Origin of the sequence: Clostridium sp. KLE 1755, assembly GCF_000466465.2 — a bacterium.
Classification (GTDB): domain Bacteria; phylum Bacillota; class Clostridia; order Lachnospirales; family Lachnospiraceae; genus Eisenbergiella; species Eisenbergiella porci.
On record NZ_KE992777.1, the window covers coordinates 60,964 to 118,634 of the forward strand.

The 57,671-nt window shown below is 49.0% G+C and carries 46 protein-coding genes, 4 tRNA genes and 1 other annotated feature; of the genes, 43 read left to right on the forward strand and 7 right to left on the reverse strand.

Going from position 1 to position 57,671, the window contains the following annotated elements; translation table 11 throughout:
- Positions 1 to 1,337 (forward strand): glycosyltransferase family protein (locus HMPREF1548_RS25850; protein ID WP_021639740.1); only part of this gene is annotated, 1,337 nt, incomplete at its 5' end.
- Between the two features lie 210 nt (positions 1,338 to 1,547).
- On the opposite strand, the gene HMPREF1548_RS25855 is transcribed toward HMPREF1548_RS25850, so the two are convergent.
- Positions 1,548 to 1,620: transfer RNA gene (locus HMPREF1548_RS25855), tRNA-Thr, on the reverse strand.
- A gap of 257 nt (positions 1,621 to 1,877) precedes the next feature.
- On the opposite strand from HMPREF1548_RS25855, the gene HMPREF1548_RS30980 reads away from it, so the two are divergent.
- The 3 genes from HMPREF1548_RS30980 to HMPREF1548_RS25875 all read left to right on the forward strand — a co-directional run bounded on the left by HMPREF1548_RS30980 (position 1,878) and on the right by HMPREF1548_RS25875 (position 6,355).
- Complete coding sequence (locus HMPREF1548_RS30980; RefSeq protein WP_331669738.1) at positions 1,878 to 2,798, forward strand: flavin reductase; 921 nt, start codon at positions 1,878 to 1,880, stop codon at positions 2,796 to 2,798.
- Positions 2,799 to 3,714: 916 nt separating this feature from the next.
- Positions 3,715 to 4,815 (forward strand): glycoside hydrolase family 172 protein, encoded by a 1,101-nt coding sequence (locus HMPREF1548_RS25870; protein WP_021639746.1) that lies wholly within the window; start codon positions 3,715 to 3,717, stop codon positions 4,813 to 4,815.
- A 67-nt stretch (positions 4,816 to 4,882) separates the two neighbouring features.
- Positions 4,883 to 6,355 (forward strand): glycoside hydrolase family 32 protein, encoded by a 1,473-nt coding sequence (locus HMPREF1548_RS25875; RefSeq protein WP_035324083.1) that lies wholly within the window; start codon positions 4,883 to 4,885, stop codon positions 6,353 to 6,355.
- A 129-nt stretch (positions 6,356 to 6,484) separates the two neighbouring features.
- On the opposite strand, the gene HMPREF1548_RS25880 is transcribed toward HMPREF1548_RS25875, so the two are convergent.
- Positions 6,485 to 9,325, reverse strand: coding sequence for a transglycosylase domain-containing protein (locus HMPREF1548_RS25880; protein WP_021639748.1), 2,841 nt, complete (start codon positions 9,323 to 9,325; stop codon positions 6,485 to 6,487).
- Positions 9,326 to 9,617: 292 nt separating this feature from the next.
- On the opposite strand from HMPREF1548_RS25880, the gene HMPREF1548_RS25885 reads away from it, so the two are divergent.
- From HMPREF1548_RS25885 to HMPREF1548_RS25980, 21 genes are all read left to right on the forward strand, one after another.
- Positions 9,618 to 10,340, forward strand: a complete 723-nt coding sequence (locus HMPREF1548_RS25885) for a response regulator transcription factor (RefSeq protein ID WP_035324085.1) — start codon at positions 9,618 to 9,620, stop codon at positions 10,338 to 10,340.
- Positions 10,337 to 11,278, forward strand: coding sequence for a sensor histidine kinase (locus HMPREF1548_RS25890; RefSeq protein WP_021639751.1), 942 nt, complete (start codon positions 10,337 to 10,339; stop codon positions 11,276 to 11,278). Before HMPREF1548_RS25885 ends, HMPREF1548_RS25890 begins: the two co-directional genes overlap by 4 nt.
- A 41-nt stretch (positions 11,279 to 11,319) precedes the next feature.
- Positions 11,320 to 12,312, forward strand: a complete 993-nt coding sequence (locus HMPREF1548_RS25895; RefSeq protein ID WP_021639752.1) for an ABC transporter ATP-binding protein — start codon at positions 11,320 to 11,322, stop codon at positions 12,310 to 12,312.
- Positions 12,309 to 13,010, forward strand: coding sequence for an ABC transporter permease (locus HMPREF1548_RS25900; protein ID WP_021639753.1), 702 nt, complete (start codon positions 12,309 to 12,311; stop codon positions 13,008 to 13,010). Before HMPREF1548_RS25895 ends, HMPREF1548_RS25900 begins: the two co-directional genes overlap by 4 nt.
- Before the next feature lie 308 nt (positions 13,011 to 13,318).
- Complete coding sequence (locus HMPREF1548_RS25905; RefSeq protein ID WP_021639755.1) at positions 13,319 to 14,503, forward strand: GGDEF domain-containing protein; 1,185 nt, start codon at positions 13,319 to 13,321, stop codon at positions 14,501 to 14,503.
- A gap of 84 nt (positions 14,504 to 14,587) precedes the next feature.
- On the forward strand, positions 14,588 to 15,400 hold the full coding sequence (locus tag HMPREF1548_RS25910; RefSeq protein WP_021639756.1) for a GNAT family N-acetyltransferase: 813 nt from the start codon (positions 14,588 to 14,590) through the stop codon (positions 15,398 to 15,400).
- A 123-nt stretch (positions 15,401 to 15,523) separates the two neighbouring features.
- Positions 15,524 to 15,652, forward strand: coding sequence for a hypothetical protein (locus HMPREF1548_RS30730; protein WP_021639757.1), 129 nt, complete (start codon positions 15,524 to 15,526; stop codon positions 15,650 to 15,652).
- On the forward strand, positions 15,649 to 16,239 hold the full coding sequence (locus HMPREF1548_RS25915; RefSeq protein WP_021639758.1) for a GNAT family N-acetyltransferase: 591 nt from the start codon (positions 15,649 to 15,651) through the stop codon (positions 16,237 to 16,239). The genes HMPREF1548_RS30730 and HMPREF1548_RS25915 overlap by 4 nt, the downstream gene beginning before the upstream one ends.
- 40 nt (positions 16,240 to 16,279) lie before the next feature.
- On the forward strand, positions 16,280 to 16,825 hold the full coding sequence (locus HMPREF1548_RS25920) for a methylated-DNA--[protein]-cysteine S-methyltransferase (RefSeq protein WP_035324020.1): 546 nt from the start codon (positions 16,280 to 16,282) through the stop codon (positions 16,823 to 16,825).
- A 41-nt stretch (positions 16,826 to 16,866) separates the two neighbouring features.
- Complete coding sequence (locus tag HMPREF1548_RS25925) at positions 16,867 to 17,280, forward strand: hypothetical protein (RefSeq protein WP_035324094.1); 414 nt, start codon at positions 16,867 to 16,869, stop codon at positions 17,278 to 17,280.
- A gap of 106 nt (positions 17,281 to 17,386) precedes the next feature.
- Positions 17,387 to 18,283 (forward strand): alpha-hydroxy acid oxidase, encoded by an 897-nt coding sequence (locus HMPREF1548_RS25930; protein ID WP_021639761.1) that lies wholly within the window; start codon positions 17,387 to 17,389, stop codon positions 18,281 to 18,283.
- 555 nt (positions 18,284 to 18,838) lie between these two features.
- Complete coding sequence (locus tag HMPREF1548_RS25935; RefSeq protein ID WP_051358482.1) at positions 18,839 to 20,548, forward strand: ABC transporter substrate-binding protein; 1,710 nt, start codon at positions 18,839 to 18,841, stop codon at positions 20,546 to 20,548.
- A 50-nt stretch (positions 20,549 to 20,598) separates the two neighbouring features.
- On the forward strand, positions 20,599 to 21,549 hold the full coding sequence (locus HMPREF1548_RS25940; RefSeq protein WP_051358486.1) for an ABC transporter permease: 951 nt from the start codon (positions 20,599 to 20,601) through the stop codon (positions 21,547 to 21,549).
- Complete coding sequence (locus HMPREF1548_RS25945; RefSeq protein WP_021639765.1) at positions 21,546 to 22,361, forward strand: ABC transporter permease; 816 nt, start codon at positions 21,546 to 21,548, stop codon at positions 22,359 to 22,361. The genes HMPREF1548_RS25940 and HMPREF1548_RS25945 overlap by 4 nt, the downstream gene beginning before the upstream one ends.
- A 101-nt stretch (positions 22,362 to 22,462) precedes the next feature.
- Positions 22,463 to 23,473, forward strand: coding sequence for an ABC transporter ATP-binding protein (locus tag HMPREF1548_RS25950; RefSeq protein ID WP_021639766.1), 1,011 nt, complete (start codon positions 22,463 to 22,465; stop codon positions 23,471 to 23,473).
- On the forward strand, positions 23,460 to 24,134 hold the full coding sequence (locus tag HMPREF1548_RS25955; RefSeq protein WP_021639767.1) for an ABC transporter ATP-binding protein: 675 nt from the start codon (positions 23,460 to 23,462) through the stop codon (positions 24,132 to 24,134). Before HMPREF1548_RS25950 ends, HMPREF1548_RS25955 begins: the two co-directional genes overlap by 14 nt.
- The gene (gene larB, locus HMPREF1548_RS25960; protein WP_025491332.1) at positions 24,103 to 24,861 is read left to right on the forward strand and encodes a nickel pincer cofactor biosynthesis protein LarB; all 759 of its coding nucleotides are present in this window, start codon (positions 24,103 to 24,105) and stop codon (positions 24,859 to 24,861) included. Before HMPREF1548_RS25955 ends, larB begins: the two co-directional genes overlap by 32 nt.
- 56 nt (positions 24,862 to 24,917) lie before the next feature.
- Positions 24,918 to 26,327, forward strand: a complete 1,410-nt coding sequence (gene larC, locus HMPREF1548_RS25965) for a nickel pincer cofactor biosynthesis protein LarC (RefSeq protein ID WP_021639769.1) — start codon at positions 24,918 to 24,920, stop codon at positions 26,325 to 26,327.
- A gap of 89 nt (positions 26,328 to 26,416) precedes the next feature.
- Positions 26,417 to 27,253 (forward strand): ATP-dependent sacrificial sulfur transferase LarE, encoded by an 837-nt coding sequence (larE, locus tag HMPREF1548_RS25970; RefSeq protein ID WP_035324023.1) that lies wholly within the window; start codon positions 26,417 to 26,419, stop codon positions 27,251 to 27,253.
- Between the two features lie 64 nt (positions 27,254 to 27,317).
- Positions 27,318 to 27,773 carry an 8-oxo-dGTP diphosphatase gene (locus tag HMPREF1548_RS25975; RefSeq protein WP_021639771.1) on the forward strand — a complete coding sequence of 152 codons (456 nt, stop codon included), beginning with the start codon at positions 27,318 to 27,320 and terminating at the stop codon, positions 27,771 to 27,773.
- A 293-nt stretch (positions 27,774 to 28,066) separates the two neighbouring features.
- Positions 28,067 to 31,252, forward strand: a complete 3,186-nt coding sequence (locus HMPREF1548_RS25980; RefSeq protein WP_021639772.1) for an EAL domain-containing protein — start codon at positions 28,067 to 28,069, stop codon at positions 31,250 to 31,252.
- A gap of 75 nt (positions 31,253 to 31,327) precedes the next feature.
- Here the strand turns inward: HMPREF1548_RS25980 and HMPREF1548_RS25985 are convergent, their stop codons facing one another.
- Complete coding sequence (locus HMPREF1548_RS25985; RefSeq protein WP_025491336.1) at positions 31,328 to 31,627, reverse strand: DUF3892 domain-containing protein; 300 nt, start codon at positions 31,625 to 31,627, stop codon at positions 31,328 to 31,330.
- Between the two features lie 231 nt (positions 31,628 to 31,858).
- Between HMPREF1548_RS25985 and HMPREF1548_RS25990 the strand changes: the two genes are divergently transcribed.
- The 9 genes from HMPREF1548_RS25990 (at position 31,859) to HMPREF1548_RS26030 (ending at position 44,592) form a co-directional block, all read left to right on the forward strand.
- Positions 31,859 to 32,275 carry an RrF2 family transcriptional regulator gene (locus HMPREF1548_RS25990; protein ID WP_021639775.1) on the forward strand — a complete coding sequence of 139 codons (417 nt, stop codon included), beginning with the start codon at positions 31,859 to 31,861 and terminating at the stop codon, positions 32,273 to 32,275.
- Between the two features lie 36 nt (positions 32,276 to 32,311).
- Positions 32,312 to 32,878 carry a TetR/AcrR family transcriptional regulator gene (locus tag HMPREF1548_RS25995; RefSeq protein ID WP_021639776.1) on the forward strand — a complete coding sequence of 189 codons (567 nt, stop codon included), beginning with the start codon at positions 32,312 to 32,314 and terminating at the stop codon, positions 32,876 to 32,878.
- A 16-nt stretch (positions 32,879 to 32,894) separates the two neighbouring features.
- Entirely contained in the window at positions 32,895 to 36,335 is a 3,441-nt protein-coding gene (locus tag HMPREF1548_RS26000; protein WP_021639777.1) for an ATP-binding protein, read from the forward strand.
- A 203-nt stretch (positions 36,336 to 36,538) separates the two neighbouring features.
- Positions 36,539 to 37,864 (forward strand): sodium-dependent transporter, encoded by a 1,326-nt coding sequence (locus HMPREF1548_RS26005; RefSeq protein WP_035324025.1) that lies wholly within the window; start codon positions 36,539 to 36,541, stop codon positions 37,862 to 37,864.
- A gap of 68 nt (positions 37,865 to 37,932) precedes the next feature.
- Complete coding sequence (locus HMPREF1548_RS26010; protein ID WP_021639779.1) at positions 37,933 to 38,757, forward strand: MBL fold metallo-hydrolase; 825 nt, start codon at positions 37,933 to 37,935, stop codon at positions 38,755 to 38,757.
- A 73-nt stretch (positions 38,758 to 38,830) separates the two neighbouring features.
- Positions 38,831 to 39,114 (forward strand) — a binding site (T-box leader).
- A 191-nt stretch (positions 39,115 to 39,305) separates the two neighbouring features.
- Positions 39,306 to 40,691 (forward strand): TrpB-like pyridoxal phosphate-dependent enzyme, encoded by a 1,386-nt coding sequence (locus HMPREF1548_RS26015; protein ID WP_021639780.1) that lies wholly within the window; start codon positions 39,306 to 39,308, stop codon positions 40,689 to 40,691.
- A 240-nt stretch (positions 40,692 to 40,931) separates the two neighbouring features.
- Positions 40,932 to 41,900: an alpha/beta hydrolase gene (locus HMPREF1548_RS26020; protein WP_051358483.1), complete on the forward strand. Its 969-nt coding sequence runs from the start codon at positions 40,932 to 40,934 to the stop codon at positions 41,898 to 41,900.
- Positions 41,901 to 41,912: 12 nt separating this feature from the next.
- Complete coding sequence (locus tag HMPREF1548_RS26025) at positions 41,913 to 43,187, forward strand: DNA polymerase Y family protein (RefSeq protein ID WP_021639782.1); 1,275 nt, start codon at positions 41,913 to 41,915, stop codon at positions 43,185 to 43,187.
- A gap of 46 nt (positions 43,188 to 43,233) precedes the next feature.
- Positions 43,234 to 44,592, forward strand: coding sequence for a metallophosphoesterase family protein (locus HMPREF1548_RS26030; RefSeq protein WP_157065735.1), 1,359 nt, complete (start codon positions 43,234 to 43,236; stop codon positions 44,590 to 44,592).
- Positions 44,593 to 44,710: 118 nt separating this feature from the next.
- Here HMPREF1548_RS26030 and HMPREF1548_RS26035 read toward each other — a convergent pair.
- Positions 44,711 to 44,794, reverse strand: a tRNA-Leu gene (locus tag HMPREF1548_RS26035).
- A gap of 224 nt (positions 44,795 to 45,018) precedes the next feature.
- Between HMPREF1548_RS26035 and HMPREF1548_RS26040 the strand changes: the two genes are divergently transcribed.
- Complete coding sequence (locus HMPREF1548_RS26040) at positions 45,019 to 48,174, forward strand: alpha-mannosidase (protein ID WP_035324108.1); 3,156 nt, start codon at positions 45,019 to 45,021, stop codon at positions 48,172 to 48,174.
- Positions 48,175 to 48,457: 283 nt separating this feature from the next.
- A complete protein-coding gene (locus HMPREF1548_RS26045) occupies positions 48,458 to 48,745 on the forward strand; it encodes a hypothetical protein (protein WP_021639786.1) in 288 nt (95 codons plus the stop codon).
- A gap of 325 nt (positions 48,746 to 49,070) precedes the next feature.
- On the opposite strand, the gene HMPREF1548_RS26050 is transcribed toward HMPREF1548_RS26045, so the two are convergent.
- On the reverse strand, positions 49,071 to 49,679 hold the full coding sequence (locus HMPREF1548_RS26050; RefSeq protein ID WP_021639787.1) for a TetR/AcrR family transcriptional regulator: 609 nt from the start codon (positions 49,677 to 49,679) through the stop codon (positions 49,071 to 49,073).
- Positions 49,680 to 50,024: 345 nt separating this feature from the next.
- On the opposite strand from HMPREF1548_RS26050, the gene HMPREF1548_RS26055 reads away from it, so the two are divergent.
- Together HMPREF1548_RS26055 and HMPREF1548_RS26060 are read left to right on the forward strand one after the other, a co-directional pair.
- Positions 50,025 to 51,005 (forward strand): alpha/beta hydrolase, encoded by a 981-nt coding sequence (locus tag HMPREF1548_RS26055; protein WP_286138215.1) that lies wholly within the window; start codon positions 50,025 to 50,027, stop codon positions 51,003 to 51,005.
- A 110-nt stretch (positions 51,006 to 51,115) separates the two neighbouring features.
- Positions 51,116 to 51,200 (forward strand) — tRNA-Leu (locus tag HMPREF1548_RS26060).
- A gap of 1,061 nt (positions 51,201 to 52,261) precedes the next feature.
- Here the strand turns inward: HMPREF1548_RS26060 and HMPREF1548_RS26065 are convergent.
- A complete protein-coding gene (locus HMPREF1548_RS26065; RefSeq protein ID WP_021639790.1) occupies positions 52,262 to 53,395 on the reverse strand; it encodes a zinc ribbon domain-containing protein in 1,134 nt (377 codons plus the stop codon).
- A gap of 227 nt (positions 53,396 to 53,622) precedes the next feature.
- On the opposite strand from HMPREF1548_RS26065, the gene HMPREF1548_RS26070 reads away from it, so the two are divergent.
- The 5 genes from HMPREF1548_RS26070 (at position 53,623) to HMPREF1548_RS26085 (ending at position 56,860) form a co-directional block, all read left to right on the forward strand.
- Positions 53,623 to 54,351 (forward strand): SDR family NAD(P)-dependent oxidoreductase, encoded by a 729-nt coding sequence (locus tag HMPREF1548_RS26070; protein WP_286138216.1) that lies wholly within the window; start codon positions 53,623 to 53,625, stop codon positions 54,349 to 54,351.
- A gap of 101 nt (positions 54,352 to 54,452) precedes the next feature.
- On the forward strand, positions 54,453 to 54,605 hold the full coding sequence (locus HMPREF1548_RS29715; RefSeq protein ID WP_021639792.1) for a class I SAM-dependent methyltransferase: 153 nt from the start codon (positions 54,453 to 54,455) through the stop codon (positions 54,603 to 54,605).
- A 219-nt stretch (positions 54,606 to 54,824) separates the two neighbouring features.
- Positions 54,825 to 54,908, forward strand: a tRNA-Leu gene (locus HMPREF1548_RS26075).
- A 219-nt stretch (positions 54,909 to 55,127) separates the two neighbouring features.
- Positions 55,128 to 56,000: an alpha/beta hydrolase gene (locus HMPREF1548_RS26080; protein WP_021639793.1), complete on the forward strand. Its 873-nt coding sequence runs from the start codon at positions 55,128 to 55,130 to the stop codon at positions 55,998 to 56,000.
- 305 nt (positions 56,001 to 56,305) lie between these two features.
- Positions 56,306 to 56,860 (forward strand): GerMN domain-containing protein, encoded by a 555-nt coding sequence (locus HMPREF1548_RS26085; RefSeq protein ID WP_021639796.1) that lies wholly within the window; start codon positions 56,306 to 56,308, stop codon positions 56,858 to 56,860.
- A 49-nt stretch (positions 56,861 to 56,909) separates the two neighbouring features.
- Here HMPREF1548_RS26085 and HMPREF1548_RS26090 read toward each other — a convergent pair whose 3' ends face one another.
- Entirely contained in the window at positions 56,910 to 57,614 is a 705-nt protein-coding gene (locus HMPREF1548_RS26090; RefSeq protein WP_021639797.1) for a DUF6320 domain-containing protein, read from the reverse strand.
- Positions 57,615 to 57,671 lie beyond the last annotated feature (57 nt).

Genomic DNA, 57,671 nt, shown 5'->3' on the forward strand with positions numbered 1-57,671 from the left:
CCCCTGCCAATCTGGCTGCGGCGGGCGCCGCGCTGTTTGCGGCAATGTATAATGTGGTGCAGCAGGCGGCCCAGGGGAGAGGCTATGCGCTTTCCGGTTTTTTCCTGCTGGCAGCGGTGAATTGCCTTTATGAAATCTGTGTACCGGATGCAGGCGGGATAAAGGAACTGCAGAAAATAAGCGGCAGGGAAATAAAAGAGCGGAAAATAGACCGACGCTTCTGGTATTATGTAGGATTTGCGGCATGCTTAACGGGCGGGCTTTATACGATTGCCAGCAATCTGTACTGGGTGGTTCCGGTGTGCATGGCAGGAGGGCTGTATCTCCTTTTTTCAGGGAAATACAAGACGTTGTTCCGGCTGATAGGGGCTTCTTTGGCAGCAGCTTTGGCAACCTTTGGGCTGTATACGATTATCTGGCTTGCTATTGGCTCCAATTTCCTTGTAAAGGAGGAAGCGGGACCGTTTTTCGGGAAGGGGCATTTTTATGTGCTGCTGCACGATCCGTTTGCCGCTTTTTCCAGGGGCATGCAGGCGATGCTTTCTGATCCGAATATTCAGAGCATTGACAGAAGCCGTTTTAACAGTGAATTTATCCAATACCTGGAGCGGGTTGCGAATCAGGTGTATCCAAACGGCGGACGTATTTTACTTGTGCTGACAGCGGCAGGGCTGGTTCTTGCGCTTCTGTTGGGTGTCAGGGCATTTTGGAGGAAGGATATGCCTGTGTTTTTCCTCGCTCTTTATACGGTGGTTCTGACCGTTATGGTGCCGGTTTTTCTGACGGTGCAGTGTGTGTTCCCGTATCTGCGGGTTTTTACCTATATGGGAAGCGTTCTGGCAATGCTGTTTGTGCTGATGGTGTATGCCGTGGCTGATATCGTGCGCAGCCTTGCGGCAAAAGGAAAAGGGGTGCAAGTCCCGGCGCGTGTGGGCAAATGGGCGGCCTTTGTGTTTGCGGCGGCTGGTATTTTATTTTTGGTATACAGCTGCAGGCTGCCTGAATATAATGCGGGCTATGACAGCAGGGATAATCATATTTATGCGGCCCTGAAACAGCTTGATGAGCAGAAAGTGGATACGGTTCTTGTAGGCGACGTATACGCCAGGCTGAATCTGTATTTCCATATTCGCAGATGCAGAGGGAAGGAACTGGTAATGGATTATGAGCAGCCGGATTATGTGCTTATGGATAAGGTACAGACCGGGCCGGAAGGGGAGGCACTGGTGTGGCCGTATGAGATGAATACGCAGGATTTTCCGTGGGAGTGGATAGAAAAGCATATGGAGGTAGTCTTTGAGGACGATTCTTATATTGCATATCAGGTGGTAAAATAGGAATAGCCTGGATCTTCTTGACGGAATCAAACATTGAGCAGATTCAGAAGCAATGTAAATAAATGCGCTTCATTTATCAGGAAGCCGTTGCCTTTATAATGGCGGCTTAAATATGTTTGTTTTTCAAATGCTCATCAAATAAAACCACCTGAATTCAGGTGGTTTTATTTGATGACATGAAAAAAACCCGTAACCTACGGGCTTTTCATAAGCTGCTGACGGGAATCGGACCCGTGACCTCCGCACTACCAATGCGACGCTCTACCGACTGAGCCACAGCAGCATTCCGGTGTCCTGCGAGGTGTTTCTCGCTGTCACCGAAAGCTAGTATAGCATGACAAAATCTGTTTTGTCAACAATAAATTTCATTTTTTTTATTTTTTGTTTTTGGAGAGTTATCAAAGGAAAAAGCATATAGTAATCAGAATGAATCCGGGCAAACAGAAAAAATATATATGGCATAAAATTTTGTCAAGTAACATGACATACTGTTGTCGTGTTACTTGTGTTATTCTGTGTGCAGATAGGAGGTATAAAATTATGATTGAATCAAGATGCGGCCTGCTGTGCAGTGAGTGCAAGTACCGGGAACAGATGGGATGTAAAGGATGTGTAAATATAGACAAGCCTTTCTGGGGCGATGCCTGTCCTTTAAAATCATGCTGTGAAGGGAGAAAACAGGAGCATTGCGGCAGCTGTCCGGAGTTCCCCTGCGAAGTGCTTAATCAGTTTGCATATGCCGAGGAAGAGGGAGACAATGGAAAAAGAATTGAGCAGTGCAGGCAATGGCAGACACAACAGCAAGTCAAAATGAAAAAAGAATATTCATCTGTCCCACAGTCAATGGCTCAAACAGAAACTTATGGCTTTTCCTGGATGGATTTTGTAACGGCAATTCCTTCTCCTTTATTTGTAGCCACATCATATAAATCAAATGGGAAAACGAATGCATGCCTGCAGTCCTGGGCTTGTTTTAACGGTGATTCAAAGGGATTTTATGCGATATTGTCAAGCGTCAATAAAAAAGGGCATTTATATCAGACTATAAAAGAAAAAAGCGAAGTGGTTCTTAATTTCCCGTCTGCTGATGTATATGAACTTTGCCTGGCAACCATAAAACATAATGGGTTTGAGGATGACGAAATTGCATTATCAGGACTTACTGCAAAACCAGCGTCAAAGGTTGATGCACCGGTTATAGAAGAGTGCTTCATGAATTTGGAGTGTAAATATTTATGGGAACGGGAAATAACTGAAAACAGCCCCCATGTATTAATGTGCCTGGAAGTGGTCAATGTATGTGTGGATGAACAGCATCTGGACGAAACGAAGCAGGGACGATATGGCGGAAACGGTTTGCTTTATAATATTCACTATCCTATAAATCCGGAGGATTTTACCGGAAAATCACACGATTGGATTGCAGTTCTGACAAAGTATAAGGATATGGGTGAATATTGATATTAGAGAACCGCGGTTCCGGAATTACATAGGAAAAATAAAATTGCAGCAGCGCCTGAAAGTTATAAAGCGCTGCTGAATCAGATGGATAAATGGGCGGCCATGCAGGGGCAGTCCGTTTATGGCACCAATTCACAGGAACAATCCTGGAATATTAATCAGGGACAATGCTAGAGAGACAGTTAATTATAGTTTTTGGTATAGAATGATTTCTTTTTCTGATTCTTCAGATATTTTCTGTAAATTGCACCGGGTGAAGATAGATTGGAATAAAGCATCCTCTTCATGCAGTTCAAAATAGTCCCCCAATATAAATTCGATATCGATATGTCTGCTGACAACGTCTGAATTACCGCATTTAAAAATATCGTAACTGTTCAGTACCCCTCACAGTTACTGCTAAAATCCATCCTAAATCGCCTTTGGCGATGGATTTTAGCACTCTTGAATCACTTTCTTACGGTCAACGCAGTAAATGCGCTGACCTGCTGAACAGTTACAAAATATCAACATAATATACAATACTGGAAACATCTTCACTTAAATCATAGTCTGCAGGGTTGTCTCTTTCTATGATAAAAGGTAAGTTTTCTAAAATCTGATTTATCTCGTCTGAATTTATCATTAGAACCCTTTCCATTTAAATATATGCCGCTGAAATCGGCGGATTTTACCTTTTTATTGTATTGATGATAGATTTTACAGAAAGGAAGTAATGTTGAGATATGTCTTTTATTTCTTTTGGCGCAACAGCGGTTCGCCGTCTGTCTGTACATTTGCCGGATATAAGCGATTCCATGTTGACAAGCCCTATCCATTAATGATACCATACAACTAAATATGAATCGTTTCATAACCATTTCAACCACATAAGCGGGCAGTTCGATTTGCCTGCTTTTTTAAGGAGGGAAAGCGTATGTTTTATGGGAGCCTCAGCGGCCTGCCCCTGCTGAAAAAGGGAAAAAGCAGAAGCATTAACTGGGAGAACCGGACAGGAGAAAAAGGAAAGGGAGGGATGGCGGCCAGTGATTTGGGGCCTTCCAGGAAAGGCTCACCCTGTATTCCGGGACTGGAGCCGGGAGAAACCGTGACGCTGGCCGAAATAGACGGTCCCGGCGTGATACAGCATATCTGGATTACGGTGACTGACAGGACAAGCGACAGAAACCGCTATATTCTCCGGGATCTTGTGCTGCGTATGTATTGGGACGGGGAAGAAAGCCCTTCTGTGGAAAGCCCGCTGGGAGATTTTTTCTGCTGCGGCTTCGGCGTGTCCTATCCGGTAAATTCCATGCCCATAGCGGTGAATCCCACCAGAGGCTTTAACAGTTATTTCCCCATGCCTTTCAGGAAAAAGGCTAAAATCACCATTGAAAACCAGTGTGATGAGACAGTAAATGCTTTCTTTTATCAGGTGGATTATTGCCTTCTGGATGAACTTCCGGAAGATACCGGGTATTTTCATGCCAGCTGGAGAAGAGCGCGTCTGACGGAAAAAGGAAAGGATTATGTGATTCTGGACGGCGTTAAGGGACGCGGGCAGTACGTGGGCACCTATATGGCTCTGACAACGCTGGAACGCTACTGGTATGGGGAAGGCGAGGTGAAGTTTTATATCGACGGGGATGAAGAGTATCCCACGATATGCGGAACCGGGACGGAGGATTATTTCGGCGGGGCATGGAGCTTTGCCACGCAGGAGAACGGACGTACGGTGGAGAACACCTATTGTACGCCGTTCCTGGGCTATCCGTACTATTCCCACCATGACACCTTTCTGCATAATGATTACCACAACGACGACCAGATGCCCCAGAGAAGCTTTTACCGTTGGCACATCATGGATCCTGTCCTGTTTGAGGAGGATTTGAAGGTGACTGTCCAGCAGATTGGGGTGTATCACGGAGGCCTGTTTGAGAGACAGGACGATGTGGCTTCCGTAGCCTACTGGTATCAGGCCGAGCCTCATCAGCCCTTCGGAAAGCTGATGGAAAGAAAAGAACGGTGGCCAAGATAGCATGGCGGCCAGAGTACAGGCAGCGGCCAAAAGAAAGAACGGTTATCAAGTATTAAGGAGAACGCAGATGAGCAGAGAATTGGATAAAGCAAGAGAATATGAAGCCGGGAAGAAGGAGCAGATACCGTCGGAACAGAAATGTGTATTCCACCTGACACCGCCGGTGGGCTGGATCAACGATCCCAATGGATTTTCCAGGTATCAGGGCGAATATCATTTGTTTTACCAGTACTATCCCTATGGCACTTCCTGGGGCCCCATGCACTGGGGGCATCAGAAAACAAAGGATTTTATCAAATGGGAGCTGGTTCCCTGCGCCCTGGCGCCTGACACGGAATATGACGGGCAGGGCTGTTTTTCAGGGAGCGCGGTGGAGCACGACGGAAAACATATCCTGATGTATACCAGCGTCTATGACAGGCTGCAGGAGGACGGAACACATAAAATAAGGCAGACCCAGAGTATTGCCATAGGCGACGGCGTCAACTACGAAAAGCTGTCCTGCAATCCGGTTATCAAAAGTGACGCCCTGCCTGAGGGAAGCTCTGTGGTGGATTTCCGCGATCCGAGAATCTGGAAGGAAAAAGATACCTTTTATTCCGTAATTGGAAGCCTGGACGCGGATGGAAGCGGGCAGCTGGCCCTGTTTTCTTCGGCGGATGCCGTGAAATGGCAGTTTAAAAGCATTCTTGACGCCAACGGCGGCAGATATGGAAAGATGTGGGAGTGCCCGGATTTCTTCCCGCTGGACGGCAGCCATGTGCTCATTGTTTCGCCGCAGTTCATGAGAGCGGAGGGGCTGGAATTCCATAACGGGCATAATTCCATATATTTTGTGGGAAGCTTTGATGAGGAAAACGGTAAATTCCATAGAGGCAAGGCAAAAAGCCTGGATTTCGGGATGGATTTTTATGCGCCGCAGACGGTGGAAACTGCAGACGGCAGAAGGGTGATGGTCGGCTGGCTGCAAAGCTGGGATAATTATCTTACCCCGGAGGAGTTTGAGTGGTCCGGAATGATGACTGTTCCCAGAGAACTGAAGCTTAAGAGTGGGAAACTGATACAGAATCCTGTCAGGGAACTGGAAAATTACCGCAGGAATGAGGTTGCCTGCAGGGATGTGAGGCTGTGTGAGGCGGACGGCCAGCGCAGGCTTCCCGGAATCAGCGGAAGAGTCCTGGATATGACGCTGGACGTGGATGTGCGCAGGGCCTCATCCTTTACAGTTCATCTTGCTTCGGACGGAGATTATGTGACTACAGTAAGCTATGATGTGAATCAGGGGACGCTGACCACAGACAGAACCTACAGCGGGCAGCGTAAGGACATGATCTGCAGCCGGACCATGTATGTGGACCAGAAGGATGGCTGTATTCGGCTGAGAGTGCTACTTGATAAATATGCGCTGGAGCTTTTCGTGAATGATGGGGAGCAGGCGATGACCTCTTTGCTGTATACGCCTCTTGAAGCGGATGGAATCGCCTTTTCCTGTACGGGAGAAGCCGTGTTTGACATAACAAAATACGATATTATTGTATAAATCAGGCAGCGGTTTGCATATGCAGCTGCCGGACAGCAGGATGACAGAGGTAAAAAAGGTCCCGGGAGATTGGCGATGGCCGCCATGGAGCTCCCGGGACTTTTTATTTTTCCAACTGTATTTACTGATTTACTGGCCGGGCGTTCCGGCCTGCTGGTCCTGTTGCTGCTGAAGCGCATGGGCATTCTGCAGGGCCATAATCTGAGAATTCAGGTTGTCGATTTCCTGCTGCGCCTGGGTGATTGCGTTCTGCGCCGCTGCCTGGCTGTCAGGATCGGTTGCCGCCGCTGCCTGCTGCTGGGCATTGAGAAGCACTGCCTGCGCGTTCTGCAGGGCTGCCTGCAGGTTTGCCATCTGTGCATCGTAATTGGCCAGCATATGCCTTGCATCCAGCTCCAGCTGCTGTTGGGCGATTATCGCATTGGCATTGGGATCAGCGAAGAATGCGGCATTATGAGGACACTGGTTAGCTGCCGTACCGTCCGCGTTCTGGTTAACATTGCCGCTGAGCGCCGCATCCAGCGCAGGGGTCATGGTTACCGTACCGGGCACGCCGAAAGGACAGAATTCCGTAGCGGGCAGGCCGGAATATTCACATACCATTCCCTGATAGTGCACATCGCAGGTTTCCGTGGGCACCGTTCCCTTGGCAAAATACTCCGTTTTCAGAGTCTCATCACACATACCCGGAATCGGCAGCTTGCCGGACTGGGAACATACGGTGGCGGTAACGATATCCGCAGGGACATTAAAGGCCTTGTTTTCCAGATTCTCGTGTATCTTGCTCATAGTGGCGCGCCATAAGGTTTTCGCCAGGTTCCTTTCACCGTTCTTGCCGGAAAGCTTGGCGTTATTGTCATAGCCTGTCCAGGTGGTGCAGGTGTAGTAAGGCGTGTAGCCTGCAAACCATACATCGTTGTAATCGGAGGTCGTACCTGTTTTTCCTGCAATGGACATGCCGCCGAAGTTGACGCTTGTGCCGGTACCGGAGGTAACAACATCCACCATGGCGTCCGTCAGAAGGAAGGCAGTGCTTTCCTTGATAACCTGACGGCTTTCCCCTGCGGTGTTGTCAATCAGGATATTTCCGTCATGATCCACGATTTTGGTATAAAGCTTGGGCTTAATATAGGTGCCGCCGTTTGCAATAGTAGCATAGGAAGCATTCAGCTCCATGTTGGTAACGCCATGGGTGATGCCGCCCAGGGCAAGTGACTGCTGAATATCGGAAAAAATCTGTCCGTTACGTTCTTCGCTTTCCACCAGGGTGGTAAAGCCGAAATTCTGAAGGTAATCATATCCCAGCTGCGGCTTGATGGAGGTCAGCGTCTTAACCGCTATAATGTTCAGGGAGTCGCGGATACCATCCCGGAGGGAACAGATTCCGCGGTAGCCGGAGCTGTACCAGTTGGATACCGGCTTGCCGTTGGCATAGTTAAACGGCGCGTCCACAAATACATCCGCCAGGGTCAGCCCCGCGCTGTCAAGAGCCGGCGCGTAGGTGGATACGATCTTAAAGGTGGAACCGGGCTGTCTGGTGGTGGAGGTGGCGCGGTTTAACGTACGGTTGGCTTCCTTTGCGCCGCGGCCTCCTACAAGGGCAACCACATTTCCGGTGGACTGATCCTCAATGGTCATGGAAATCTGCGGCTGGGGCGTCATGGAAATTTTCTCCGCAAGCACCTCGTCCCCGTCCTGAAGAAGGGATGCTTTATAGTTCTCGGCTGCCGCATAGGCATCGTCCTGGGAGGAGAAAAGCAGGGGATATTTTTTATCGCTTCCGTTCTGCTTCAGATAATCCTCCAGCATTTCCTTGCTGTAATTATTGGTTTCCCCGTTGGCGTGCTGGATGGTCAGCTGGTAATTCAGATACCAGGTAGTGCCGTCGGGATAGTTCTCCTCATTGGAGCATACTTCGTCGCAGATAGCCTGGATGGTGGGATCCTGCGTGCTGTAAATCTTCAGGCCGCCGCTGTAAAGCAGGGAAAAAGCCTGGGTTTCCGAATAGCCTGCAGCTTCCAGATCCTCCATGACCATTTCCGTTAATGCATCCACAAAATAGGAGTTGATGGCTGTTTCGCCGGTTTCCTCATTTACAATCTGTATGCGGGAATAAACGTCGTCACCCAGCGCTTCGTCGAATTCGGACTGGCTGATGTAGCCCTGCTCCAGCATGTCGCCCAGCACCTTTTCCCGGCGTTCCGCATTTTTCTCAGGATGGGTGATGGGATTATATCTGGAAGGATTCTGGGTAATGGCGGCAATTACCGCGCACTCGGAGAGATTCAGCTCCCATACATTTTTACCGAAATAACGCTTGGAAGCCGCCTGCACACCCAGGGTGTTCTGCCCCAGGTTGATGGTGTTCATGTAGTTTTCCAGGATTTTATCCTTATCCATCTGCTTTTCCAGCATGATGGCAAGGTACTGCTCCTGGATTTTACGCTTTACCTTGACCGCAAAGCCTTTTTCACTTTCACTTGTCCAGCTTGTAAGAACGTTGTTCTTAATCAGCTGCTGGGTGATGGTACTGGCGCCCTCGGAAAAATGTCCCGAAGTCAGGCCGATGAAACCGGCACGGATAATACCCTTGATATCAATTCCGTTATGTTCGTAAAAACGTGCGTCCTCAATTGCCACGAAAGCATGCGCCAGATTCTCAGGAATCTTGTCCATGCTTACAGGCACACGGTTGGAGCCTTCCGCATCCAGCTTGGCAATCTGATTGCCCTCCGCATCATAAACAAAGGTGGAAAAGCCGCTGGGTGACACATCGATATCCGTATCCGGCGCTGACGCCAGAATGCCCTTTACAACTCCCAGACCGCCGCAGACACCGATAATTCCCACGGCCAGAATGAGCAGAAGAATGGCTTTAAAAAAGGTAAGAGCAAATCGCTTGCTCCATTTTTTTGATTTGGAACGCAGTGCCTTTTTTTTCTTTGCGGCACCTCTTTTGCCATAATTCATGAAATTATGCCTCCTTAAGTTAAAACAGGAAGTTTTATGGAACCAGTATCCACAAAAAACCACCTGTAATGTCCCATTTCAGGGCTTTTTCCGACAGCTCCAAAATGGCATTACTTATCTGATTATAGCAAATATAGGCAGGTAAATAAAGGTTTTTCTTCCATATTAAGAATTGTTCACAATAATATACATTTTTAAACATAGGGGGGAGCTGAATCACTTGCTGATAACAGATGCACAGGATATAATAAAAAAGCCGGAGGAACCTGCGACGGCGGGGAAAGGAGAATCCATGGAATTCAGACTGTTAATCATAGAAGACGAACCGGATATCCGGCTCATGATAGAGGAAGCATTATCGCTGCCCGGCTACCGCATCACGTCGGCGGAGGACGGCCAGCAGGCGTTGCAGCTTTTTTCGGAGAAAGAGGGCTGGGATCTGGTAGTCCTGGATCTGATGCTGCCGAAGGTGGACGGTCTCACCGTACTGCGTAAAATCAGGGAAAAAAGCACGATGCCGGTGCTCATCCTGTCGGCCAGAAACGGGGAATATGAAAAGGTGCTGGGACTGGAATACGGCGCGGATGACTATATAACCAAGCCTTTTTCCGTGATTGAGCTGCAGGCCCGGGTAAAGGCCTTCCTGCGGCGGGCCAACGAATACGCCAGGAGCGTGCCGGAAAGGGAGAACGAAGCCGGGCAGACGCAGTTACGAATCGGGGATCTGCTCATCGATCTGGGTAATCTGACCGTACAAAAACGTGGGGAAGGTATCAGCCTGACTGCAAAGGAATTCGATATTCTGAGGCTCCTGGCCGGAAATCCCTCCAGGGTTTATACGAAAATCCAGATTTATGAATCGGTATGGGATGAGAATTTCCTGAAGGATGAAAATGTAATCAACGTCACCATCCGGAGGCTGCGGGAGAAAATTGAAGATAACCCCTCGGCGCCGGTCTATATTAAGACCGTCTGGGGGATCGGTTATAAAATGGGAACGGGGGAAGCGGAGTGAAGCTTGTGATATGTCTGGCGGCGGGGAGCCTGTTTGCCGCGTTGTTTATTGTGTATTTTTATAAATACAGAAAGCTGTCGGGACAGCTGGCAGATCTGAATAACCAGCTGGACGAATCCCTGAAAAAGGGAGGGGAGGACAGCGTGCTTGTATACTCGGATGAGCCTGCCGTACGTCAGCTGGCGGCCCGGGTGAACCGGCTGCTGGAGCTGCAGGGCAGCCTGACAGCCAGGGCGCGCCTACAGGAGGAGCGGGAACGGCGGATGCTTGTTAATATATCCCATGATCTGAAAACGCCCCTCACCGTGGTGTACGGATATGCGGAGATGCTGCTGGCCCCGGAGTTAAACCTTGCGCCTGCCGTCAGGACAAAGGTGGAAAAAATATATGCCAAAACCAGGGATGTGCTGGATATGCTGCTGCTCTTTTTTGATTTGGCAAAAATGGAGTCAGGCGAGCTGCAGATGGAGAAGGCGAAAATCGATGTGTGTGAAATCTGCCGAAGCGAGCTGGCGGGGTATTATGAAATGCTTCAGGATGCGGGTTTTACGGTGGAAGCATCCATTCCGGAGGAGGAGCTGTATATGAACGGGGACGCCCAGGCCATGAAGAGAATTCTGGGGAACCTGATTCAGAATGCCCTCCGTTACGGCGCGGATGGCCGGTATCTGGGGATTTCTGTCGCCAGAGAGGACCGCGGGCTTGCGATCAGGGTGACGGATCGGGGAAAAGGCATTGTGGAGGAAAACCAGGATAAAATTTTTGAAAGGCTGACCACGCTGGAGGATTCCAGAAACAAGAAATACCAAGGCAGCGGCCTGGGGCTGACGATTACCAAGCGGCTGACGGAAGCCATGGGCGGCAGCATCCGTGTGAAGAGCAGGCCCTACAGGGAGACTGTTTTTACGCTGTTTTTTCCGCAGGGTGTGCAGATGTAAGGGGCCTGACAGGAAAATGTAAGGAATTTGTTATCTTTTGAATGGCCGGGGACAGTATAATCGTTATCAGTCAGATAGAAAAAACGGCAGACCGCCGGATAAAGGAAAGTGAGAAGAAAATGTCGGATGTGATTGTACTGGAGGATGTCACCAAAAGGTACGGAAATGAAGAAGTGGTAAAGAACGCTTCCATGCATGTGAAGGAAGGGGAAATCTATGGTTTCCTGGGGCCCAACGGCGCCGGTAAAACCACGGTGATGAAGCTGATCCTGAACCTGGCAAAGCCGGACTACGGCAATATCAGGGTGTTCGGGGAGCCGGTGCTTCCGGATTCCTATACGTATCTGCGTTATGTGGGAAATCTTATTGAAACGCCCTGTTTTTATGAAAAACTCAGCGCGGGAAGAAATCTCAGGCTGCACTGTGAGTACATGGGGATTTATGAGGAAGGAAGAATTGAACAGGCGTTGGAGCAGGTAGGGCTGCAGGGCTGTGAGAACAAAATCGTGGGGAAATTTTCTCTGGGCATGAAGCAGCGCCTGGGAATCGCCAGGGCGCTGCTTGCAAAGCCAAAGCTGCTTTTGCTGGATGAGCCGATCAACGGGCTGGATCCTGTGGGCATAAGGCAGACCAGGGACTTGCTTGTGCATCTGAAAGAGGCCTGTGGAACCACAATTCTGATTTCCAGCCATATCATTTCTGAAATCGAACAGCTGGCGGATACTGTGGGCGTTATCAATAAAGGCAGGATGCTTAAAGAGATGCCGATGGAGGAAATCCGCAGAGAGGCGGTCCAATATCTGGAGGTCCATGTGAATGACGTAAGAAAAGCAGCCATTGCGCTGGAGGAACGATACGGACGGCTGAACTATAAAATCATTTCCGATTCCGGGCTCCGTATTTATCAGGATCTGCCCTTTGATGAAATCAGCAGGCTGCTGGTGCAGGCAGGGGTGGCAATTCTGAACATGGGAAGCAAAAATGATACGCTGGAGGATTATTTCTTCGGTATGTTAGGGGAGGATGGGGAATGATTCACTTAATGAAGCTGGAACTTATGAAAGAAAAGTTTACGGGCACGCTGATAGCCCTGGTTTCCATTATGCTTTTCTGCCTGGGATTTGTCGTGTTGATTTGTTATTCCACGCTGGCGGAGGATGGAACCTTTCCGTTTACCACGGTGCAGGAACTGTTTTTGATAGGCGATGTTCTTTACAGGGTGTGTTTTATTGTGTTTGCCGGAGTGCTCATCGCCAGGGTTGTGGTAGGGGAATTTGACACCGGTAACGCCAGGAACCTGTTTACCTATCCCATACCCAGGAAAAAACTGCTGGGCTGCAAGCTGCTGCTTGTTTCCCTGATTACCTTCGTGGGGTATACGGTGTCTAATCTTGTTTATATTGTATCGGTAACCCTGATTAACAACTGGAAAAACATGGTCCCCCAGCATATTTCCCTGCAGATGGCTGCGGAAGCGGTGCCGGGGATCCTTCTGGAGGGCGTTCTGCTCTGCGGCATCAGCCTTCTTGCCCTGCCCTTCGGTATGCGGAAAAAATCAGTATCCCAGACGATTGTGGCGGCGTCAATAATCAGCATGGTGCTTAACGGAGGCTTTGGGGACAACGTAAACGGACGGCTTTACAGCATAGCGGCAGTTCCGGTTCTGCTGTGCCTTGTGGGAATTGCGGCCGCCGTATATACGTGCAGGCGGGTTTGCAGGAAGGATGTATAGCTGATGTATAAGCTTTGCAGATGCCGGCCGGATAGAAAATAGCAGGGCAGCCTGTCAGTTGGAAAGGGCGGAGTTCCATGATTGTTTGAAAAAATATAAAAGCGGCATTTCCATTATGCGGGGATGCCGCTTTTGGGCGTGTTTGGAAATTTATCCCTCAGGCGGGGCGGACTGCTGCCTGCGGAGCGATAGAAGAATGAAAAAATGTCAAGTATCATTACCAATTCTCACCACAGTATGCTATAATTCCAGTAAGAATGCTTAAAGTGAAGGGGCTGGAGTATACATAAGAGGAGAGGGTACGAATTTTGAATAATAATAACAAGGGACATAAGATTCGGTTCAACCGGGTGGATGTGCAGGTTTTCCTTATGACGGCTGTCATTGTGGTGTTTGCCTGCGGGCTGATTTTCCTGGTTAATTACAGTCTTTCCTACGGCAGTATGATTACTGCGCTGAAGGAACGGGCTGAAAACATACATAAATACCTGGAAAATTATCTGGATGTGAGCATGTTTTATGACCTGAATGTAAAAGAGGACGGGGAGCAGCCGGTTTACGACAGTTCCCACACAATTCTGGAAGCTGCGCGAAGGGCCACGGGGGTACGTTATCTTTATACTGCCAAAGTGACAAAGGACGGTGATTATATTTATCTGGTGGATGGCCTTTCTGAAGACAGTCCTGATTTCCGTTATGTGGGGGATGCCATAGAGCCTGAGTGCATTGCGGACATGAAACGGGCGATGGCGGGAGAGACCGTGTTCCCCGGCCAGATTAACAAGACGACATGGGGGCCTGTTTTTATTTCCTATTTTCCGATGCATGACGGGGAGCAGGTTATCGGCGTGCTGGGAATCGAATTCGATGCCGGGACGGAATATCAGGCTTTCCGGTTTATGAAAATAGCCACGCCTGTGGTGATTTTGATGTCCTGCATTGCGGCCGCTGTGATTGCGGTGCTTCTGTTCCGGAGGATTTCCAATCCTTCCTACAGGGATATATTCAATTCGGACATGCTTACCGGACTGAAAAACAGGAATGCCTTTGAGGTGGATCTGCACAACCGGGAACAGCAGGGAAAAAAAGAGGGGCTGGCCATACTTTCCTTCGATTTGGACCGGCTGAAGGATGTGAATGATACCTTCGGGCATGGGTGCGGGGATGATTATCTGAGAGTCAGCAGCGGTATCATACAGGATGCCATCTATGGCAAATGTGTGCTGTACCGGATCGGCGGAGATGAGTTTATCGCAATGATCCAGGACGTAACGCAGGAAGAGGTAGAGGATATGCTGCGGGAAATCCGCGTTATGGCAGAGCAGGAGAGCCAGAGCAGAAGGTTTGATATCAGTATTTCGGCCGGCTACGCTTTTTATGATGCGGCGCAGGATAAGACGCTTAATGATACCCTTAAACGTTCCGACGCATGTATGTACAGGAATAAAAAGGAGAATGAGGGCATCATTGATCACGAACAGATGCAAAGTTAGGATAAAGGATTCCGGGTCCCGGAGTATGCGGGGCGGGAATCCTTTTTATTAGCTTTAGCGTGTAAATGACAGGGAGAAAATACCATGATAGAATTAAAGGCTTATAATAAAAATGCCTGTGAGAAAATAATTAAAACCAGCAGCATTTATTTTTCCAATGTATTAGCTTTTCATACACCAGGAAGGGTATGGGTGGATAATGAAGAGAATATCAAGCTTATTCTGGTATATAGCGATTACCAAAAAGGATTTCAGTTTATGGGAAGTACTGTGCCGGAAGCTAAATACGCGGAAATTAGAGAGTTTGTTGATACAGTAATTGTAGATTTTATGAAGAAAAAGGAACTGACGGTTTTTGAGTATGGAGCTGATACGGATGCATTAATAAAAATGCTGGATAAGATATTTGTTGGAAAGGAGATTAGCAAATCTAAACAGCTTGTTTTTGAATATGAGGGGAATGTGGGGATGAAAAGTTTTGGGGAGAATTATCAAATAGTTCCGATTGATCATTCCTTTTTCAATAATAATTACAGCAATATAAATTATATCGTGGATGAAATAATGTTGAGTAGTGGAAGCATTGAATGTTATTTGCAAAATGGATTTGGTTATGCGGCAATTGATAATGACAGAATAATTGCAAGAGCTATGGTTGTTTTTCAATATGCCGGTATGGATAATATCAGTGTCGATACCCTGGAGGGATACCGTAATAAAGGATTATCCACGAAATTAGTACTAAATACTTTGGGACAGGTCCTTGCAAGAAAGCATGTTCCGTTGTGGGATTGTGATGAAGAGAATATACCATCAAAAAAAGTTGCGGAAAAATGCGGTTTTGTAGTGAGTTATCAGGAACAGGTATGCTGGTTTGAAATTAATGCTGGAAAATAAGAAGAATAAATGAAAAAAGAAAGTGCAGGAAACGAAAAAGTGTTGGAGTAGTACGCCGATATTTGTTATAATGATTTGAGAAAAATGGTTGAGTCGACAGAGCAGTGAAGTGGGAGGGGGAGAATGACAGAGGGAATATTTGCAGGTGTCGGAATAACAGTAGCACTGCTTATTTTGTTTACCTCGCTTAAGTTTATCTGCGAAAAAGAACAGGCAGACATAATATTTTGCAGAAAGAGGTACGAGACATGATTATTTTTATAAGGCAGGAGGAAGAAAAGGATTACCGCCGTGTGGAAGAGGTGACAAGGCAGGCATTTTCCTATCCTGGAAGAATTGAAAATGGTAAAATAGGCTGTCCCTACGAGCATTGGATGGTTAATGAGCTGCGCCGCAGGGATGGAATATTGTCTTTAAGCCTGGTTGCAGAAGTGGAGCAGCAGGTGGTTGGGCACATTATATGCAGCAAAGCGGTGGTCCGAAAAGAAGAAATAACGCTGCCGGTCCTGAATTTCGGCCCTCTCAGCGTTTTGCCCGAATATCAGCGGAAGGGTGTTGGGAAGGCGCTTATAAACGGGATGCTGGAAAAAGCAAAAGCAGAGGGTCATGGAGCCATTCTATTTTTCGGCCGGCCGGAGTATTATCCGCAGTTTGGATTTAAGGAAGCTTCTGTGTATGGGATTTCGGATTGTGAGGGATATAATTTTTCCGCTTTTATGGCAATGGAGCTGATTCCGGGTTATTTACTTCCGGCAAAGGGCGGGAGATATTATGAATCCGATATCTACAATGATGATCTGCACCGTGAAGAGGTGAAGGAGTTTGACAAGACTTTTTAGGCGGAAAGAGTATTTATAATAGGAAGAAAAGGGGAGCAGCATGTATTATTCAACAACATATCCTTCTCCTGTGGGCTTATTGACCCTGGCCTGTGATTTGACCGGCAGCAAGCTTGTGGGGGTATGGCTGGAGGGGCAGAAGTATCATGGGAATACCATTATGGACGGCATGACGGAAAAAAGCGGCATGCCTGTATTCGACAGGACGAAGGACTGGCTGGACCGCTATTTTGACGGGAAAAAGCCCGTGGCAGACGAACTGCCGTTAGCGCCTGTGGGCAGCAAATTCCGTCAGGAGGTATGGCGTATTTTATGTGAAATCCCATATGGCGAGGTGATTACCTATGGGGATATCGCAAAGAAAATGGCTGCAAAGATGGGAAGAACAAGCATGTCGGGCCAGGCAATCGGCGGTGCGGTGGGGCATAACCCTGTTTCCATTATTATTCCATGCCACCGGGTGGTAGGGGCAAATGGCAGCCTGACCGGGTATGCGGGAGGTATTCCTGCCAAAATAAAGCTGCTTGAACTGGAAGGCGTGGATATGTCCCGGTTATTTGTGCCGAAGAGGGGCACGGCGTTATAAGCGCTGTGTCTGTTAAAATAAAAAAGAAAGGGAATAAAAAAATGAAGAAGAAAGCAATTATCAGCAGTATTATCACTGTACTGTGTATCGTAGCAGCAGTGGTTCTGCGGATTGCCATGGACAAGGTTGACGTGGAATACACGGAGGTGAAGGCAACCGTCGTAAGCTCTGAAGAAAGAGTGAGGCGTGTATATGGAAAAAGCCAGAAGTATTACGAGGTGGTAGTGGAGTACGAAGGCCGGGAATACGAGCTGCAGAATGTTTATAACAGTTATTCCTACATGCCTGGCAGGGAGACAACAGCGTATCTGCATGATGGCAAGCTGTATGCGAACGTTGCGGGAATTACCAGCACCACCCCGGTGGCTACGGTTTATTTCGTGTTTCTTTTCGCATCTGTTGGTATGGTGATTGTGACCTGCATGTTATTCAGCAAGGCGAAACAGGAAAAATAACAGGGGTAAATGTATAGAAGGAGTGTTCTGCCAGAGCAGGTTAGCTTAGGTTCACTGCCTTTATAAGTTCGTTATCAAGCAATAAATACATAGGGAGGAATTAAAAATGGGAGAAGAAAAAAGAACCAACCCCGGAGATTCCAACAGAATCACGAGGGAATATATGGACTCACTGCTGCTGGAAATGCGTCATCTGGACGGAAAGCTGCCGGTGACGGAAATGGAGCTTTACGGGGAAACGTTTGCCACGCCGGTAATGACAGCCGCCCTGTCGCACCTGAATAATGTACATGAGACAGGGATGGCCGGACTGGCGGAAGGCGCGCATCTGGCCGGAGCCGTAAACTGGGCCGGCATGGGTGATGAAGAGGAGCTGGAAAGAATCACGGCCACAGGGGCGCGGACAATTAAGATTATCAAGCCCTATGAAGACAACGATTATATTATCAGCCGGATCAGACATGCAGAAAAATGCGGTGTCCTGGCGGTTGGAATGGACATAGATCATGCTTTTTCCTGGAAGGGAACCTATGATAACGTCTGCGGCATGCAGATGAAGGCGAAATCCCTGGAGGAGCTGAAGGAATTCGTAAAGGCGACGAAGCTGCCGTTTATTGTAAAAGGCGTATTGAGTGAGCGGGACGCATATAAATGCCTGGAGGCGGGAGTGCAGGGAATCGTGGTTTCCCATCACCATGGAATTATGGATTACGCAGTGCCTCCGTTTAAAATCCTGCCTTCTATTGCAAAAGTAATACAGAAGCAGATTCCTGTTTTCGTGGACTGCTGCATTGAGAGCGGCGCGGATGTCCTGAAAGCGCTGGCGCTGGGCGCGGATGCGGTCTGTGTGGGAAGAGCGCTCATGGGGCCCCTGGGAGAGAAAGGCCCTGAGGGAGTGCGGGAAAAGATCGAATCCATTACGGAAGAGCTTGCAGGGATGATGGCACATACGGGCTGTGCGGATCTGGCGCATATTGACCCTGAGATCATATGGAATAGATAAAGGGCATGCATTAAGTACCGGAAAAAGGACAGTATTTATCAGGATAAGCAAAATACGTAATTCATAATTTGTTCACAGAACAGACATAAAAAATTCATTTGTATTGGAGCCTGCTCCAGGTGATAAAATGAATCACATGTAACAGTTCAGACAGGGCTGTATATCTTTCAATTACATCAGGCCGGGCAGGAAAATATTGACTGCCGGAGGATGCGGATCTATACTTAATAACTGTAGCTGGCAGGAGGGCGGCATTCCAAGAATGCATATAATGTACCGAAGTACAGTTCCCTCATTTCTGCATATACAGGTACAATTCGCTGAACGTTTGGGAAGCAGCGGTGCTTCTTGCATTTTTAAATAATTTTAATGATGGAACTATGGATGCCATGAAGGCGTTGGATTCCTTAAGGGAAGCATACTTCACGGCATCCGTTTTTGTTTGGCGCCCGAACGGATGTGTGGATGAAACAGCATGTATAAAATCAGGCGTATGTTTTTCCGGGAAGCTCTTCCGGGAAGAAATATCTGACACAAATGGGAGGACAACGACAAATGAAAAAGAAAACAATGGCAGCATTTATTTTGACTGTGAGCCTTGTTGCAGCCGCGCTGTCCGGCTGCGGCAGCAGTGCTGAAAACGGCAACATGGGAAACGGCGGCAGTGCGGAAAACGGCGGCAGTGCGCAGCAGGACCCGGCACAGTCAGGACAGGCAGCAGAAGCGCAGGGTGCGGCGGCTGAGAGCGTCCAGGGGGAATCCGGGCAGGCAAAGGATTCCGTAATTGTAACCATGCCGTCCACCTCGGAGCCGGAGGCGGGCTTTGATCCTGTTTATGGCTGGGGTGCGGGTGAGCATGTGCATGAGCCGCTGATCCAGAGCACATTGACGACTACCACGGCAGATTTAAAAATAGGGAAAGATCTGGCCACGGATTACTCTGTCAGCGAGGATGGGCTTACCTGGACGGTAACAATACGGAACGATGTGAAATTTACGGACGGAGAGCCGCTGACAGCCTCCGATGTGGCTTTTACCTACAACCTTTGTGTACAAAACAGCAGCGTCAATGATTTTACCATGCTGAAGGAAGCTGTGGCTTTGGATGATACCACGGTGGAATTCCACATGAATACGCCTTTTTCCATCTGGCCTTATACCATGGCTATTGTGGGAATTGTGCCGGAGCATGCTTATGATGAGAATTACGGGCAGAACCCCATTGGCTCGGGCCGTTACCTTATGAAGCAGTGGGATAAGGGGCAGCAGGTGATTTTTGAAGCGAACCCGGATTATTATGGCGAGGAAATCAAAATCAAAAAGCTTACCGTTTTGTTCATGGATGAGGATGCGGCGCTGGCAGCAGCTATGGCCGGCCAGGCAGATGTGGCGCATACGGCGGCGTCCTATGCGGATCAGGTGATTGACGGTTATCAGCTGCTCCGGGTGGCCAGCGTGGATAACAGGGGGATTAACCTTCCCACAGTATCACCGCAGGAGCGGGACAGTAAACCCATTGGCAATGCGGTAACCTCCGATGCGGCGGTGCGCCGTGCCATTAATATAGGGATTGACCGGGAAGAAATGATTGACAATGTGCTCAATGGCTATGGTACGCCGGCCTACAGCGTATGTGACAAGATGCCCTGGTATAATCCATCGGCGCAGGTGGCATATGATCCGGACGCTGCGAAGCAGCTGCTTGAGGAGGCCGGCTGGAAGCAAGGCAGCGACGGCATCCGGGAAAAAGACGGGGTGAGGGCGGCCTTTTCGGTGATGTATACCCCCGGGGATTCGGTGCGCCAGGCCCTGGCCGAGGATTTGGCAAACCAGTTAAGGGAGCTTGGCATTGAGGTGACAACGGAGGGCGCAGGCTGGGATGTGGCTTATGATAAGGCGCAGGCGCAGCCCCTGGTATGGGGATGGGGGGCGCATACCCCCATGGAGCTTTATAATATTTACCATACCCTTCCGGCCACAGGAAGTGCGGAATATTCTCCTTATTCCAATAAAGCAGTGGATAATTACATGGATGGTGCATTGAAGGCAGGGGATCTGGAATCCACCTATGAGCTGTGGCAGAAGGCACAGTGGGACGGGAAAACCGGAGTTACCCAGGAGGGGGATATCCCCTGGGTATGGCTGTGTAATGTGGATCATCTTTATTATGTAAGGGACGGCCTGCAGGTGGCCGGACAGAAAATCCATCCTCATGGGCATGGATGGTCAATCGTCAATAATGTGGATCAGTGGGAGTGGAAATAAACGTGAAAGAGAACCGTCTGGTAAGACGAATCGGGAAAAAATTCATAAGAATGCTTCTGCTTCTGGTCACGGTGAGCATTGTAACCTTTACCCTGGTAAGCATGTCGCCCATTGACCCGCTTCAGGCCAATGTGGGACAGGCGGCGCTGGGCGCCATGAGCCAGGAGCAGAAGGCCCGGCTGGAGGAGTACTGGGGGGTGAACACCCCTCCGGTACGCCGCTATCTGAACTGGGGAAAGGCCTTCCTTTCCGGGGATATGGGAACCTCCCTGCTTTACAGACAGCCGGTTAACCGGGTGATCGGCGTGAAGCTGGCCAATTCCCTGTTCCTTATGGTGATCGCCTGGCTGATTTCCGGTATCCTGGGACTGCTTTTGGGGATGTTTGCCGGTATCTTCCGGGGAACCTGGATCGACAGGGTGATCAGAGGCTATTCCCTGTTGATTTCCAGTACGCCTGTGTTCTGGCTGGCGCTTCTTCTGCTTCTTGTCTTTGCCGTGTGGCTGAAGGTGCTTCCTATCGGCTTAAGCGTGCCCATCGGCGTGGAGGCGTCGGGTGTGACCTTTTTTGACAGGGTGCGCCATGCCGTGCTTCCTGCAATTACCTTAAGCATCACAGGCGTTGCGGGAATTACGCTGCATACCCGGGAAAAAATGATAGATGTCATGGAAAGCGACTACATGCTTTTTGCCCGGGCAAGGGGGGAAAGCACCTGGACCATGGTAAAAAGGCATGGCCTGCGTAACATCCTTCTTCCGGCAATGACGCTCCAGTTCGCTTCCGTCAGTGAAATCATCGGCGGCTCCGTCCTGGTGGAGCAGGTTTTTTCCTATCCGGGCCTGGGGCAGGCGGCGGTTACGGCGGGTACGGGAAGCGATGTGCCGCTGCTGATGGGAATTACGCTGGTGACGGCGGGCATCGTTTTTCTTGGTAATTTTATTGCCGATGTGCTTTACGGTGTGATCGATCCCCGTATGAGGAAGGGAGGGGAGCCTTCATGAACCGGAGAAAAAGAACCCTGCTGATTTTCGGCCTGGCACTTCTTTTCCTGGCGACGGTGACGCTGTCCGGAATGCTTTGCCATGATGCAGCGCGAAAGACGGATTTCAGCGTAAAAAACCTGCGTCCCTGCGGATTGTATCTGTTCGGTACAGACTGGCTGGGGCGGGATATGCTGGCCCGCACTCTGACAGGGCTTTCCATGAGCATCCGCATCGGACTGTGCACCGCGGGAATCAGCGCCTGCATCGCCCTGGCGCTGGGTATCATGTCCGCAGTGCTGGGGAGCCGGGTGGACGCTGTGATTTCCTTCCTGATTGACACCATTATGGGAATTCCCCATATCCTTCTGCTGATTCTGGTTTCCTTTGCCTTTGGAAAGGGCTTTAAGGGCGTGGTGTTAGGTGTGGCGCTGACGCACTGGCCGTCCCTGGCCAGAGTTATCCGAAGCGAGGTCATGCAGCTTAAGGACAGTGAATACATTCAGTCGGCGGCCAGGCTGGGACAGGGAAAGCTTACCATTGCCGTAAGGCATATGCTGCCCCATCTTTTTCCCCAGTTCGCGGTGGGGCTGATTCTGATGTTTCCCCATGCCATACTGCATGAGGCCAGCATCACCTTCCTTGGCTTCGGCCTTACCTCCGAGCAGCCTGCCATCGGCGTCATTTTGTCGGAAAGCATGAGGTACCTGATTACGGGGAAATGGTGGCTTGCCGTGCTTCCGGGCGTCATGCTGGTATTGACGGTAGAGCTGTTTGACGTGGCGGGGAATGCGCTCAGGAGGCTGCTGGATCCGTCCAGCGTGCAGGAATAGGGCAGGCTTTGGCGGTAACTGTGAGTAACTGTGAGGGTAAGCTGCATTTCCACAAATAACATTTTAAGAAAATACATTTTCAGAAATAAGCGAGGCGGAACATGATCTGTTCGGAGAAATTTCATATATTGGAAATCAGGGATCTGTCCGTTTCCTTCCGGCAGTATGACAAGGGGACGAGACAGGTGGATCTTCCGGTCATATCCAGGCTGAACGTGGCGGTGCATGAAGGGGAAATCGTAGCGGTGGTAGGCTCCAGCGGCTCAGGGAAAAGCCTTCTTGCCCACGCGGTCATGGGGCTGCTTCCCTCCAATGCACGGTGCGGCGGGGATATTTATTTCCTTCAGGAGCCGCTGACGCCAAAGAGGCTTGCGCATATCAGGGGAAAAGAGATTGCGCTGGTGCCCCAGAGTGTCACTTATCTGGATCCTTTGATGAAGGTGGGAAAGCAGGTGCGTGGAGGAAGGAAGGATCGGGAAGCCGGAAAGCGGCAGCAGGCGCTTTTTTCCCAGTATGGCCTGCCGGAGGATACGGCGGAAAAATACCCTTTTGCCTGTTCCGGCGGAATGAGCCGGCGGATTCTCCTGGCAACGGCCCTGATGGAAAATCCAAGGCTGATCATAGCGGACGAGCCGACCCCGGGCATGGAACTGGCGCTGGCAAAAAAAGCGATGGAGGATTTCCGGCGGTTTGCGGATGCGGGAAACGGCGTGCTGCTGATTACCCATGATATCGAACTGGCGCTGGAGGTGGCGGACAGAATCGCCGTTTTTTATGCGGGGACAACGGTGGAGGAAGCGTTGGTGGGAGATTTTGCCTCCCAGGAGCTTCTGCGCCACCCTTATACCAGGGCTTTATGGAGGGCTATGCCCCGGAACGGCTTTACTCCCATTGACGGTGTACAGCCTTATGTCAAGGATCTGCCGGAAGGCTGTGTATTCGGGCCGAGGTGTCCGGATTTCTCTCCGGAATGTCTGGGGGAGATTCCGGAACGGGTGGTGCGCTGCGGTACGGTGCGCTGTATCAAATGCAGGGAGGATGATTCCCATCACCACCATGGAAAGGGATTGGAATCGGCGGTAAAGGAGGCCAACGGACATGCTGGAAGCTGAAAATATTTTTTTCTCCTATCAAAAGGGAGAACCGCCGGTGCTCAAGGGCGTCAGCCTCAGCGTGGGCCCCGGGGAGCGGGTGGGCGTGCTTGCGCCCAGCGGTTATGGAAAAACGACGCTGATGAAAATACTGGCAGGATATCTGCAGCCGGATGCAGGCCGTGTACTTGTGGATGGGAAACCGCTTCCTGCAAAAGGTTACTGTCCGGTGCAGATGGTCTGGCAGCACCCGGAAAGGGCGGTGAACCCCCGCCTCACCCTGCGCAAAACGCTGGCGGAGGGCGACGGCATTGACCGCAGGCTGGAAGAAGGGCTGGGGATTGAAGAGGACTGGAAGGGTCGCTTTCCCCAGGAACTGTCCGGCGGGGAGCTGCAGCGTTTCTGCATTGCCAGGGCGCTGGGAAGGCGTACCAGGTATCTGATTGCGGACGAAATCAGCAGCATGCTGGATCTGATTACCCAGGGGCAGATATGGAATTTCCTCATGGAGGAGACGGCGCGGCGGCAGATTGGCATGCTGGTGGTCAGCCACAGCCGGGAGCTTCTGGATTACGTATGCACCAGGCAGGTGGAGCTGAAAGGGCTGCAGGGAACGGAGTTGTTGAAAACAGGCAGACAGGAGAAGACGAATGGATACACAGGAAATTTTAATGCAGTTTAAAAACGGGGAAATGTCACTGGAGGAAGCGGAGGCTTATCTGAAGCGTCAGCCTTTTGAGGATATGGGATATGCCAAGCTGGATTCCCACAGAAAGCTGCGTTCCGGTTTCGCGGAGGTTATTTTCTGCAGCGGCAAGGCGGATGCCCATCTGAAGGAGATTTTCAGACATTTGTATGAGGAAGAAGGGGAGGTGCTGGGAACGAGGGCGTCGCTTTCTCAGTACGAACTGATTAAGAAGGAATTTCCCCAGGTACAGTATGATGAGATTTCCCGCATCCTCAAGATTGAAAAAGAAGGGAAGAAGAGGATTGGCAGGATTGCCGTGTGCACGGCAGGTACGGCGGATATTCCCGTGGCGGAGGAAGCGGCGCAGACGGCGGAATATTTCGGCTCAAATGTGGACCGTATTTATGATGTGGGAGTGAGTGGTATTCACAGGCTGATGTCCCGGCTGGATGTGATACAGAGCGCCAACTGCGTGGTTGCGGTGGCGGGGATGGAAGGGGCGCTGGCCAGCGTCATCGGCGGGCTGGTGAGCAATCCGGTGCTGGCCGTGCCCACCTCGGTAGGCTATGGCGCTAATATGCACGGGCTGTCCGCGCTTCTGACCATGATCAATTCCTGTGCCAACGGGATTGCGGTGCTCAACATCGACAACGGCTACGGCGCAGGTTATATGGCGACGCAGATCAACAGGCTGGCGGTACGGCAGGGTGATGGTGTATAATATACGGCAGAGGACAGAAAAACGGAGCCTGCGGGTGCAGGCGGACAGGAGCATAAATGGACGAAATTTTATATTTGGAATGCCTTTCCGGCATCAGTGGTGATATGACGGTGGCGGCCCTGCTGGATTTGGGGGCTGACGAGGAGGTGCTGCGCAGGGCGCTTTCCAGCCTGCCGCTTAGCGGCTTTTCCGTTGAAATCAAAAGGGTTGTGAAATCAGGGCTGGATGTATGTGATTTTAATGTGGTGCTGGATGAGGCGCATGAGAACCATGACCATGATATGGAGTATCTTTACGGCAACGGGGAGCATGTCCATGAAGGGCACAGCCATGACGAACACGATCATGGAGGGCACAGCCACGGCGAACACGATCATGAAGGGCACAGCCACATCCCGGAAGCGCACTCTCATGGGGAACAACACAGCATCACCGAAGAAGTGCACAGCCACGGAGAACATCACGGACATCACCATCACCACCATGAGCACCGCGGCCTGAAGGAAATCCTTCATATCATAGATCATGCTGAAATTTCAGACCGGGCAAAGGAAACTGCCTGCCGCATTTTCCGGATACTGGCGGAAGCGGAATCAGCCGCCCATGGCGTCCCGATGGAGGAGGTTCATTTTCATGAGGTGGGCGCGGTGGACTCCATCGTCGATATCGTGGCGGCGGCGGTGTGCCTGGATAATCTGAATATCACCAGGGCTGTGGTGCCCGTGCTCTGCGAAGGCAGCGGCTTTGTCAGATGCCAGCACGGCATAATTCCCGTACCGGTACCCGCGGTTGCAAACATTGCCGGGGCCAACGGGCTGAAGCTGAAGCTGACGGAAATTCAGGGAGAGCTGGTCACACCCACCGGAGCAGCCATTGTGGCTGCGGTGAAGACGGATGATAAGCTTCCGGAAGCCTTTACCATAGTGAAAACAGGAATGGGAGCGGGCAAACGCAGCTACGAACGCCCAAGCATACTGCGGGCGATGCTGATCCGCGGTGAGGAGAGCAGAAAGGACACCATCTGCAAGCTGGAAACAAATATCGATGACTGCACCGGCGAGATGCTGGGATATGTCATGGACAGGCTGTTTGAAGAAGGAGCGAGGGATGTGCATTACATTCCCGTGTTCATGAAGAAGAACCGCCCTGCCTACCAGCTGAATGTTATCTGTTCCGAAGAGGATGCGGACAGGCTGGAACGGGTTATTTTTGCGGAAACCACTACCATCGGCATCCGCAGGCTATGTATGGAAAGGACTGTGCTGCCAAGAGAGGTAATACAGGTCGGCACGCCTCTGGGCCAGGCATCCGTAAAGGTATGCAGGCTGGAGGGGGAAAACAGATACTATCCGGAATATGCGGATGCCGCCAGGCTGAGCAGGGAACATAAACGCCCCTTTATGGAGGTTTATGAAATGATAAAGGCGGCCTGTCCGGAAAAACAGGACGTGCAGCCTGCGGAATAAATGTCCGGACACGCTCCGTACAGGGGATGCGCAGACATGCCGGCGTATTTGCCGCACGGCAAAAAGGAAGTCTTTTAAAAGGAGTATTCATGGAAGGGACAGAGGAAAAGAGACAGAAACTGGCGGAAATGATGGATAAGCTTGCCGGAGAGGATATCATGGTGGCGTTTTCAGGAGGCGTGGACAGCAGCCTCCTGCTGAAGGCCGCCTGTGACAGCGCAGGCCGGACCGGGAAAAAAGTATATGCGGTTACCATACAGACCGCCCTTCACCCGACGGAGGATATTGAGGTGGCAGGACGTGTGGCAAAGGAAATGGGGGCCGTCCATGTGATTCTGTCCGTAGACGAGCTGGCGGAGGCCGGAATTGAAGACAATCCGGTTGACCGCTGCTACCGCTGCAAAAAACTTCTTTTTCAGAAAATGAAGAAGAAGGCGCAGGAGCTTGGCGTCCCGGTGATTGTGGAGGGAACCAATGCAGACGACCTGACGGTGTACCGTCCTGGCATCCGGGCGATCCGGGAGTTGGGCATTACCAGCCCGCTGGCCCTTCTTGGCATCACCAAGGAGGAGGTGCGTAAGTTTGCCGGGGAATATGGGATTTCCGTTTCCAACCGGCCCTCGGCCCCCTGCCTGGCTACCCGTTTCCCCTATGGGACCAGGCTGAATATGGATAAAATGAAACAGGTGGATCAGGGGGAAGCTTATCTGCGCAGCCTGGGACTTTATAACGTGCGCATCCGTGTGCATGGGGAGGTTGCCAGAATCGAAGTGGACGAAAAGGATATGCCGGCGGTACTGGCACACAGAAAAGATCTGGTTTCCAGACTGGAAGCGCTGGGCTTTCTGTATGTTACACTTGACTTGAAGGGATTCCGTTCGGGCAGCATGGATACGGGCCTTAATGCGGAAACGGCTGAATACTGATTGTAACAGCCCGGTCCCCGGATGAACTGTTACGGCTGATTAAGTAAAAAAGCAGGATGATAAAATGGACAGAAGTGAAAAAGCGATTTTTACCAATATGTGCATGGTGTATGATGGCAACGGAAACGTTCTGGTACAGAACAGAAAGGATAAAGAATGGGGCGGCATAACCTTTCCCGGCGGCCATGTGGAGAAAAAGGAATCCTTCACGGATTCCGTAATCCGGGAAGTTTATGAGGAAACCGGCCTTAAGATCAAAAACCCCGTCCTTTGCGGAGTGAAGCAGTGGCAGGAAGAGGAAGATGTCCGCTATGTGGTCCTCTGTTATAAAACCGGCCATTTTGAGGGCGAGCTTCGTTCCTCGGAGGAAGGGGAGGTATACTGGGTAAAACGGTCGGAGCTGATGGCTCAGCCGCTTGCCTCCGGAATGGAGCTGATGTTCCAGCTGTTCCTGAAGGACGAGGTAAATGAGCATTATTTATATGAAGATGAAGGGGAGTGGAAGCAGGTTCTGAAATGAGCCTGCTTTTGTTTTTGCGCGCCCTGCGGGCGTACGTTCTGCTGTGATTGGTTGATATGCCCCTCTTTTGCCCTGGAAGCATGGCATGGAAAGCCATATTAAACAGCATATGACGGGTAATTTAGCAGTGAGTTGGTAAAAATACCGGTTTAAGACCAGAATTGACCGTAAAATGATTTAAAAAATTGTCGCAGAGTGCTATAATTGTAATGGATTGTGTAACTGGTAGAATGAATCCGGTTTAGAAAAAAGTTCTGCCTGCTATTCAGAACAATAAAACGGAGGGAAAGTACATGTATCCATATGAAAGTTTTCTGCAGGAATCAAATCAAATTCTCCAGAATTTATCAGATGATTTTGCGTATTATCTTTTGTATCTGGATTTTACGGATTTTCAGATGGTGAATCATTTCTATGGAATGGAAGCCGGGGACAGCCTTCTTCGGGCAATGGAGGAGGCTTTGAAAAGGGATCCCCAGGTCAGGACCTGTGTAAATATTTTTTCTGATCAGTTCCTCTGCCTGATACAGACAGAAAAAGACGTGGATGTGGAAAAAATCATCATATCTTATCAGCAGCGTTCCCGTCTGTTCCTTGAGGAACAGGGAACGAATTACCCTTTATGTACATTAAAGCTTTCCTGCGGTATCTGCAAAGTAACCGGCGGAAACTTAAAATATGCGGTGGACGGCGCCAATCTGGCGCGTAAGGAGGCGAAGAGGCGCGGCTCCTTAAGGGCATTCCCCTACAGTGACGCCATGCAGAAGCAGATGACTGATCAGTATGAGCTGGAGCGGGCTGTCAATGACTCCCTCCGGGAGGAAAGGTTCCTTTTTTATCTCCAGCCCAAGGTGGATTTGGAAACAGGCAGGACGATAGGGGCGGAGGCGCTGGCGAGAAGGGTCGGCCGTGATGGAAGCATTATTTATCCGGATGCTTTTCTTTCTGTCATGGAAGCCAATGGGAGCATTGTGGAGCTGGATATGCTGATTTACAGGAAGGTGTGCGCCTTCCTGGCAGATAGAAGGGAAAAAGGGCTGCCGGTGGTGCAGACTTCGGTAAACCTGTCGCGCCTGCATATCCATAATCCGGAAACCGCCGATATCATCCATTCTGTCGCGCAGGCTTATGAAATCCCGTCCGATCTTCTGGAGTTTGAATTGACGGAAACCATTCTGCTGGATGAATTTTCCGGAGCCAAGCAGCTGATTGACCGGCTGAGGGCGTACGGCTACCGGGTGTCCATAGATGATTTCGGCTCCGGCTATTCGGGAATCAATATATGGCAGGAGCTGAATTTTGATGTCCTGAAGCTGGACAAGAAGTTCCTTTCCACAAAAAAGGAACTGGTATACAGGAATGAAGCGATTGTACCGAATATGATAAATATTGCGCAGCGTCTTCATGTGCAGGTCCTGTGTGAGGGTGTGGAAACGGAAGAGCAGTGCCTTTATCTGAAGCGGCTGGGCTGCCCGACGGGACAGGGGTATTATTTTTCCAGGCCCATACCGCCGGAGGATTTTTATGCCCGGTATGAAAGCTCCGGCGGGTTTTACCAGGTGCCTTCCGAAAGGAATGTGCAGCAGGCCGAACCTGTGAAAAAAAAGACTGTGGAAAAGAAAAACGCAAAGAACGGGGAATATAAATTTGACAGAAGATGGTATCTGGCGGCAGGCCTGGCAGCGGTGATTTTCCTGAGTATTTCCGTAGCTCTGGCCGTTTCTTATTTTTATAATTCGGCGCGTTCGGAATTTACGCAGATCATGACGGAGAACCTGAATACCTATACCTCGGGCCAGCGTGAAGAAATACTGGCTGAAATGGACAGGATGAAAAATATGCTGGATGCATTGGCGGTTCTTGTAGGACAGCAGGAAGATACGTATGCTGTGGAAGGATATCTGACCGCTTTAAGCGAGGCCAGGGAGGATGAGTGGTATATCTATACGAGTGAGAAAAAGCTGGAAGAGAGTATCAGGACCGGGAAAGCGCGGGAGGAGGACGCCCGGATAGTGGAACGTCTGAAGGAAGGTGAGACTGTCATTTCCGATATTACATATTCTGACAGGCTTGGCGGCCTGTACTGTATTACTATCGGCGTCCCGGTTTATCAAAACGGAAAGTTTGCAGGGACGCTTCGGGGCATTATCAATGCGGATATGCTTGTGGCCACATCTTTTTACCCTGCGGTACAGGGAAAGGTGTTCCGCTGTCTGATCACCGATGGGCAGGGCAATATCATCCCGGTGAAAAAAGGCGACGGGGAATGGGAAGGCAGCCTGGCGGACAGGATGGCCGAGGAAGGAATTGACGGCGATATCTGCAGGGATATGCTGAAGTACCTGGAGAATGGGGAAAACGCCAGCATCCGTGTGGGAGAAAGAGAAGGCGTGCCGATTTACTTTTCTGTAGTGGATCTGGGAATTAACGACTGGCATTATGTGGTGTGCTTCCAGGCGGATATGGCCAACAGCCATATGGAAAGGATTGTTTACCGTACCATGTGCGGAACTGTGGCTCTTCTGGTGGCAGTAGCCGTCTTCTGCGTTTTCCTCTTTTCGCTTTTCCTGAAAATGGCAAAGCATATCGGTGTGGAGGAACGGCGGTATTTGCTGCTGGAGCAGTTTTCCGATACGGTGCTGTTTGATTATGATATCCGACGTGATATTATCCGGTTTACTCCCAATGCGGACAGGCTTTTCAGAATTCATGGCCTGGTGCAGAAGGATTTCCTGAAAAATATGGGGAACAGATATATTTACGGCGGTGATATTGAGGAAGTCAGCCAGCTGTTTTCCGGCCGGCTGAAGAAGGATAAAAAGGAAGTCCGCGTCAGGCTGATGTATCCTGACAGGGATAATTATTTCTGGACGCTGATCCAGTACCGCTATGATTACAAAAAGGGAACCGTTTCTTCCGTAGTTGGTAAGATTACGGACATTGAGGAACAAAAAAGGCATGAGGAGTATCTTCTGGAAATGTCGGAGACAGACGGCCTGACCGGTCTGCGCAACAAGCTGGCCACAGAGGTTGAAATCCGCAGGCGGCTTCAGGAGGAATGCATCGGACTGCTGTTCATGATTGATTTGGATAACTTCAAGCTGGTGAATGATTCTTATGGGCATGCCGGAGGCGATGAAGCCCTCTGCTTTGTGGGAAGCTGCCTGCAGAAGGTGTTCAGGGCCGATGATGTGATCGGCCGCATCGGCGGGGATGAGTGGATGGTATTTCTTAATTCCACGAACAGCCGGGAACTGGCAGGAAAGAAGGCAGAGCTTTTGATGCAGCACCTGAAGCTGGGCATGGAGCAGGGGATACCGCCATTATCCGTGAGCATAGGGATTTCCAGGTGCCCGGAGGACGGAAGTCAGTTTGTGGATCTGTTTAATGCGGCGGATCGCGCCATGTATGAGGCAAAAAGGAAAGGGAAAAACTGTTATTGCTTTTCCAGGCCGTATGGAACAAGGACGGATAGGTAAAACGCCGGGAACCCGGCGGCGGGCATAAAGCCCGCGCGCCTTAATCAGTGAAGCGTTGTCCTGCCAGGAAGTATTTTATTCCGGGGTAACGGAGGGAAGGGAGCTTAAGTTGTTGTTTTCTGTTTCGTCAGGGATGGATTTCAGATATTCGGTATCCTTTCGGTGGGCGATGCCGACTCCCCTGATTTCTCCGTCCTTTGCCAGGGCAACGCCTTCTTCCTTGGAAACCGTGGAGCCGTCGGAGAGCTGATAGCCGGTGATACGGCCGCTTTCCTTTACAAGACCCACGATATCCTTTGCATCACTTTTGGTCTGCGGAATGCTGTCCAGCGCATTTTTTGCCAGTGCAGAATCCGGTATCTCGTTATTATCCATGGTCAAATGTCCTTTCTTTCCAAGGCGGCCTGCCATATAGGGGCCGCGGTGTTTTTTCTCAGTTGCCGGCAGTTACAATACAGTCCCGGATGAACTGTGACAATTAGTATCCGCAGTGCAAAAAAAGTTATTCAGATAACCGGCGGAATGTGATATGATATTGTTTTCAGGTAATAACTGTAAAGGTACAAAACAGTTATCCCAGATATTAAAAAATGTGAGGGAGCAGATATGACAAGTGAGTTTGGCATGGCGGTTCATGCGCTTACCTTTTTAAACCATAAGGGGGAAATGGTTTCCAGCGAGGTGCTGGCGGAAAATATATGTACCAATCCGGCCCGTGTGCGCAAGGTTATGGCGAAGCTGAAAAGAGCGGGGCTGGTAACCACCAGGGAAGGGCTGGATGGAGGCTATTTATTCAACGGGCCTGCGGATAAGGTGACGCTTAGCATGATTGCGCAGGCGGTGGAGGCCAGGTTTGTATCTTCCTCCTGGAAGAGCGGGAACCAGGATATGGACTGCCTTGTGGCTTCGGGGATGGCCGGCCTTCTTGACGGAATTTATGATCAGCTGGATCGCCGCTGCTATGAAAGGCTGGAAAAACTGACAATTGAAGACATAAACGGAAAAATTTTCGGAGCCGGGTGACGAGCCTGGCTTTACCTTGTAAGGAGGGAAGGGAAAATGCGCGTTTCAAAGGCATCGGAGGAAAGAAGGCAGGAGATACTGGACGCGGCAATGCGGGTTTTTTATGAGAAGGGGTATGAAAAGACGTCCATCAGTGACATTGCGTTGAAGCTGGGGGTGGCGCAGGGGCTGATTTACAGGTATTTCAAATCAAAGGAGGCACTTTTTGACGGGGCGTTGGAAAATTATGCCGGACGGCTGGCTGAGCAGATGGGGGAAGCGATCAGGGACGGTCGGACAACGCTGCGGGAAAAGATTATGAGTACGCAGTCTTTCATCCATATTGAGGATGACGACAGCTATTATTATAAAATTTTTAACAGCCCGGACAAAAAAGGCGTCTATCAGAAGCTTTCACTGAAGGTGGCGGAGCGGCTGGTGCCTCATGTGACGGATGCGATCACGGAGGAGATGAAGCTGGGGCGTCTCACTGCGGTGGAGGATCCGGAAACGGTAGCTTCCTTTTGCGTCTACGGGCAGCTGGGGATATTATTCCGTGAAGATATCAGCGGCCTCCAGAAAGCGGAGAGGATCAGAAAGTTTGTTGCAGGACAGATACGGTAGGAAAAGGTGAGGGGCAATGGATAACAGGGACGGGTTGGAAAATCAGCTCTATAAGGCCGACTGGCTGAAGGAAGTACTGCAGACCGGCCGGATTGGCATGTGGATCGTGGAAGTGGATAATGAGACGGGAGAGTTCCGGATGTATCCGGATGAGCAGATGCACGTCCTGCTGGGAACGGAGCATATGGAGCTTACTCCAAAGGAGCAGTTTGCCTTTTTCCAGGAGCGGATTGAGCCTGGCTACGAGAAAGCGGTCCAGGATTACACGGACAGAATGCTGAAAACGGGAGAACTGGCGGAGGTGGAGTACTACTGGAACCATCCGCAGATGGGAAAAATTTTTGTCAGATGCAGCGGCAAGGTCTATGAAAGGGAAGGGCAGATTTACCGTATCAGAGGGTATCATCAGGATATCACGGAACTGGTGCGGCTGAGAAGGACAAACCTTGTGCAGGGACAGCAGCTGAAGGAAACAGAAAGGCAAAAGCAGCGGTATAACAATCTTTTTCAGTCGGTGCTCTGCGGCATTATCCAGTATTCCATGATGGATAACGGGCTGGCGCGGTTTAAAAATGCCAACAAAGAAGCCATACGGATTCTGGGATATGAGGAACAGGAATTCTGGGAGAAGCAGGAATGGGATCTTACGTCCACCGTTTGTGAGGAAGACAGGGAGCGGATCATTAAGGGAATTGACGAACTGAAGGAAGCCGGGGATAAGTTCTTTTATGAATACCGCGTAAAGTGCAGGGACGGAAGAAAATGCTGGGTTATCGGAAGCGCTGAGCTTATCCGGGATCTGGACGATGAGCTGGTGGTGCAGAGCGTATTTCTGGATATTAACAGACGTAAGGAAATCGAGCAGAAGAACCGGCTGCTGGAGAAGCAGCTGGAGGCCGGGAATGAGTTCCTCCGCCTTTCCCTGGAGCATACATCCATATATGAGTTTTATTATGATCCTGTCAGCGGTATAGGGACGCTGCCTGAGCGCACCAGAGAATTCTATGGCCGGGAAACGCCGGTTTGCATCAATATGGCGGAAACCTTTGCCAGGGAATATGCGGCGCCGGAATATCATGATGCGTTTCTTCAGATGTTCCGGGCCATTGACAGGGGGGAACGGACCGCCACAGGCGAATTTATGGATCAGGACCGGAAGAACTGGCGGCGCATTACGCTTTCCGTCCTCCGGTATGACAGTACGGGGAAACCTGGCTACGTGGTGGGCATCACAGAGGATATTACCAAGGAAAAGGAGATGGAAATCGCCCTGAGAAAAGCCAGGACGCAGGATCCCCTGACCGGGCTTTATACCAGGGAAGCAGGCATTGCGCTTGTAAAGGAACGGCTGGAGCATAAGAGGGCGGATCAGGTCTGTGGCCTGATGCTTCTGGATATGGATAATTTTCAGAAAATCAACGACGTTTCCGGCAGCGTTTTTGCGGATGTGCTGCTTCAGGAAACGGCGGATGTATTGCGGCGGGAAACGAAGGATGAGGATATCTTCATCCGGCTGGGCGGCGATGAGTTCATGGTTTTTGTGGAAAACTGTACCAAGGCGGAAGCAGTGGTGCAGGGAAAGGCAATTGCCGAAAGGATACGCGGCCTTTTTCCCGATATGGAAGGGGAATCGGGCATTTCCGCCAGCATCGGCATGTGCGTCACCTCTGTTGTAGAGGATTACAGCGGGCTTTACCGCTGTGCGGAGAGCACGCTTCAATATTTGAAGAAAAACGGCAAGGGCCGGGCGGCCTGTTATCTGGATACTTCTAATGAGCTGGGCAGCTGGCTGACCAGCCTGTACCCGGACGAACTGCTGATCAACAGTGTCGGCAGCAGCAATCTGAGCGCTGATGAAGAACTGACCACCTTTGCGCTGGAGCTTCTCGGAAAAGCCAGGAACATCTCCGACGCCATGAACCTGCTGCTTGTCCGGATTGGAAAACGGATGAAGCTGGACAGGGTATGCATCAGTGAGGTCAACCATGAATACCGGAATGTCTCCTGCATTTACCAGTGGGCGGACAAGGCTGTGGGGTATCATGAGACGGAGCCGTTTTACTTAAGCCGGGAGGATCTGGAGCATATCCTCAGTGTTTACTCGGCAGACGGAACCAGTACGGAAAAGCTTATTTTCCATCAGCATATGATGCCCAGCGTGCTGCACGCCGCGTTCTGGAATGAGGGGACGTATGCAGGCGCTTTCTGCTGGGAAAAGAAGGAAGAGGGCTATGAATGGACGGATGAGGAGAAGCGGCTTATCAAGGAACTGGCCCGGATTATCAGCTCCTTTACCATGAAAGCGAGGGCGGATGCCGTCAGCCAGGCTAAGACGGATTTCCTTTCCCGTATGTCCCATGAGATCCGTACGCCCATGAATGCCATTATGGGGATGACTGCGATTGCGAAGACGGTTCTGGAGGATAAGGAAAAGATGGCGGAATGCCTTCATAAAATAGAAACGGCCAATACCTATCTGCTGCAGCTTATCAACGATATTCTTGATATGTCCCGCATTGAAAGCGGCAAGGTGGAGCTGAATATCCAGAGGAACGATTTGCATGAAATCATAAACAGCCTGAAAATTCTTATTGAGCCTCAGGCGGAAGCAAAAGGCATTATTTTCAGTACGGAAGTAAGCTGTGAGGAAAAACGGCCGATTATGGCAGACGATCTGCGCCTGAACCAGATATTGATTAATATTCTGGGAAATGCGGTGAAGTTTACGCCTCCGGGAGGCCATGTGACGCTGCGGGTTGAGCAGACAGATGCTGATGAAGAGCTGCTGCGGCTCCGTTTCAGTGTGACGGACGATGGGATCGGCATCCAGAAGGAGCGGCAGAAATCCATTTTTAATGCTTTTGAACAGGCAGAGGCCAGCACGGCCTCACAATACGGAGGGACGGGCCTGGGCCTTTCCATATCCAGCCGTCTGGTACAGATGATGGGCGGCAAGCTGGAGGTGGAAAGCGAGCCGGGTAAAGGCTCCTGCTTCTATTTTACGCTTTCCATGCCCTTTGCCGGAGAACGCGGAGGGGATGCAGGGATGGAAAAGTCCGGCGCCGCTGCGGATTTTTCCGGAAAACGCATTCTGGTTGTGGAGGACAATGATATTAACCGGGAGATTGCAGTAACCCTTCTGGAAGGATGGGGATTTATGACCGAGGAAGCTGTGAATGGAAAAGAGGCGGTGGAAAAATTCCTGGACGCTCCTCCACATTATTATGACGGTATTCTGATGGACATCAAAATGCCGGTCATGGACGGCCTGCAGGCAACAAGGTTTATCCGCATGTCGGAAAAGGAAGACAGCGTGAGCATCCCTATTATCGCCATGAGCGCCAATGCCTTCAGCGAGGATATGAAAAAGTCCATGGAAAGCGGCATGAACGGCCATCTTGTGAAGCCCATCGAGGTGGAGAAAACGAGGAAGCTGCTGGAAAAATGCATAAAATAAGCAGCTTGCAGAAAAAATATTGTAACTATTCGTAACTGTTCAGCAGGTCAGCGCATTTAGCTGCGCAGGCCAGCGCTTTGCGCTGACCGTAAGAAAGTGATTCAGGAGTGCTAAAATCCATCGCCAAAGGCGATTTAGGATGGATTTTAGCAGTAACTGTGAGGGGTACTGAACAGTTACAACTATTCAAATACGGAGGATTTATGAGTAACGGACAACATAAAAACGGGAATTTTACATCAACGTTAGGCTTTGTGATTGCCTGTGTGGGATCGGCAGTAGGGCTGGGAAATATCTGGATGTTTCCCTACCGCCTGGGACAGTACGGAGGGGCAGCCTTCCTGATTCCCTATCTGCTGTTTATCCTGTTGTTCGGCTGGGTCGGGCTGTCGGCAGAGTTTGCAGTGGGCAGAAAAGCGCGGACCGGGACCATAGGGGCCTATGGCTATTGTTTTGCGGCCAGGGACAGGGAAAAGACAGGGAAGGTGCTGGGCTGGTTCCCGCTGCTTGGCTCTCTTGGAATTGCCATCGGCTATTCCATTGTACTGGGCTGGGTGCTGCGTTCCCTTGCGGGGGCGGTAACGGGAAGCCTGTTTGAAACGGATGCTGCGGAGTATTTTGCACAGGCCACGGGGGCCTTCGGAAGCGTTCCTTGGCATTTCATCATTGTGGCGGTGGTTTCCGTGATTCTTCTGACGGGAGTGACCAAAGGGATTGAAAAAGTGAGCAAGGTTATGATGCCCCTGTTTTTTGTATTATTTGTGATACTGGCGGTGAGGGTGGCCTTCCTGCCGGGGGCGGCCAAAGGCTATGAGTTCCTGTTTGTGCCCAGATGGGAGGCGCTTCTGAAGGTGGATACCTGGGTTATGGCCATGGGACAGGCCTTTTTCTCACTTTCAATTACAGGCTCCGGCATGATTGTATACGGGGCTTATCTGGATGATAAAGTGGATATCCCGGGGGCTTCGGTTCGGACGGCATTGTTTGATACGATGGCGGCGCTGCTTTCGGGGCTGGCTATAATGCCGGCGGTGTTTGCCTTCGGCATCGATGCGGGCAGCGGCCCGTCCCTGATTTTCATCACGCTTCCGGGCGTTTTCCGGCAGATGCCCATGGGAAGGCTGTTTGCGGCCTTTTTCTTCCTTTCCGTCAGCTTTGCGGGAATCACCTCCCTTATCAATATGTTTGAGGCGGTTATAGAAAGCTGGCAGACACAGTTCCGGATTTCCAGGTTCCTGTCCACGCTGCTGTGTGGCGGCATTACCTTTCTGGTGGGAGTATTTCTGGAGGAGGAAAGCAGGACAGGAAAATGGCTGGATACGGTATCCATCGCCATCGTGCCTCTGGGCGCCGTCCTGGGGGCCGTGTCGGTTTATTATGTGCTGGGTTATCCGAAAATCCGGGAGGAACTGGAAAAGGGACATAAGGGAAAATTATCAGACGCTTTTGGTTTTACGGCAAAGTATATTTATGTGCCGCTGACAGTACTGGTATTGATTCTTGGATTTGTATATAAGGGAATTGGATGATTTTTGTTAAAAAATAAGGTAAAGTGAGAATTTAACTTTATTATTTTAAAGAAAAAGAAGGTGCGGGGATGGAAATTACGGTATTAACGGAAAATACGGTAAGCCGCCGGGGCCTGCTCGCGGAGCATGGCCTTTCGGTACTGGTGGAAGAGGGAGGGAAACGCATCCTGTTTGACACGGGGCAGAGCGGCGTTTATATACATAATGCAGAACAGCTGGGTATCAGCCTGGAGGGGCTTGATGCCATCGTATTAAGCCACGGGCATTATGATCATACGGGAGGCCTGCCGGAATTTCCAGGCGAGGTCAGCTGTCCGGTCTATCTGAGCGGAAAGGCTCTGGAGGATAAATGGTGTCTGGCAGGGGATGGCAAAGGAAACCGCTGCATCGGCGTGCCCTGGCGGGAGGATGCGCAGGAGCTGGAACGGCTGCCTCTGGTATTTACCTGGGAACAGGAGGAGATTTTTCCCGGTATTTATCTGCTGGGACAGATTTCCACCAAAGTGCCTTCGGAAATGGGGGAAAAGCCCTTCCGTATCCTGCAGAACGGCAGATATCTGCCGGATACCATGGAAGATGAGCAGCTTCTTGTGATCCGCACGCCTCAGGGGCTGGCCGTTTTTGCCGGCTGCGCCCATCCGGGCATTCTGAGCTGCGTGGAAAAGGTAAAAAGGACCTTTCCCGGAGAAAAGCTTTATTCTTTGCTTGCCGGGATGCATCTGCGCGGCTGTCCGCAGGAACGGGTGGAGGAAACCATTACGGGGTTAAAGGAAGCGGGCTTTACGTATCTGATACCGCTGCACTGTACCGGGACACTGGCCATTGCCCGGATGAAAATGGCATTCGGGAAGAGCTGCCTCATGGCGGAGGCGGGAAAGCATTTTTCTTTGTAAGCGCAGTCAATAAGTATAAATTCCCTATTGACATATTCCTGAAATTGCTATAAGTTAGTTAGTAACAGAAAAGAAAAAACCTGTGAGAAAGAGTAGTAAGCATCAAGAGGAAATATCCCAGAGAGCCGCAGCTGGTGGAAATGCGGTATAGGAACTCATGCTGAATGGACTTTTGAGGCCGGCCTGAACATGGTAATTTTGCCCAGTAGGCGCCGGCGGGAATCCGGACCCGTTATCAGACCGGCGTGCATAGTTGTGCATGCATATGGCAGGATTGCAGTCCTGGCCGTATGGAAAGAGTGGACGAAGCGTCAATTTGAGTGGTACCGCGATAATAGGATTATTACCGCCTCAAGAATTTCCCTTGTCGGGAGATCCTGAGGCGGTTTTTTGTTTTTACAGGAAATCAGATCCTGTGGAATCAAGCCTTGGTTCGCTGGTTCGCGTACAGAACGATACCGCCCCTTTCATTATCAAAAACCCGCCTTAAGAAGAAGGCGCTTTCCCCTGTCAGGTTGTCTGTCTATTTAAGAAAAGGAGATAAAACTATGGCAAACAAAGAAATTCCCTACAAAATCTATCTGGAAGAATCGGAGATGCCCAGGCAGTGGTACAATGTGAGAGCCGACATGAAGAATAAGCCGGCGCCGCTTTTAAATCCCGCAACCCTGCAGCCCATGACCTTTGAGGAGCTGCGTCCTGTATTCTGTGATGAGCTGGTAAAGCAGGAGCTGAATGATACGGATGCCTACATCGACATTCCGGAGGAAATCAGAAAATTTTATAAAATGTACCGTCCGTCACCCCTGGTAAGAGCGTACTGCCTGGAAGAGAAGCTGCAGACGCCTGCCAAGATTTATTATAAATTTGAAGGAAATAACACCAGCGGCAGCCACAAGCTCAATTCCGCCATCGCCCAGGCCTACTATGCAAAGCAGCAGGGACTGAAGGGCGTTACCACGGAAACCGGAGCCGGACAGTGGGGCACCGCGCTTTCCATGGCCTGTTCCTATTTCGGGCTGGACTGCCAGGTATATATGGTAAAGGTATCCTATGAGCAGAAGCCCTTCCGCCGTGAAGTAATGCGGACCTATGGGGCAAAGGTTACCCCTTCCCCTTCCGAATTTACCGAAGTGGGAAGAAAGATTCTTATGGAGCATCCCGGAACCTCAGGAAGCCTTGGCTGTGCCATTTCCGAAGCGGTGGAAGCGGCGACCAAGCAGGAAGGCTACCGTTACGTACTGGGAAGCGTGCTCTCCCAGGTACTGCTTCATCAGACGATTATCGGTCTGGAAACCAAGACCGCGCTTGATAAATACGATATCGTGCCGGATATCATCATCGGATGTGCCGGCGGCGGCTCCAACCTGGGCGGCCTGATTTCCCCGTTTGTGGGAGAGGTGCTCAGAGGGGAAAAGGATTATAAATTCATTGCAGTAGAGCCTGCTTCCTGCCCCAGCCTTACCAGAGGAAAATATGTATATGACTTCTGCGATACCGGTAAGGTCTGCCCCCTGGCTAAGATGTATACGCTGGGCAGCGGCTTCATCCCTTCCGCCAACCATGCAGGCGGCCTGCGTTACCACGGCATGAGCTCTATCCTGTCCCAGCTGTACGATGATGGCTACATCGAAGCCCGCAGCGTGGAGCAGACAGCGGTATTCGAAGCGGCTGAGCAGTTCGCAAGAGTGGAAGGCATCCTTCCCGCTCCGGAAAGCAGCCATGCGATCCGCGTAGCTATTGACGAGGCGATGAAGTGCAAGGAAACCGGAGAAGAAAAGACCATCGTATTCGGCCTTACCGGAACCGGCTACTTTGACATGGTGGCCTATGAGAAATTCCATAATGGAGAAATGAAAGATTATATTCCCACCGATGCCGACCTGCAGGCTGGTTTCGACGGAATCCCCAGATTCCCGGGAAATAATATCTGATATAAAAACGGCGTCCCTCATATATTGGCAGCATGTCAATATTGAGGCGGCACCGTTTTTTTGTGGCTTATATTCCGGACGGATGGCTTGCAAGGATTTTAGCATAGTGATAAACTGAATACCAAAGACTACCGGAAATGCCGGGAGAATATTACCGCAGTTTGCGGCGGTCCGGCCTTTGGCGCAGCTGTGAAGGGACGGAACCGTTACTTTCTGCCATAAAAAAGGAGGGCAAGTTAATTGAACAGGAAAAAAGCAGGGATGATAGCGGCGGCAGCAGCTCTGCCAGCGGCGGTAATGGCCGGCGGCGTGGCCTTTTTCTTCAATTATTCCGTTGTAAGAATGAAAAAAAAGAAGAAGAAAAAGAAAAAAGTGCCTGAACTTAAGGCTGGACAGGGCCTGACCTTTGACTGCTTCCGTGATAAGATAGACGAAGGCATAGCCTGGTTTAAGGCTCAGCAGCCGGAAAAAATCACACTCACAAGCTATGACGGGCTGAGGCTGTCAGCCTATCTGCTTCCGGCACAAACGGATAGCAATAAAGTTCTTTTGCTTATGCACGGCTACCGGGCGGACGGGTATTCCGATTTTGCGGGGCTGTTTAAATTTTACCATGACCAGGGGTATCATCTTCTGGTGCCCCACCAGAGAAGCCATGCGGACAGCGAAGGAAAATATATCTGTTTTGGCGTTAAGGAACGGTTTGACTGTAAAATGTGGGCGGAATACGCTGTGCGCCGTTTTGGAAAGGACTGCAATCTGTATATGTCAGGAATTTCCATGGGCAGTTCAACGGTGCTTATGGCCGTGGGGCTGGGCCTGCCGGAGAATGTGAGGGGTATAATTGCGGACTGCGGCTTTACCAGCCCTTACGATATTTTCAGGCATGTGATGCAGCTTCAGTTTAAGCTGCCGCTGTTTCCGCTGATGAACCTGACCGAGGCGGTGAACCGGAAGAAAGCGGGCTTTGGCTATAAGGATGTTTCCACGTTGGATATTTTGAAAAACTGCAGCATTCCGATTCTGTTTATCCATGGAGGAAAGGATGAGTTCGTGCCCACGCAGATGACGTTGGATAATTATTCTGCCTGTGCAGGGCCGAAGGAGCTGCTTATTGTGCCGGAAGCGGCCCATGGAACCTCTAATTTTGTGGAGCCGGTGCGTTATCGTGAAACGGTTCTCAGATTTATGAAGAAATACGAAAAATAAGAGTGTGGTTATATGAGTGCACGACCGATCATTTTCCATATAGATGTTAACAGCGCCTTTTTAAGCTGGAGCGCGGCATACCGTTGCCATGTGCTGGGAGAGGAGCCTGACCTGAGGACGGTGCCGTCCATTGTGGGCGGCGACCAGGAGGCTCGCCATGGTATTGTGCTTGCCAAGAGCACGCCGGCCAAGAAATATGGGATTCAGACAGGGGAGCCGATAGTGGCAGCCCGGAAGAAATGCCCGAATCTGATCATTATCCCTCCGGATTTCCATCTGTATGTGGAAAATTCGAAGGCTCTGATATCGCTGCTGAAAAGCTATTCCGACCATGTGGTCCAGTACAGCATTGATGAAGCCTGGGCGGATTTTACCGGCTATGAGATGCTTTATGGGGATCCGGTGGAATTTGCCTGGAAGCTGAAGGATCAGATCCGGGAGGAACTGGGCTTCACCGTAAACATCGGTGTGTCCAGCAACCGCCTTTTGGCCAAAATGGCCGGGGATTTCAAAAAACCGGATTTGGTACATACCCTGTTCCCGGAGGAAATTGAAGAAAAAATGTGGCCGCTCCCGGTGGAAAGGCTGTTTCTGGTGGGAAAAGCAGCTGCGGACCGGCTGCACAGCCTGGGAATTTATACGATAGGAGATCTGGCCCGTTCGGATGTGGACGCTCTGAAGGCCCACATGAAAAAGCATGGCGAGGTTATCTGGAATTATGCATGGGGACGTGAGGAAGAGGACACACTGGAAGCAAAGGAAGGCAATAAGGCCTACGGAAACAGCATGACCACGCCTGTAAATGTTACGGACGTGAAGTACGCCAGGCAGATCCTTTTATCCCTGTGTGAAACTGTGGGCATGCGCCTTCGGGCGGATCATGTGAAAATAAGCTGTGTGAGCATCACGCTTCGTACGTCAAATTTTGAAAACAGAAACAGGCAGATGCAGCTGAGCAGCGCAACGGATGTGACAGAGGAAATCTATGAGGCGGCCTGCCGTCTTTATGACGAGCTGTGGGATGGAAGGCCGCTGCGGCTGATTGGTGTATCCACCTCCCGGGTTTCCCATGAGGAATACCGTCAGTATAATCTGTTCGATATGGAAAAATACGACAAACTGGAAAAATGTGACCGCGCCATTGACAGCATCCGCGCCAAATTCGGGGAGGATTCCGTCATGAGGGCAAGTTTTCTCAAAAGCAATGTTGCCCACACGGGACGCGGGCTGAATAAGGAGAAACGGGCTGAGGCAATTTCAGGCACGGACTGGGAGAAGGAAGAATGAGCTGTCAGGCAGAACGGGCGGGAGGAAGCGTCCGGGGAGAAAAAAAGTGATAAGATTTATGAAATCAAAATTCAGGAGAGGAATGCCTCAGGCAGCGGTATTACTGGCAGTTTTGCTGGCGGTGCTGACGGCGGGCTGTGGGAATAATGCGGCGGCGCCGGAAATGACGGATCGGGGGAATAAGAAGAATCAGTCTGACGCAGAGGTAACGTCTGCTCCTGAAAAAGCAGGGAACAGAAAGCCGGAGCTGAAGGATATCGGCGGAGAGGAAATTATTTCAACCAGGCAGGAGATTCCTGCGGAACCGGCGGCAAAGGAAAGAAATGAAGACAAGCTGCTGCCGGATAAGGAAGAAAAACCTGCGGAGGAAGCGCCCGGGGATGAGGAAAACGCCGGGAACAGGGAGACGGCAGCTGAAAATGTGCAGGATACGGACAGGGAAGAAGCCGGAAACGGTCCCTGCCCGGAGGAAGACAGGCAGGATTCAGTAAAATCCGCCACCCTGCAGGTGGAGGAACAGACCATCATTGTCCCCGGACTGGTAGGCGCCTACCGGTATCTGTTCCTTTCGGATACCCATATCATTACGCTGAACGGGGAAGAGACACAGCAGCAGCTGGAAAATGCGCTTCCCAGAAGAGATACGCTGTTTCTGGATGCACAGGGAAGGAAGCCTGAAGAAACCTTTCCGGCCTGGATGGCATATGCCAATGAACAGAAGGTGGACGGCGTGCTGCTCGGCGGGGACATCATTGATTTCCCGTCTCAGTCCAATCTGGACTTTTTGGAAGAAAACCTGGGGAAACTGGAAATGCCCGTGCTCTATGTGCCGGGCAATCATGACTGGACCTATCCCTGGGAATATATGACGGAAAAAGGCAAAAACGAATATCTGACGGCCCTGGCTCCCTTTATGCGGGGCACGCCTGCGGCACAGGTGCTGGAAAATGAGGAGCTTATATTTTTAGGAGTGGATGACAGCAGCAACCAGATTGATCCCGCGGCGCTGGAGACGGTCAGAAAAGCGTTGGAGAAGGGCAAGCCGGTGATTATCCTCCAGCATGTGCCTTTTGCCGCGGAGAAGCTGGTGCGGGAGGCTGCCCAGGTATGGAAGAATCCTGTTTCGCTGGGAATGGGGGCGGTGGGAGGCATTTACCCGAATGAAGCATCCCTGGAATATATGAAGCTTGTACTGGGAGACACAAGCCCGGTAAAGGCTGTCCTGGCCGGACATATCCATATGAGGGAGACGGATGTGGTGGCGGAAAACAGCGGAATTGTCCAATATACGGCGCCGCCAGGGTATCTGGGGCAGGCAATTCTGCTTACGGTTACCGGGGATGCGCCGGAAGCCATTCGGGACCCTGCCGCGCAGGAGGAAACTGCTGCGGATCACCTGCAATGATGCATCGCAAAAATGAGCAAAAGGTCCGGAAGGCCGGCACAGTAAGTGCGCCGCCTGACGGGCCTTTTAAAAAGCAATAAAAAAGCCGGAACGAATAACCGTTCCGGCTTTTAAGCAGTGCAGGAAAAGAGACTTGAACTCTCATGGTATTGCTACCACACGGACCTGAACCGTGCGCGTCTGCCAATTCCGCCATTCCTGCGCGACAAAATGTATTTTATATGATCTGAGATAAAATGTCAATACATAATTCTTATTTTTTTTACAGAAAAAATAAAATTTTATAGATTGTCATAAGCTCTTTAACCTGATATAACAAAAGCATACCCTGCCGATTATTTCACTGAAAAGGGGAGAGGGGTAATGCTGTCTGTCATGAAAGGACGGCAGCTGGAAAATTATCAGAGAAAGCAAAGGAGCTTAAAAATGAAAGTCATGCATTCTGAATGGAGCGGCCGGATCCGGCATTGGATAAGGACGCTGAAGGACGATTTTTACGAACCGCTGGGAGAGTTCCGGTGGGAAGGACACAGGACGATGGAGCACATCAGTCCTGAGCAGGCGCTGGGGCTTGCGTTTGAGCAGGTACAGCCGGGATTCACATGGGGGAATACTTATGAATACTGCTGGTTCAGAAGCCGGATAGAGCTTCCTGGCCGGGCGGAGGGGAAAAGGATTGTAATGAATCTGAAGCCGGGCGGGGAATCCACCCTGTTCGTCAATGGACGTTCCTTCGGCACCTACAGGGCTGACTGGGTATCCGAACCTCATCATTACATGGAAGACAATACACTGACACGGTCGGGAAAAGCCGGAGAGAGCTATGAGGTGCTCATGGAGACCTATGCGGGGCATTATTATCCCGAATGCCCTGACGGAGGCTGCGCAACCGGCCCCGTGCTTCCCGGTTCCTTTACGGATCCATTGACGGAAGGGGCAAGAAGGACGCTGGGAGTATGCACCTACGGCATCTGGGATGAGGATGCCTACCAGCTGTACATGGACGTGGATACACTGGGCAAGCTGCTGGAAACTCTGGATGAGACCTCCCTGCGTGCGGCAAAAATCGCAAAGGCGCTGGAGCAGTTCACCCTGATTGTGGATTTTGAACAGGACAAGGAAAAAAGAACGGAAAGCTACCGGGCTGCCAGAGAAGCGCTGAAACCGGCGATGGAAGCTGTTAACGGTTCGACCATGCCTGTTTTTTACGCGGTGGGAAACGCCCATCTGGATCTGGCATGGCTGTGGCCCATGGCGGAAACCCACAGGAAAACCGAGCGTACCTTTGCGGCACAGCTCCGTCTTCTGGAGGAATATCCGGAATATAAATTCATCCAGAGCCAGCCGGCCTCCTATGAAATGTGCAGAAAATATTATCCGGAGTTGTTTGAACGGATTAAGGAAGCGATCCGCGCAGGACAGTGGATTGCGGACGGCGCCATGTGGGTGGAGCCGGATACCAACATGACCAGCGGCGAGTCCCTGGTCAGACAGCTGATTCATGGAAAACGTTATTATAAGGAAGAACTGGGTGTGGACAGCCAGGTTCTCTGGCTGCCGGATACCTTTGGCTACACGGCGGCCCTTCCCCAGATCCTGCGTGGCTGCGGCGTAAAATACCTGGTTACCCAGAAGATTTTCTGGTCCTATAATGAAGGGGATCAGTTCCCTTATCACTATTTTACATGGGAAGGCATGGACGGCTCCCGCGTGGATTCCTTCCTGCCCACCAGCTACACCTACCGCACGGACCCGAAAGAAATCAACCAGGTATGGAAAAACAGGACGCAGATCCAGGATCTGGATGCATTCCTCCTGCCCTTCGGCTACGGGGACGGAGGCGGCGGCCCGTCCAGGGATTACGTGGAATATGCACTGCGCCAGAAGGACCTGGAGGGCGGCGTGAAGGTGAAAATGGAAGGCCCCAGGGAATTCTTCGAGGAAATGCAGGAGCAGGGAGGCCCCGCCAACACCTATGTGGGAGAGCTTTATTTCAGCGCCCACCGCGGAACCTATACCTCCCAGGCCATGGTAAAGAAGAACAACAGAAGATGCGAGCTTGCATTGCGTGAAATGGAAATGTGGAGCTGCCTGGCGGCATCCAGGGGCTGGGAATATCCCCTTGAGAAAGCGGATGCGCTGTGGAAACAGCTGCTCCTGCATCAGTTCCACGACATCCTTCCCGGCTCCTCCATCGCGAGGGTTTATGTGGAGGCGGAAGAGGCCTTTACAGAGATCCTTAAGGGAGCGGCGGATATTACCCAAAATGCAGTAAAGACAGTTCTTAACGGCAGCGAAGACTCGGTTACGGTATTCAACTCCCTGAGCTTTGGCAGGAAAGCGCTGGTAACGCTACCGGAGGCCTTTGCAACAGGTGCAGAAACGGCAGACGGCCGTAAGGTGCCTGTCCAGGTGATGGACGGAACGGTAAAGGCGCTGGTTGAACTTCCTTCCTGCGGCGCTGTTACCCTGATTCCAGCCACGCAGCCTGCGGCAGCGGAATACATAGCGGCTGTAACAGAAGAGAACCCTGCGGCATCCGTTATGGAAACAGAAGACGGCTTCCTGATGGAAAATACGCAAATCAGGGCCTGCGTAAACAGGTGCGGCGAGGTGATCTCCTTTATCCTTAAGGAATCCGGCAGGGAGTTTGCGGCAGAATCCATGAACCGTTTCCACCTGTATAAGGATGTCCCCCGCCTTTTTGACGCCTGGGATATTGATTCCAACTACCGTGAACAGGAAGTGGAAGCAGCTGTGGATGTGAAGGTGGAAATCCAGTCCCAGGGCCTGGAAGCCATCCTGAAGGTGACCGGCCGTATCAGCGAATCCTCTTATACACAGTATATCCGCCTGGCTGCGGATAGCAGAAGGCTGGTATTCGATACCGAGGTGGACTGGAAGGAGCTTCACCGTCTGTGGAAAACCGCATTCCCCGTGCAGGTATATGCGGAAAACGGCATCAATGAAATGCAGTTTGGTTACGTGGAAAGACCTGCCCACCGTTCAAAAGCCTATGACAAGGATCGCTTTGAAGTCTGCAACCACCGCTACAGCGCGCTGTGTGACGGCTCCCACGGGGCGGCAGTACTGAACGACTGCAAGTATGGTATCAGCATGAACGGAAACAGCCTGGAGCTGACGCTGCTGCGTGCGCCTTCCGCGCCGGAAATGCGCGCGGACAACAGAGTACATCAGTTTACCTATGCGTTTACCGCTTGGGAAGGTTCCTTTACGGACTGCGATGTGGTGCGCCAGGGTTATGAGCTGAATGTCCCCGCGCTGACCATGCCCGGAGCCTGCGAGAGCTTCAGCCTGGCATCCATCGATAAGGAAAATATTATTCTGGATACCATGAAGCCTGCGGAGGACGGAAGCGGCGATATTATCCTCAGACTTTATGAATCCAAGAAAGCGGCGGTTACGGCAAGAGTTCATGTAGAACTGGAAGGCTGCCGCGCTTACCTGTGCGATATGCTGGAAAATGTGCAGGAAGAGGCTGTGATGGAAAACGGAGATATGCTGCTGGATTTCAGGGCCTTTGAGGTGAAGACTGTAAGACTTAAAAGAGCAGGGAAATAAAGAACTGTAGAGCTTTAGAAAAAAGAACAAGAGACAAGGAGCCGGACTTGTGAGTTCTGCTCCTTGTCTGTGTTTTACATAGGCTTAGCGGTGATTTATAATTATATCTTTATATGGTATTTATGATTATTAATGAGTTGACTAGATTTTTTAGACTGTTAAATTTGGATTCTCACTATCGGAAAGTAAAAAAACATTTCATATCAACAATTATTGAAATGATTGGTAAATATGATAAGACTTATTTAATATAAAATTATAAAATAATGAAAAAGGAGTAATAATGAAAAATCAAAAGTTAATTCAAGAACTCGTGGACCTTGAGATTTATTCTGTTTGCTATGACGATAATGAAGTAATAAATGATGACGATATGACAATAACAGATTCAAATAATATTAAAAGGAAAGTGAATGATAATAATCTATCTGAAAATGAGATAATGCTATTGCTTAGCACTCAAAGGACGAGTCTTATGAAATCTATTAAAAGCATGTTGCAGTTTTTTGTAATCCTTACTGTAATAGGATTATGTTTTTGGGCATATATTGTGTTTAAGGGTGCTTTTTAATTATATTAAGATATTGATGACCTTTAAATAAAAGATATTTGTCCCAAAAAAATTATTTGGTTCAGTGATAGTAAATTGTGCTTAATTATTTTAGTTCAATAAACAGGAACGGAGATTAACTATAGCCAGGTGCTATGATTACCTGGCCGGATCTTTTAAGAGTTATTGTTTAGGTAATAAAGAGGCAGTGCTTGTGGTCTATGACTTATAAGGCTGTCTCTTTGTATTTTTTTGTGTCTGATTGGTGTCCTGGCGACCGGAAAGCAGTGGATAAAAACGATGTATGAGTCCTACAGCAAAATTACCGCGGGCTCTGCCCGGATAACTATAGCTCAAAAGTATAATGCAGAATTTCGTCCGCAAGCAACTCCATATAATCCTTCTTTTGCCGTGCTGTACCGACGCAGAGTATGTCCCTTGAAACTCTGTCGGTAATCATGTAAAGCATTCTGGCCCTGATATAAAAATCCTCCTGTCTATCCGGATACCGCTTTTTTAAGAAATTTTCCATCATGGAGATTATACATTCTTCTGTTTCAGAAAGGATGGACCGTACCCGTTCATTTTCTTTGGCAATCACTGCAGAATCCTCAAAAAACTTATTTGTGCCATTAAAACGTTCCAGCAGCTGTTTTAAATAGGTCAGTAGAAATTCCCTGCAGGAGGCAGGCGTTTCAAAAGCTGTCATTTGGCTGGTCAGTTCTGACATTGCTTTGCGGGAATTGCTGCAGTATTCCTCTAATAAGGCGCAATAAATATCACCTTTATCCTGATAATAGTTATAAAAATTACCGATAGAAATGCCTGCATAATGTACGATTTCTTTTGTATTTGTATTGTAATATCCTTTTTCAGCAAAAAGTGTATAAGCTGAATCCAGAAGTTTTTTCTTGCTTTCTACAGTACGCTGCTGTACTTTTCGCTTCGTGCCCATTCTTTTTTCTCCCCGATAATAATATAAAGCATGATCAGTATAACATCGCTCATGAAAAAAGTGAACTAAAATTCAGATTATGTTGACATGAGGGGTTGAAGGGCTTATTATTAAAGTGAACTTTAGTTCAGTATTTTTGGCGACAATTCAGGAGAGCGCAGAATGTATTTAATGAAAAAGGCAAAGAAAAGAAGAAGGGGAAAAAGAGCGGTGTGGATTATTATATTAGGGATTGCTATGATTTTTTGGGCTTTCCTCCCGCCCAGTCCGGGAAAACTGCCGTTATTTTATGATGACAGCGGTAATGTTATTCCGGACAGCATTACGGAAAAAACATATATTGATGTGGACGGAACACAAATCGGAATGCTCATAACCGGAAAGAACAGGTCAAATCCCATCTTGCTTTTTCTTGGCGGCGGACCTGGTATTCCGGAATATCTTTTGGAATATCTGTACCCTTCTAAGCTGGCCGATGAGTTTGTGGTGTGTTATCTGGAATATCGGGGAACATCAATTTCTTATCATCCCCAATTAGATGCTGGTACGTTGACAACGGAATGTTATTTATCTGATGTGGCGGCTGTAACGGAATATCTGAGAAAACGGTTCTCCCAGGAGAAAATTTATCTTTTAGGTCATTCCTTTGGTACCTTTATCGGCATTCAGGCAGCATATGAACACCCTGAATTTTATCACGCTTATATTGCTATGGCACAGATTGTAAATCAACCGGAATCAGAGATAATTGCATATGATTATATGCTTGATCACTACCGTCAGGTGGGAAATTTGAAAATGGTCAGAGACTTTGAAAAGTATCCAATTGCGTCCTCTGACAGTGTTTACAAAGAGTATTGCAAGTCGTCACTACGGGATAATGCCATGCACGCGCTTGGTGTGGGCACCACGCACACTATGGACTCAGTTATTACAGGAATTTTTTTACCCAGTCTGAGATGTAAAGCTTATACACCGATGGAACGAATTAACATCTGGCGGGGGAAAAAGCTTGTATCAGCTTCTCCGGTCGGTGCTGAGAGTATGAGGTTTAATGCATATGACAAAGTGCCGTCCCTTGAAATCCCCATATATTTCTTTGGCGGCAGCTATGATTACACCTGTTGTTACGATTTGCAGAAAGAATATTTTACCATGATTGAAGCACCGATGAAAGGTTTTTACACATTTGAAAATTCTGCCCACAGTCCTTTGTGGGAGGAATCCGAACACGCCATTCAGATTTTAATTCAGGATATATTGAAAGGAAAAAATGAGCTGTCGGATGAGAATTCTAACAGAAGATTGATGGCGAATTACACTTAAAAATATTATTTGCAAAAAAAATTAAAAAAATAGAAAAAAGTATCTTGACGTATCCTTCTTAAGATGGTAATATATCTCTTGCAGCACGGAACACGTTCTGATGCAGGCATGCGGAAGTGTCGGAACTGGCAGACGAGCAAGACTAAGGATCTTGTGGGCAATGCGCTCGTGTGGGTTCAAGTCCCATCTTCCGCACTATAGAGTTATAAGTGAGAAGCTTTGGTTTTACTGAAGCTTCTCATTTTTTGTTATCGTATACCCTTTTAAAGCATTTGCAAAACTTATAGTCTCAGATGTGACTGGGGCACAATCAATTGATATAAAAACTTTTGCAACTAATTATAATTCGTTAACAATAGATAACTTTATTTTTGCACTTAATCACATTTACTTGTATTTCTTCTTGGGGAACGGCAAGTGATAAACACGGAGATCCAGCATCAAAAAATTTCTATCCATTATCCGGCTTAACATATAATTCTCAAACGGTGATTTTATCCTTCGCAGCAAACAATACATCCATTACCTCAGGTTCTTATGGACATTTAGCTGGAGGGACATGTGATGTAACACCGTATTTTAATATTTATCTTGAACTATAAAAGTGCATCATTTTCCTTACTCAATTCAAATCCGCTGATTTTCCCATATAAAAAAGGACTACGGTGTTATCCATAATCCTTTTGTAAAAATCATTTATATTACCATTGTCTCCACAACTATCACAATGTTATGTACTTATCAAAAAAGGAGCCCCATAATACGGCTCTTTCTCATTTAACAGTGCCACAGTTGCCTCTTACAATCCTAATAATTGTTTTTTCAAATTCTGTTTCTGTAATAATTCCATCATCTACTAACTTCTTTAAACTTCTAATACCTGTTTAGCTGTTAGGACACCTTGGGAAACGTCATAACTTTTATGTAAAAAAGTCTTTCCGTATATCGCCACATAATTATCGGTATTGATTACAGGACCTCCATGCAAATTATCGTTTTCAAGAGACGATGTAAAAAAATTGTCAACCGTAAACTTACTATAGCTATTATACTGCGCAATATCAAAACTTATACCTGTTCCCAAATCAATAATATCTAATAATTTAAAAGGGATTACTGTATCTGCACCTCCTGGAGGAATATAACCAGGCTTGCCATCGGTTGTAATCCCGAACTTGTAGCCGTCTAAATTAGAATATTGTGAAATACTCTATTTAACTTAAGTAAAAAATATTTACTCATTAATTTATCTATATTCAAATATAGTTTGCTAAACTAATCCATGCACAAGTATCGGCAGAAAGAGCAGCGATTCTCGCCCATTTTGATGTTTCTATGTCACTTTCACGTATATTGTCCAGGGTAGTGTTCATATCAGATAATTCATTAAATACTTTCTGATTCTGCGAAATTATCTCTTCATTTTGTGAAATGATTATCGCTTCCTGAAGTACACTATCTCTTTGATTGTTGATAACTGTATCTAATTCAGACTGAATTTTATCCAAGTCCAAATGTAAAAAAACATTGTTTAAGGGCACACTTGATGTAGAAAAAAAATCATGAATAAAATATGCGCATCCAATATTTCGATACTTGGAAGGAATCAAATTCATTTCATATAAGTTAGCTAATATTCTTTTTGCATCACTTAATTCCTTTTCTATTTCCTCAATTTCTCTCTTGAGTTCAGGCAATTGTTTCTGATATGCATCTTCTCTTTCTCTCACCAAATCTTCAAATTGTTCAATAATTGGTTTAATTTGAGAGAAAACTTCTATTTGATCTCCATTACAAGTAACTATAGCATCATCTGACCAAAAAGTAGAATCACGATTGACTATTGCATAGTAGCTAGAAAACAATCTTTTCTCTAATACAGGGGGTGTGCAAAGCATATCGCGTTCTTTTTGAGTTAATTCAAACTTGCAAGGATTATCAAATTGATACTCAACTGTATTTTTCTGAATATCGGTAAAACAGGGAGTAATGCCTTCATCAAATGAGTAATAGTACTTATTTAGCTTATATGAATACGATAAATATATTCCCCATTTAGGAAGGAAAAAAGGATTATTAGGAATGCCATTAATACGGCGGTTAAAGGTAAAACATTTACAAAGGAACCAGTTATCATGAATAGTAATTAAGGGTTGTTTGTTTTCTAGCGCATGTTCTAGCTTATTGACGCTGAATTCCATGGATAATATATCATGTAAATATACAAGAGTTCCCTTTCTTGTATCCTGTTCAAGTTTTCGCTGGTTTACAACAGACTTTTCAACAAATGGTGGCTTTTCGTTGGTGTTACTGCCGTTTACACGAACCCCACAAAAACTACAGAACTTTGAATTATCCAGTATTTGTTTTCCACACTGTTGACAATACATACGACACCTCCATAACCTTCAGTATATTTCATTATTATATTACTACAGAAGAAAATAGGCCAGTGAATTATGTTCCTGACATCCGGTGTTATTGCAGAAAAGTATAATTGCAAGTTGTGGGTGCAATGAAGTATAATTAATGTGAAGCCAGCAAAAATAGTGAAAGGGGAAGTATATGTATTTTAATTAATACATTACATAAGTAAATTATGAGGTTACATGATAAGGTGGCAATAGTAACTGGTGCAAGCAGAGGTATTGGTAAAGAGATTGCTATTGCTTTAGCTAAAGAAGGTGCAAAAGTATATATTGTTTCAAGACATAAGGATGAATTAGTGGCTGTTATTAATGAAAACGAAGCCTTGCGTGGTCTTTTATTCGAATATGAAGCGGATTTAACAAATGAAGACAATGTCGATAAAATGATTTCGTATATAGTTGAAAAGGAAGGCCGCATTGATTATCTAATTAATAATGCAGGAGGATATTCTGCTGAGATGTATACTTATTGTCATGGAAAACAGCCTTTGGATATTTGGGATTGGGATATAAACCAATGGAATCATATATTAAATACCAATTTGAATACAACATTTTTGTGTATAAATAAAGTACTTCCAGAAATGATAAAGAAAGGGAGCGGCAAGGTAATAAATATATCTTCCAGAATGGGTAGGATTGCATCACCTATGGGAGCATATGCGGTTGCAAAAGCAGCTATTATTGCATTGACGAAAACAGCAGCAATACAAGCAGAAAAGTTTGGAATACAGGTAAATGCGATTTCACCGGGAATGCTTGATACACCTGGACAGAGAAGATATAACCATTCAATGGATAAAGATAATCTGAAAATGGGAAGTGCGAATGATATAGTGGGTGCTGTTTTTTTCTTGCTTTGCGATGCCCCGGATTATATGGTAGGTCAATCTATTGATTTGTTTAAAACTGTATAAGTTATCTTCAAATATATATGAAGCATGTCTGGGAAAAAAGGATTAAAAAATTTATACTGTTCGGCGCAAGAAAACAACACTTGTGGTGAAGGGGCGGCTGTGTGATTTTATCTAAACTGGGCGACCATTATCACGGTGTTGATATTGCGCCGTCCGCAGTTGAGAAAACACAAAAAGCCATTGAGGAATTTGTGGAAATGGATGTAAACGAACACTGTCCGTATTCAGCGAGTATTTTTGTAAGAAAACCCTGACCATAGCCGTGGGTATCTTGAAAAACACCTTATTCGCAGTTACACAGCCAGTTTATACGGGCTGGGCAAGGAGGAACAAAGTGCCGTTGATTATCAGAGTTCCTTTTGTAATATTTTCAGGATAAAAATACCGTAAAAAATTAAAATAATTTTTATGCAAAAAAATTATTTTAATGTATTGACATTTTATCTCAGATCATATAAAATACATTTTGTCGCGCAGGAATGGCGGAATTGGCAGACGCGCACGGTTCAGGTCCGTGTGGTAGCAATACCATGAGAGTTCAAGTCTCTTTTCCTGCACTGAATGATAGAACGGAAAGTTTGAAGAAGACTTTCCGTTTTTTCTTTGTTTAAAACTCCTGCCAGATGAGCTGTACATCGGTGCGTCAATGCTCCGGCACTATTTTTGGCTGCATTGCAGTAATACGGCATCAACTTCTCTGAAGCGGCGATACATTTGGCGGAGAATGGTTTCAGCCGGGAAACAGTAAATTGATTGGAATATCAAGAGGAAAAACAATGGCGAATCAGGAATATCAGAAATTGAAGATAGAATGTGATGATCTGGAATGGCTTTATGTGCCTGACGAGGTATATGCGGATTACGACGGCTGCAAACGTTGCCTGCAGCTTTTTATACCCTATCGACAGAAGCTGGCGGCGGAAGAAACCTTTCCGCTGGTTTTATTCATACCCGGTTCCGCGTGGTACCGTCAGGAAGTATATAACAGCCTGCCTGCTTATTCCAGGCTGGCGGAAAGAGGTATAGTTACGGCTATACTTCAGTTTCGGGAGTCAACGATTGCCCCTTTTCCCGCCCAGGTGGAGGACGCGAAGGCGGCGCTCCGGTTTCTGGCGGCAAGGGCAGAGGACTACCATATAGATACGGAACGGATTTTTATTGCCGGAAACTCTTCAGGCGGCCATATTGCCCTGATGACGGCTTTTACAGAAGCGCAGGGGATATTTGATACGCTCCTGTATCAGGAGACTCCCTGTCGGATAAAGGGTGTGATTGCGCAGTCGGCTCCTTCGAATATCATGAAATGTGCCAAAGAGCCTCTGCCGCCCGGATTTCCGGAGAACTTCAGGCCTACCAGGGATCTGCTGGGAGTGAAGGAGGTCCTGGAAAGCCCGGAGCTGGCGGAAGCGGCTTCCTGCGGGAAATATATTTCCGAAGCTGCCAAACTGCCGCCGGTGCTGTTATTTCATGGAATTGATGACGTGCAGGTTTCTGTGGAACACAGCCGGGAGCTGTTTGCGCTGCTTAAAGGAGCCGGGAAGGATGTGGTCTATTACGAACTGGAGGGCGGCGGCCATGGAGGAGCGGTCTTCTGGACAGATCGGATACTTGATATTATGGAGACATTTATAAAAGAGAGACGTTTATAATACAAAGGCGTTTATAAAAGAGATACATTTATAAAACAGCGTCATATATAAAAGCGCGGCGGCTGACAGGAAAAGTATTTGACAGCGGGAATGGAATAAAGTACAATCGACTAAGGTTAGGGGCTGTTTCTTGCTTTTAATCGGCGGCAGGAAGGAAGCGTGGTTTTTATATACCGGCACAACGGACATGCCGGCTGTACGAAAGAGCGGACTTTCGGGGAGGAAGACTGTAATCAGAGGAGCATAGGGCGTCAGGAAAGGTTTCTGCGGAAACACGATAAGCCTATGCGCAGAAGGGAGCAGGCATGAAAAAGAGCAGCATTACGATATTAGGAGGAATACTCTGTATGGCTGCCGTTTTAGCGGCATGCGGAGGAACTGCGGAAACCGGAAACTACACTGCTTTGGAAATCACCTCTTCGGGCAGCGCGGAAACGGTGGAAGAGCTGGAGGCAGAATCGGTTACGGCAACCGGTGAGCCGGAGATAGTGACGATATATTATGGTTCAAGCGTGGGTAAGGAGCTGAGCACCGAGGAGGTAGAGGTTCCGCGGAAAACGCCGGAGACAATCATCGGCGAGCTGCGCAAGAAGAATATTGTATCGGTTGATACCAAGGTAAATGATTTTATAATATCAGAGGATAAGGAAAAGCTTACGCTGGATCTTTCCGCAGGCTTCAGGGACTATCTGAAGACTATGGAGGAAGGAAGCGAAGCCGTTATTATGGCAGCGTTGACGAATTCCTTCCTGGCGGCATATGACGCGCAGGAAATGGTGGTCACGATCAACGGCCAGCGCCTGGAGACGAAGAACCGGGTTTATGAGGAAGGCCTCCGGTTTGTAGATATGCTGGATTAATAATTTCCATAAAAATGTAATATGGACAAAAAGGGCTGCATTTCTGAATTCAGAAATGCAGCCTTCTTCTTACTGCGCCGCGCAGCCGTTTTCTGGAAAGCATGGTTATCAGCGCCACAATAATGATTGCACAGGCGGTGAGGACGACGGCGGACCAGGTGAGCAGAAACGGCCTGGAAAGGAACCGGCGGATCAACAGTTCAATGGAAATACACAGGACCGCGATTTCCGAGAACACATAGAGCGCCGATGCCAGGAAGGAAGAGGAAACCTTTCTGCACAGGGCGGCCAGCAGGATGGCCAGCACCGTGACCACCGCAGTGATGGGCAGGGCCAGCTGGTAGAACCAGCGGGAGCTGGGAGTGTTAAAGGTGATCAGGTATTCGTAAAGTCCGATGGAAAGCCCGTCAAACAACAGGGAAACATAAATGGGAAGCTTGGTATAGATAAAAACAGGAATGGCCACTACCCAGAGGATAATGCATATCCCAATCACATACAAAGACCAGGCGCTGCTGTTGAACACCAGCAGGTTCAGAAGCCCGCAGGCGGCTCCGGCAGCGATGAGTACCAGAGAGTAGAGAATGGCCACATCCTTGTTTTTTACCGTTTCCACCTGACCGTTTTCCTTTGGAAAAGGGGGCACGGAGTGGGTATAGGTTATTTCATTCGGATTGATTACCGGCGTATTGCAGAGCGGACAGCGTTCCAGGGTATCGTCCAGTTTTACGCCGCAGTTTACACAATATGACATATTAAACTCCATTCCGCTGTAAGGATACAGCTTTTTTACTGTGGGAAATGATATCTG

Coding starts and splice junctions, on each gene's coding strand:
- HMPREF1548_RS30980 (WP_331669738.1), top strand. CDS start 1,878: ATGATTGAATCAAGATGCGGCCTGCTGTGCAGTGAGTGCAAGTACCGG.
- HMPREF1548_RS25870 (WP_021639746.1), top strand. CDS start 3,715: ATGTTTTATGGGAGCCTCAGCGGCCTGCCCCTGCTGAAAAAGGGAAAA.
- HMPREF1548_RS25875 (WP_035324083.1), top strand. CDS start 4,883: ATGAGCAGAGAATTGGATAAAGCAAGAGAATATGAAGCCGGGAAGAAG.
- HMPREF1548_RS25880 (WP_021639748.1), bottom strand. CDS start 9,325: ATGAATTATGGCAAAAGAGGTGCCGCAAAGAAAAAAAAGGCACTGCGT.
- HMPREF1548_RS25885 (WP_035324085.1), top strand. CDS start 9,618: ATGGAATTCAGACTGTTAATCATAGAAGACGAACCGGATATCCGGCTC.
- HMPREF1548_RS25895 (WP_021639752.1), top strand. CDS start 11,320: ATGGCCGGGGACAGTATAATCGTTATCAGTCAGATAGAAAAAACGGCA.
- HMPREF1548_RS25900 (WP_021639753.1), top strand. CDS start 12,309: ATGATTCACTTAATGAAGCTGGAACTTATGAAAGAAAAGTTTACGGGC.
- HMPREF1548_RS25910 (WP_021639756.1), top strand. CDS start 14,588: ATGATAGAATTAAAGGCTTATAATAAAAATGCCTGTGAGAAAATAATT.
- HMPREF1548_RS30730 (WP_021639757.1), top strand. CDS start 15,524: ATGACAGAGGGAATATTTGCAGGTGTCGGAATAACAGTAGCACTGCTT.
- HMPREF1548_RS25915 (WP_021639758.1), top strand. CDS start 15,649: ATGATTATTTTTATAAGGCAGGAGGAAGAAAAGGATTACCGCCGTGTG.
- HMPREF1548_RS25920 (WP_035324020.1), top strand. CDS start 16,280: ATGTATTATTCAACAACATATCCTTCTCCTGTGGGCTTATTGACCCTG.
- HMPREF1548_RS25925 (WP_035324094.1), top strand. CDS start 16,867: ATGAAGAAGAAAGCAATTATCAGCAGTATTATCACTGTACTGTGTATC.
- HMPREF1548_RS25930 (WP_021639761.1), top strand. CDS start 17,387: ATGGGAGAAGAAAAAAGAACCAACCCCGGAGATTCCAACAGAATCACG.
- HMPREF1548_RS25935 (WP_051358482.1), top strand. CDS start 18,839: ATGAAAAAGAAAACAATGGCAGCATTTATTTTGACTGTGAGCCTTGTT.
- HMPREF1548_RS25940 (WP_051358486.1), top strand. CDS start 20,599: ATGCTTCTGCTTCTGGTCACGGTGAGCATTGTAACCTTTACCCTGGTA.
- HMPREF1548_RS25945 (WP_021639765.1), top strand. CDS start 21,546: ATGAACCGGAGAAAAAGAACCCTGCTGATTTTCGGCCTGGCACTTCTT.
- HMPREF1548_RS25950 (WP_021639766.1), top strand. CDS start 22,463: ATGATCTGTTCGGAGAAATTTCATATATTGGAAATCAGGGATCTGTCC.
- HMPREF1548_RS25955 (WP_021639767.1), top strand. CDS start 23,460: ATGCTGGAAGCTGAAAATATTTTTTTCTCCTATCAAAAGGGAGAACCG.
- larB (WP_025491332.1), top strand. CDS start 24,103: ATGGATACACAGGAAATTTTAATGCAGTTTAAAAACGGGGAAATGTCA.
- larC (WP_021639769.1), top strand. CDS start 24,918: ATGGACGAAATTTTATATTTGGAATGCCTTTCCGGCATCAGTGGTGAT.
- larE (WP_035324023.1), top strand. CDS start 26,417: ATGGAAGGGACAGAGGAAAAGAGACAGAAACTGGCGGAAATGATGGAT.
- HMPREF1548_RS25975 (WP_021639771.1), top strand. CDS start 27,318: ATGGACAGAAGTGAAAAAGCGATTTTTACCAATATGTGCATGGTGTAT.
- HMPREF1548_RS25980 (WP_021639772.1), top strand. CDS start 28,067: ATGTATCCATATGAAAGTTTTCTGCAGGAATCAAATCAAATTCTCCAG.
- HMPREF1548_RS25985 (WP_025491336.1), bottom strand. CDS start 31,627: ATGGATAATAACGAGATACCGGATTCTGCACTGGCAAAAAATGCGCTG.
- HMPREF1548_RS25990 (WP_021639775.1), top strand. CDS start 31,859: ATGACAAGTGAGTTTGGCATGGCGGTTCATGCGCTTACCTTTTTAAAC.
- HMPREF1548_RS25995 (WP_021639776.1), top strand. CDS start 32,312: ATGCGCGTTTCAAAGGCATCGGAGGAAAGAAGGCAGGAGATACTGGAC.
- HMPREF1548_RS26000 (WP_021639777.1), top strand. CDS start 32,895: ATGGATAACAGGGACGGGTTGGAAAATCAGCTCTATAAGGCCGACTGG.
- HMPREF1548_RS26005 (WP_035324025.1), top strand. CDS start 36,539: ATGAGTAACGGACAACATAAAAACGGGAATTTTACATCAACGTTAGGC.
- HMPREF1548_RS26010 (WP_021639779.1), top strand. CDS start 37,933: ATGGAAATTACGGTATTAACGGAAAATACGGTAAGCCGCCGGGGCCTG.
- HMPREF1548_RS26015 (WP_021639780.1), top strand. CDS start 39,306: ATGGCAAACAAAGAAATTCCCTACAAAATCTATCTGGAAGAATCGGAG.
- HMPREF1548_RS26025 (WP_021639782.1), top strand. CDS start 41,913: ATGAGTGCACGACCGATCATTTTCCATATAGATGTTAACAGCGCCTTT.
- HMPREF1548_RS26040 (WP_035324108.1), top strand. CDS start 45,019: ATGAAAGTCATGCATTCTGAATGGAGCGGCCGGATCCGGCATTGGATA.
- HMPREF1548_RS26045 (WP_021639786.1), top strand. CDS start 48,458: ATGAAAAATCAAAAGTTAATTCAAGAACTCGTGGACCTTGAGATTTAT.
- HMPREF1548_RS26050 (WP_021639787.1), bottom strand. CDS start 49,679: ATGGGCACGAAGCGAAAAGTACAGCAGCGTACTGTAGAAAGCAAGAAA.
- HMPREF1548_RS26065 (WP_021639790.1), bottom strand. CDS start 53,395: ATGTATTGTCAACAGTGTGGAAAACAAATACTGGATAATTCAAAGTTC.
- HMPREF1548_RS26080 (WP_021639793.1), top strand. CDS start 55,128: ATGGCGAATCAGGAATATCAGAAATTGAAGATAGAATGTGATGATCTG.
- HMPREF1548_RS26085 (WP_021639796.1), top strand. CDS start 56,306: ATGAAAAAGAGCAGCATTACGATATTAGGAGGAATACTCTGTATGGCT.
- HMPREF1548_RS26090 (WP_021639797.1), bottom strand. CDS start 57,614: ATGTCATATTGTGTAAACTGCGGCGTAAAACTGGACGATACCCTGGAA.